Annotated in this window: 41 protein-coding genes, 2 tRNA genes and 1 pseudogene; 37 read left to right on the top strand and 7 right to left on the bottom strand. The window is 68.1% G+C overall.

Annotation, left to right across the window (positions count from 1 at the left end; all coding sequences use genetic code 11):
• The 11 genes and pseudogenes from ACFQ9K_RS44010 to ACFQ9K_RS43960 all read left to right on the top strand — a co-directional run.
• Positions 1-266: pseudogene (locus ACFQ9K_RS44010) on the top strand (hypothetical protein); the annotation flags it as partial.
• A complete protein-coding gene (locus tag ACFQ9K_RS44005) occupies positions 263-1,285 on the top strand; it encodes a hypothetical protein (RefSeq protein ID WP_378721958.1) in 1,023 nt (340 codons plus the stop codon). The pseudogene ACFQ9K_RS44010 and the gene ACFQ9K_RS44005, both read left to right, overlap by 4 nt.
• Complete coding sequence (locus ACFQ9K_RS44000; RefSeq protein ID WP_378721957.1) at positions 1,282-2,097, top strand: hypothetical protein; 816 nt, start codon at positions 1,282-1,284, stop codon at positions 2,095-2,097. The genes ACFQ9K_RS44005 and ACFQ9K_RS44000 overlap by 4 nt, the downstream gene beginning before the upstream one ends.
• A gap of 22 nt (positions 2,098-2,119) precedes the next feature.
• Positions 2,120-3,094 (top strand): hypothetical protein, encoded by a 975-nt coding sequence (locus tag ACFQ9K_RS43995; RefSeq protein ID WP_378721956.1) that lies wholly within the window; start codon positions 2,120-2,122, stop codon positions 3,092-3,094.
• Positions 3,095-3,186: 92 nt separating this feature from the next.
• Positions 3,187-4,125, top strand: a complete 939-nt coding sequence (locus tag ACFQ9K_RS43990; RefSeq protein WP_378721955.1) for a DUF2157 domain-containing protein — start codon at positions 3,187-3,189, stop codon at positions 4,123-4,125.
• Positions 4,126-4,294: 169 nt separating this feature from the next.
• On the top strand, positions 4,295-5,827 hold the full coding sequence (locus ACFQ9K_RS43985; RefSeq protein ID WP_378721954.1) for a CoA-acylating methylmalonate-semialdehyde dehydrogenase: 1,533 nt from the start codon (positions 4,295-4,297) through the stop codon (positions 5,825-5,827).
• Between the two features lie 2 nt (positions 5,828-5,829).
• Positions 5,830-6,969, top strand: a complete 1,140-nt coding sequence (locus ACFQ9K_RS43980) for an acyl-CoA dehydrogenase family protein (protein ID WP_378721953.1) — start codon at positions 5,830-5,832, stop codon at positions 6,967-6,969.
• The gene (locus tag ACFQ9K_RS43975) at positions 6,966-8,024 is read left to right on the top strand and encodes an enoyl-CoA hydratase/isomerase family protein (protein WP_378721952.1); all 1,059 of its coding nucleotides are present in this window, start codon (positions 6,966-6,968) and stop codon (positions 8,022-8,024) included. Before ACFQ9K_RS43980 ends, ACFQ9K_RS43975 begins: the two co-directional genes overlap by 4 nt.
• Positions 8,017-8,916: a 3-hydroxyisobutyrate dehydrogenase gene (gene mmsB / locus ACFQ9K_RS43970; RefSeq protein ID WP_378984519.1), complete on the top strand. Its 900-nt coding sequence runs from the start codon at positions 8,017-8,019 to the stop codon at positions 8,914-8,916. The genes ACFQ9K_RS43975 and mmsB overlap by 8 nt, the downstream gene beginning before the upstream one ends.
• Positions 8,917-8,980: 64 nt before the next feature.
• A complete protein-coding gene (locus ACFQ9K_RS43965; RefSeq protein WP_378721950.1) occupies positions 8,981-9,169 on the top strand; it encodes a DUF6374 family protein in 189 nt (62 codons plus the stop codon).
• Positions 9,170-9,283: 114 nt separating this feature from the next.
• Positions 9,284-10,060, top strand: coding sequence for an enoyl-CoA hydratase (locus ACFQ9K_RS43960; protein WP_378721949.1), 777 nt, complete (start codon positions 9,284-9,286; stop codon positions 10,058-10,060).
• 37 nt (positions 10,061-10,097) lie between these two features.
• On the opposite strand, the gene ACFQ9K_RS43955 is transcribed toward ACFQ9K_RS43960, so the two are convergent.
• Positions 10,098-11,156, bottom strand: coding sequence for an Hsp70 family protein (locus ACFQ9K_RS43955; RefSeq protein ID WP_378721948.1), 1,059 nt, complete (start codon positions 11,154-11,156; stop codon positions 10,098-10,100).
• 135 nt (positions 11,157-11,291) lie between these two features.
• Positions 11,292-11,834, bottom strand: a complete 543-nt coding sequence (locus tag ACFQ9K_RS43950; RefSeq protein ID WP_378721947.1) for a MarR family winged helix-turn-helix transcriptional regulator — start codon at positions 11,832-11,834, stop codon at positions 11,292-11,294.
• Between the two features lie 129 nt (positions 11,835-11,963).
• On the opposite strand from ACFQ9K_RS43950, the gene ACFQ9K_RS43945 reads away from it, so the two are divergent.
• Positions 11,964-12,038, top strand: a tRNA-Cys gene (locus tag ACFQ9K_RS43945).
• 85 nt (positions 12,039-12,123) lie between these two features.
• Here the strand turns inward: ACFQ9K_RS43945 and ACFQ9K_RS43940 are convergent.
• Positions 12,124-13,536: a metallophosphoesterase gene (locus ACFQ9K_RS43940; RefSeq protein ID WP_378721946.1), complete on the bottom strand. Its 1,413-nt coding sequence runs from the start codon at positions 13,534-13,536 to the stop codon at positions 12,124-12,126.
• A gap of 16 nt (positions 13,537-13,552) precedes the next feature.
• Complete coding sequence (locus tag ACFQ9K_RS43935; RefSeq protein WP_378721945.1) at positions 13,553-14,146, bottom strand: hypothetical protein; 594 nt, start codon at positions 14,144-14,146, stop codon at positions 13,553-13,555.
• A 193-nt stretch (positions 14,147-14,339) separates the two neighbouring features.
• On the opposite strand from ACFQ9K_RS43935, the gene ACFQ9K_RS43930 reads away from it, so the two are divergent.
• Both ACFQ9K_RS43930 and ACFQ9K_RS43925 read left to right on the top strand, forming a co-directional pair.
• Positions 14,340-14,705, top strand: coding sequence for a hypothetical protein (locus ACFQ9K_RS43930; protein WP_378721944.1), 366 nt, complete (start codon positions 14,340-14,342; stop codon positions 14,703-14,705).
• A gap of 408 nt (positions 14,706-15,113) precedes the next feature.
• Positions 15,114-15,662 (top strand): hypothetical protein, encoded by a 549-nt coding sequence (locus ACFQ9K_RS43925; protein ID WP_378721943.1) that lies wholly within the window; start codon positions 15,114-15,116, stop codon positions 15,660-15,662.
• A gap of 81 nt (positions 15,663-15,743) precedes the next feature.
• Here the strand turns inward: ACFQ9K_RS43925 and ACFQ9K_RS43920 are convergent.
• From ACFQ9K_RS43920 to ACFQ9K_RS43910, 3 genes are all read right to left on the bottom strand, one after another.
• Positions 15,744-15,816: transfer RNA gene (locus tag ACFQ9K_RS43920), tRNA-Arg, on the bottom strand.
• A gap of 106 nt (positions 15,817-15,922) precedes the next feature.
• A complete protein-coding gene (locus ACFQ9K_RS43915; RefSeq protein ID WP_378721942.1) occupies positions 15,923-16,633 on the bottom strand; it encodes a DUF305 domain-containing protein in 711 nt (236 codons plus the stop codon).
• The gene (locus tag ACFQ9K_RS43910) at positions 16,633-17,559 is read right to left on the bottom strand and encodes a DUF3105 domain-containing protein (RefSeq protein ID WP_378721941.1); all 927 of its coding nucleotides are present in this window, start codon (positions 17,557-17,559) and stop codon (positions 16,633-16,635) included. Before ACFQ9K_RS43910 ends, ACFQ9K_RS43915 begins: the two co-directional genes overlap by 1 nt.
• Positions 17,560-17,673: 114 nt before the next feature.
• On the opposite strand from ACFQ9K_RS43910, the gene argS reads away from it, so the two are divergent.
• The 23 genes from argS (at position 17,674) to murA (ending at position 42,201) form a co-directional block, all read left to right on the top strand.
• Complete coding sequence (gene argS / locus ACFQ9K_RS43905; protein ID WP_378721940.1) at positions 17,674-19,332, top strand: arginine--tRNA ligase; 1,659 nt, start codon at positions 17,674-17,676, stop codon at positions 19,330-19,332.
• 46 nt (positions 19,333-19,378) lie between these two features.
• A complete protein-coding gene (lysA, locus tag ACFQ9K_RS43900) occupies positions 19,379-20,800 on the top strand; it encodes a diaminopimelate decarboxylase (RefSeq protein ID WP_378721939.1) in 1,422 nt (473 codons plus the stop codon).
• Positions 20,797-22,149, top strand: coding sequence for a homoserine dehydrogenase (locus ACFQ9K_RS43895; RefSeq protein WP_378721938.1), 1,353 nt, complete (start codon positions 20,797-20,799; stop codon positions 22,147-22,149). Before lysA ends, ACFQ9K_RS43895 begins: the two co-directional genes overlap by 4 nt.
• A complete protein-coding gene (gene thrC, locus ACFQ9K_RS43890; protein ID WP_378721937.1) occupies positions 22,146-23,273 on the top strand; it encodes a threonine synthase in 1,128 nt (375 codons plus the stop codon). Before ACFQ9K_RS43895 ends, thrC begins: the two co-directional genes overlap by 4 nt.
• Before the next feature lie 49 nt (positions 23,274-23,322).
• Positions 23,323-24,288, top strand: coding sequence for a homoserine kinase (gene thrB, locus ACFQ9K_RS43885; protein WP_378721959.1), 966 nt, complete (start codon positions 23,323-23,325; stop codon positions 24,286-24,288).
• A 288-nt stretch (positions 24,289-24,576) separates the two neighbouring features.
• Positions 24,577-26,703: a transcription termination factor Rho gene (gene rho / locus ACFQ9K_RS43880; protein ID WP_378721936.1), complete on the top strand. Its 2,127-nt coding sequence runs from the start codon at positions 24,577-24,579 to the stop codon at positions 26,701-26,703.
• Between the two features lie 626 nt (positions 26,704-27,329).
• On the top strand, positions 27,330-27,575 hold the full coding sequence (rpmE, locus tag ACFQ9K_RS43875; protein WP_107654442.1) for a 50S ribosomal protein L31: 246 nt from the start codon (positions 27,330-27,332) through the stop codon (positions 27,573-27,575).
• 87 nt (positions 27,576-27,662) lie between these two features.
• Positions 27,663-28,733, top strand: a complete 1,071-nt coding sequence (gene prfA, locus ACFQ9K_RS43870) for a peptide chain release factor 1 (RefSeq protein WP_378725347.1) — start codon at positions 27,663-27,665, stop codon at positions 28,731-28,733.
• A complete protein-coding gene (gene prmC, locus ACFQ9K_RS43865) occupies positions 28,730-29,599 on the top strand; it encodes a peptide chain release factor N(5)-glutamine methyltransferase (RefSeq protein ID WP_378725349.1) in 870 nt (289 codons plus the stop codon). The genes prfA and prmC overlap by 4 nt, the downstream gene beginning before the upstream one ends.
• Before the next feature lie 87 nt (positions 29,600-29,686).
• Complete coding sequence (locus ACFQ9K_RS43860) at positions 29,687-30,352, top strand: L-threonylcarbamoyladenylate synthase (RefSeq protein ID WP_378725351.1); 666 nt, start codon at positions 29,687-29,689, stop codon at positions 30,350-30,352.
• A 16-nt stretch (positions 30,353-30,368) separates the two neighbouring features.
• On the top strand, positions 30,369-31,526 hold the full coding sequence (locus tag ACFQ9K_RS43855) for an MraY family glycosyltransferase (protein ID WP_150407937.1): 1,158 nt from the start codon (positions 30,369-30,371) through the stop codon (positions 31,524-31,526).
• 11 nt (positions 31,527-31,537) lie between these two features.
• Positions 31,538-31,996 (top strand): hypothetical protein, encoded by a 459-nt coding sequence (locus ACFQ9K_RS43850; RefSeq protein WP_378725354.1) that lies wholly within the window; start codon positions 31,538-31,540, stop codon positions 31,994-31,996.
• A gap of 249 nt (positions 31,997-32,245) precedes the next feature.
• Positions 32,246-33,094: a F0F1 ATP synthase subunit A gene (gene atpB / locus ACFQ9K_RS43845; protein WP_378725356.1), complete on the top strand. Its 849-nt coding sequence runs from the start codon at positions 32,246-32,248 to the stop codon at positions 33,092-33,094.
• A gap of 70 nt (positions 33,095-33,164) precedes the next feature.
• Positions 33,165-33,413 (top strand): ATP synthase F0 subunit C, encoded by a 249-nt coding sequence (locus tag ACFQ9K_RS43840; protein WP_150407935.1) that lies wholly within the window; start codon positions 33,165-33,167, stop codon positions 33,411-33,413.
• 5 nt (positions 33,414-33,418) lie between these two features.
• On the top strand, positions 33,419-33,982 hold the full coding sequence (locus ACFQ9K_RS43835; RefSeq protein ID WP_191094429.1) for a F0F1 ATP synthase subunit B: 564 nt from the start codon (positions 33,419-33,421) through the stop codon (positions 33,980-33,982).
• 19 nt (positions 33,983-34,001) lie between these two features.
• Positions 34,002-34,811 (top strand): F0F1 ATP synthase subunit delta, encoded by an 810-nt coding sequence (locus ACFQ9K_RS43830; RefSeq protein ID WP_378725359.1) that lies wholly within the window; start codon positions 34,002-34,004, stop codon positions 34,809-34,811.
• 47 nt (positions 34,812-34,858) lie between these two features.
• A complete protein-coding gene (gene atpA / locus ACFQ9K_RS43825; protein WP_378725361.1) occupies positions 34,859-36,496 on the top strand; it encodes a F0F1 ATP synthase subunit alpha in 1,638 nt (545 codons plus the stop codon).
• A 66-nt stretch (positions 36,497-36,562) separates the two neighbouring features.
• On the top strand, positions 36,563-37,534 hold the full coding sequence (locus ACFQ9K_RS43820; protein WP_150407931.1) for a F0F1 ATP synthase subunit gamma: 972 nt from the start codon (positions 36,563-36,565) through the stop codon (positions 37,532-37,534).
• Positions 37,535-37,550: 16 nt separating this feature from the next.
• Positions 37,551-38,999, top strand: a complete 1,449-nt coding sequence (atpD, locus tag ACFQ9K_RS43815) for a F0F1 ATP synthase subunit beta (protein WP_378725363.1) — start codon at positions 37,551-37,553, stop codon at positions 38,997-38,999.
• 5 nt (positions 39,000-39,004) lie between these two features.
• Positions 39,005-39,382, top strand: a complete 378-nt coding sequence (locus ACFQ9K_RS43810) for a F0F1 ATP synthase subunit epsilon (protein WP_150407929.1) — start codon at positions 39,005-39,007, stop codon at positions 39,380-39,382.
• A 270-nt stretch (positions 39,383-39,652) separates the two neighbouring features.
• Entirely contained in the window at positions 39,653-40,069 is a 417-nt protein-coding gene (locus ACFQ9K_RS43805; protein WP_378727122.1) for a DUF2550 domain-containing protein, read from the top strand.
• A gap of 89 nt (positions 40,070-40,158) precedes the next feature.
• Entirely contained in the window at positions 40,159-40,740 is a 582-nt protein-coding gene (locus ACFQ9K_RS43800) for a cob(I)yrinic acid a,c-diamide adenosyltransferase (protein ID WP_378727124.1), read from the top strand.
• Positions 40,741-40,941: 201 nt separating this feature from the next.
• Entirely contained in the window at positions 40,942-42,201 is a 1,260-nt protein-coding gene (murA, locus tag ACFQ9K_RS43795; RefSeq protein WP_378727126.1) for a UDP-N-acetylglucosamine 1-carboxyvinyltransferase, read from the top strand.
• Positions 42,202-42,573 lie beyond the last annotated feature (372 nt).

Below are 42,573 nucleotides of genomic sequence, written 5' to 3'. Positions count from 1 at the left end.
CACCGGCGGCGCCGGCCCCCGGCCCCGCGGCGCCGGCCGCGCCCGCCCCCGGCGCTCCGGCTCCGGCACCGGCCGCCGCGCCGGTGGCGCAAGCCCAGGCGCAGCAGCCGATCCACGCCGATCCGGTGCTCGCCTCGAAGACCGTCGAGGTCCCGCGCGGCAGGCACACCCCGGCGTGGGTGGTGCCGACGCTGCTCGTCGTCGCGGTCGCGGCGGCCGGGGTGTTCTTCAACGCGGACCGGATCGTCCGTCGGCAACGGCAGTGACGGCGGTGTCGGGGCTGCCGGCCTATTCGGAGTTCGTCTCGAACCCCGAGCCCGCGCCGCCGCGGCCCTGGAAACGGTGGCCGTTCGTGCTGATCGTCGCGATCGGCGTGCTGCTGGTGCTCGCCCCCATCGTCACCGGCATGTTCCCGCGAGCGGTCAAGGGGGAGGCGATGATCGACGCGTTCGAGCCGTACATGACCCGGTCGAGCATCGACGGATATCGCCACGATCTCCAGGTGCTGGATGACGCGCGGACCAATGTGGTCACGTTGCAGAAGAACGGTCAGCAGCCGGGCAGCTTCGAACGGGTGGATCAGTTCGTCCGCGATTACCCGGAGATCGACTATCACATGTCCGGGATGATCGGCGCGATCGACGACAACCGGGGAAATTACGAAAAGCTCGCCGCGGTACCGCTTTTCGGCACGTTGCCGTGGTTGCTCGCGCTGCCGGGAGCGATCCTGACCGGCGCGGGCGTGCTGGGCTACCGGCGCGCGAAGGAAGGCAGGCAGGCCCTGGTCTGGCGCTCGGTCGCGGGACTCGCCGCGCTCGGATTGATCGCGGTGCCGCTGCTCGGCGGGCTGTTCCCGGCCTCGCCCGCGGCGCAGCCGCTGATCGACGACCTGCGGCCGATCCTGACCCACGACGAGGTCCGGAAGTTGCAGGGCTACTTCGTCACCCTGGTCGCGGCCGACGGCGAACTCAACAGCCGCTACACCGCCGCCGTCCGCACCGCCCACCCCGAGGCCGATCTCACCGGCATCACCACGCTCGAAACCCGTTGGCAGCCGATGACTTCGCGGTTCGCCGCGCTGATCGGCGCGATGAACGACAACGTGCGCAACTTCGAAGCCGTTGTCGCGCTGAACGACTCGACCCGACCGATCGGCTTCGGCGCGTTCCGCGGGCTCGGGTTCTGCTACCTGGTACCCGGCATCTTCGTGCTGGCCGCCACGGTGGAGGGCCTGCGCCTGCCGAACCGGTTGCGGGCCAACCACGTAGGAGGTAATCCGGCATGAGCGCACGAAAGCTGATCGCGGCGACCGTTCTGGCCGCGCTGACGCTGGGGGTGTCCGGGTGTTCCAGCAGCGACGACGCCCCGGCCTCGAGCGGGCCGGAGCCGCTGGTCGGATTGCTGCGCTTCACCCCGGGTTCGGTGTCCGGCGACAGCGTCGCGGGCACCTGGTTCCGCATGGTGCAGCCGGGTGGCACACCGGAGAAGGGGCCCTACATGCCCAACGGCGACTCCCCGGCGCAGAACGGATCGACCACCCTGCTCGAACCGGGCACGGCGGGCGGACTGCGCATCGGCGGATACCAGAGCGAGCCGAACCCCGGCTTCGCCCAGGGGAATTCGCTGTCCGCGTCGATCACCAAGCCGACCAAGTTCTTCGCCGTCGAGTTCGGCATCTCCACCAATCCGACCGACCCGCAGACCCAGCGCCGGGTGCCGCCGCCCTCGGTGACGAACGACGGCGGCAAGTTGACCGCCGACGTGTCGTCCTGGGCGGCCTCGTGGAACGACCAGGAGTTCAACCAGGGCGCGCCGAAGCCGCCGGAGAAGCAGGACGCGCAGGTGGCCGGTGCCGAACAGGTGCAGAAGGTCTGGGACTGGGTGGCCAAGCAGTGGTTCGACAAGCCCACCGCCGATGCCGCCCAGGGGCCCCCGGCCACCGGCACTTTCGACGCGAAGACCCGCAAGTTCACCCTGCAGTGGACCAGCCTCATCGTCGGCGGGCCGTTCAACGGCTTCACCGGCGTCTGGCACCTGGAGGGCGTGTACGAACCAGCCGCCGCCGCGCCCGAATCGCCAGCGGCCCCGGTCAAATAGACAGCAGAAGGAGTACGGCCCGATGAGTTCTCGCACGACGACCAGGCCCGCGCTCGCCAGTGCCGTCCGCGCGGTGGCCGCGCTGACGGTCATCGGCAGCGCGGTCGCGGTCACCGCGTTGACGGTGCGGCAGGACGACGACGTCACCAGCGTGGTGATCACCCAGGAGCAGCCCGCCGCGGCGGCGCGGCCGGCCGCGCCCGCGGCTCCGGCCGAAACGCCGACTGCCGCAACGGCTCCCGCGCCTGCCGCAACGGCTCCCGCGCCTGCGGCCGCGGCTCCCGCGCCGGGCGGTGGCCCGGCACCCGCCGCGTCGGTTCCGCTCGGCTCGGGTGGTGCGTCCGCCGTCGTCGCCATCAATCCCGGGACGGCCGCGCCGAATACCGGTGCGCCCGGTGGTTCGGTGCCCTTGGGCGCGGGCGCTCCGAACAGTTCGGTTCCGCTGGGCGGCGGTGCGCCGAACAGCTCCGTTCCGCTCGGCGGCGCCGGCGGTGCGAACCCGTTCGCCGCCGCACCGCTCGCGGCGCAGCCCGCGTGCCCGCTCGGCTGGCCCGCGCCGAAGCAGCAGGGCGGGCTCGCCTCGCTGATCGGACTCGCTCCGCTGGCGGGTCCGTTCTCCTCGGAGGCGTTCGCGCTCGGCTCGGTCTACCAGCCGATCTTGCAACTCGCGGGGCCGGTGCTGGCCGAGATCGCCCCGATCCTGGCGCGGTACCAGCCGGCCATCGACCCGTTCATCACCCAGGTTCAGGGTGTGGAAGCCGTTGTCTTGCAGGCGATCCTGCCGTACTACGGCCCCTACCGGGATCAGCTGATCGCCGCCGAGGGCGACCTCGCCAAGGTGCTGGCCCCCATCCTGACCAACGCCTACAACAGCGAAGCCGCCTCCTGCTTCGTCGCGTGGCAGGGACAGATCATCGACCAGGCCAAGGGCGGCCGCATCACCGTGGCGTCGCTGGCTCACCCCGGCACCGTCGTGGAACTCGGCCCGGAGTCCTGAACCCCGCGCACCCGCTGTCGAGCCGCCCCACATCCTTTGCGCGGTGCGGTGGAACGTGCGTGGCGGCTCGTCGGTGCGGGGATGATGGGGTGATGGCGACACACCAGAGGTTGGCTGTGCGGGGGCTGGTCGAGCAGGGTGTGCTGACCGAGGCGCAGTTCGACGCGGTCATGGCGGTGCTGGAGGCGCGGGAGTCGCGGCCGCGCGGGAAGATCCTGGCCGAGATCGCGGCCTATGTCGGGGCTGGGCTGGTGTTCTGTGGCATCGCGCTGGTGATCGGGTCGTCCTGGGACGATCTCGCGCGCGGTGGGCGGGTCGCGGTGCTGCTCGCGGTGTCGTTCGGGCTCGTGCTCGGCGCGATCGCGGTGCTCGGCGGGCCGGGCAGGCTGTTCGAGCGGGATCCGCACGGGTCCCGGGTTCGGCTCGCGTCGGCGTTGCTCGCGCTCGCGGCCGTGGCGATCGCCGGGACGGTGGGCACGGCGTTGGACAACGGCACCGACGATGCGGCGCCGTGGGCGGTGATCGCGGGCCTGGTGGCCGCCGTGCTCGGCTATCGCGCGGTGCCGTCGGTGATCGGGATGCTCGCCTGCGGTGCGTTCAGCGCGTTCCTGCCCGCGGTGCTCGGCGATCTCGCGGGCGTCGACGACGTCTGGTCCGGACTCGGCATGCTGGTTGTCGGCGGAATCTGGTTCGCGCTCACCAGGATCGGCGGTTTCGCGGAGGCCTGGCTGGGTTATGCCGTCGCGGTAGGGATCTCGTTGATCGGCGCGGTGATCGTCGATGGGGACAACTGGTGGGCGTTTCTGCTCGGCCTGCTGGTGGCCGTCGTCTGCTTCGCGTTGTTCGCCGAGCGGCGTTCGACCGTGCTGGTGATCGGGGGCGGGCTCGCGGTCGCGCTCGCGACCGGGCAGGCGGTGACCCGATGGACGGACAGCGTCCTCGCCACTGCGATCGTGGTGCTGGTGGTCGGGGCCGTGGTACTCGGGCTCGGCGCGTACGTCCTCGGCCGGGCACCGAAACCATCGAGCTAGCCCGATGAACTGACTGGTAGCGGCGATTTCCGCCGAGCCGAACGGTCATCGCCCCGAAGCGGCGGAACGTGGGATGGCTCACACTCCGCAAATACATGGACGTCCAACTATAGGATGACCGCATACCGCGCCAAGCGGTGTCACGGTCGGCTACCAGAACAGGACTGGCATGGTTCGCGAACTCACTCACTTCATCGGCGGGCAACACGTCGCGGGCACCTCGGGCAACTTCGGTGACGTCTTCGACCCGAATCTCGGCCAGGTGCAGGCGCGGGTGCCGCTGGCCGGCAAGTCCGAGGTCGAGGCGGTCATCGCCGATGCCGAAGCGGCGCAGCCGGTCTGGGCCGCCTTCAACCCGCAGAAGCGGGCGCGGGTGCTGATGCGCTTCCTGACGCTGGTGCAGGACGAGATGGATTCGCTTGCGGCGCTGCTGTCTTCGGAGCACGGCAAGACCATCGCCGACGCGAAGGGCGACATCCAGCGCGGCCTCGAGGTGATCGAGTTCGCCGTCGGCGCACCGCACCTGCTCAAGGGTGAGTACACCGAGAGCGCGGGCACCGGCATCGATGTCTACTCGATGCGCCAGCCGCTCGGCGTCGTCGCGGGCATCACCCCGTTCAACTTCCCGGCCATGATCCCGCTGTGGAAGGCGGGCCCGGCGCTGGCCACCGGAAACGCGTTCGTGCTCAAGCCTTCCGAGCGCGACCCCTCGGTGCCGCTGCGCCTGGCCGAGCTGTTCCTCGAGGCCGGCCTGCCGCCGGGGGTGTTCAACGTGGTCAACGGCGACAAGGTGGCCGTCGACGCGCTGCTGCACGACCCGCGGATCAAGGCTGTCGGCTTCGTCGGCTCCACCCCGATCGCCCAGTACATCTACGAGACCGCGACCGCGAACGGCAAGCGCGCCCAGTGCTTCGGCGGCGCGAAGAACCACGCGATCGTGATGCCGGACGCCGACCTCGACGATGTCGCCGACCAATTGATCGGCGCCGGTTACGGTTCCGCGGGCGAGCGCTGCATGGCCATCTCGGTGGCCGTGCCGGTCGGTGAGGAGACCGCGGATCGCCTGCTGGCCAAGCTCACCGAGCGGGTGGCGAAGCTGAACATCGGCCGCTCCGACGATCCCGGCGCCGACTACGGCCCGCTGGTCGGCAAAGACGGTGTGGACCGGGTGCACAACTACGTCCAGATCGGCATCGATGAGGGGGCCGAGCTGGTGATCGACGGCCGCGACGTGACGGTGCCCGGCGGCGAGGACGGATACTTCGTCGGCGCAACGCTTTTCGACAAGGTCACCCCGGAGATGCGGATCTACAAGGAAGAGATCTTCGGTCCGGTGCTCGCCGTCGTCCGGGCCAAGGACTACGAGGAGGGCCTGCGCCTGGCCAACGAGCACGAATACGGCAACGGCGTCGCGATCTTCACCCGCGACGGCGACACCGCCCGCGACTTCGCCGCCCGCGTGCAGGTCGGCATGGTCGGCATCAACGTCCCGATCCCGGTGCCGATCGCGTACTACACCTTCGGCGGCTGGAAGCGTTCCGGCTTCGGCGACCTGAACCAGCACGGCCCGGACTCGTTCCGCTTCTACACCAAGACCAAGACCGTCACGCAGCGCTGGCCTTCCGGGATGAAGGAGCTCGGCCCCGTGGGTCGTTCCGCAGGCTCCACTCCCAATGCCTTCGTCATCCCCACGATGGACTGACCATGTTCATCCTCGACGAAGACGAGCAGGCGATCCGCGACACCGCGCGCGGATTCGCCGACGAGTTCCTCGCCCCGAACGCCCTGGAATGGGATGAGCAGAAGCACTTTCCGATCGACGTGCTGCGCAAGGCGGGTCCGCTCGGGCTCGGCGGCATCTACGTCCGGGAGGACGTGGGCGGTTCGGGCCTGCGCAGGCTCGACTCCGTGCGCATCTTCGAACAGCTCGCCACCGGGTGCCCGGCCATCGCGGCCTACATCTCCATCCACAACATGGCGACCTGGATGATCGACGCCTACGGCGATGCGGCGCAACGCGATCGCTGGCTGCCGCGGCTGACGTCGATGGAGCTGCTGGCCAGTTACGCGCTGACCGAGCCGGGCGCGGGTTCGGACGCGGCGGCGTTGAGCACCAAGGCAGTCCGCGACGGCGACGACTACATCTTCAACGGCACAAAGCAATTCATCTCCGGTGCGGGCGCGACCGACGTGTACGTGGTGATGGCGCGCACCGGAGCGGCGGGCGCGCGCGGTGTCTCGGCTTTCATCGTGCCCGCGGATACCCCGGGAGTTTCGTTCGGCGCCAACGAAAGAAAGATGGGCTGGCACGCGCAGCCGACCCGGCAGGTGATCTTCGACGACGCCAGGGTGCCCGCGGCGAACCTGCTCGGCGCGGAGGGCGACGGCTTCCGCATCGCGATGAACGGCCTCAACGGCGGACGGCTGAACATCGCCGCCTGCTCGGTCGGCGGCGCGCAGGCGGCGTTGGACAAGACGGTGCCGTACCTGGCCGCGCGTCAGGCGTTCGGCAAGCCGCTGCTGAAGAACGACGCACTGCGCTTCCAGCTCGCCGACATGCGCACCGAATTGGAGGCCGCCCGCACCCTGCTCTGGCGGGCGGCGGCGGCGCTGGACGCTGACGCGCCGGACAAGGTCGAGTTGTGCGCCATGGCAAAGCGATTCGCCACCGACGCGGGCTTCGAGGTGGCGAACAAGGCGCTGCAACTGCACGGCGGCTACGGTTACCTGGCCGAATACGGCCTGGAGAAGATCGTCCGAGATCTGCGGGTGCACCAGATCCTCGAGGGCACCAACGAAATCATGCGGGTGGTCGTCGCCCGCGCGGTGGTAGGAGCGGCATGAGCGAACCGGAAGTGCTGATCGAGAAGGCGGATGGGCTCGGGCTCATCACGTTGAACCGGCCCAAGGCCATCAACGCGCTGAATCACTCGATGACCCTGGCCATTACCGACGCGCTGCGCGCCTGGGCGGACGACGACGAAGTACGCACCGTCGTCCTGACCGGCGCGGGGGAGCGCGGACTGTGCGCGGGCGGGGATATCGTCGCCATCCACACCGACGCGACCGGCGGAGCCACCGGCGCGGACTCGCCGACCGGCCGCTTCTGGCGCGACGAGTACGTCCTCAACGCGCTGATCGGCGGCTACCCGAAGCCGTATGTGGTGGTGATGGACGGCATCGTGATGGGCGGCGGCGTCGGCCTCTCCGGCCACGGCAGCCACCGGATCGTCACCGAGCGGTCCAAGATCGGCATGCCCGAGGTGGGCATCGGCTTCGTCCCGGATGTCGGTGGCACCTACCTGCTTTCGCGCAGTCCCGGCGAGGTCGGCACGCACGTCGCGCTGACCACCGCCCGGATGACCGCGGGCGACGCCATCGCCGCCGGCTTCGCCGACTACTTCGTCGCCGCCGAACACCTGCCGGCCCTGCTGGAAACGCTGCGCACCGAGGCCGCCGAGGTGGCGATCGCCAAGTTCGCCACGGCCGCACCGGAATCCGGCCTGCTCGGACAGCGATCCTGGATCGACGCCTGCTACCGGGCGGACACGGTCGAGGAGATCGTCGCCCGCCTGCAGGCCGCCGAGGCGCCGGAGGCCGCGCAGGCCGCCGCGGACATTCTCACGAAATCGCCTGTCGCGCTGAAGGTGGCGCTACGGTCATTGCGTTCGGCGCGCACCGCGCCGGACCTGGAGACCGTGCTGAACGAGGAGTACCGGGTCTCCATCGCGGCGCTGTCCTCGCCCGATCTGGTGGAAGGCATCCGCGCGCAGGTAATCGACAAGGACCGCAATCCGCAGTGGTCCCCGGCGACCCTCGCCGAGGTCACCACCGCACAGGTCGACGCATACTTCGCCGAATTGGGCGATCAGGAACTGGGTTTGGTGAGCAATGACTGAAAAGATCGGATTCCTCGGGCTGGGCCACATGGGCGCGCCGATGGCGGCGAACCTGGTGCGGGCCGGATACGAGGTGCTGGCCTACGATCCGGTGCCCGCCGCCCAGGAGCAGGCGGCCGAGGACGGCGCCACCGTGGTGCGCACGGCCGCCGAGGCGGCCGACGCCGAGGTCGTGATCACCATGCTGCCCAACGGAAAACTCGTCCTCGACGTGTACGCCGAACTGCTCCCCGCCGCCAAGCCCGGCACCCTGTTCATCGACTGCTCCACCATCGATGTCGCCGACGCCAAGTCGGCCGCGGTGCTCGCCATCGGCGCGGGTCACCGCGCGCTGGACGCCCCGGTCTCCGGCGGCGTGGCCGGCGCGGCCGCGGGCACGCTGACCTTCATGGTCGGCGGCGGCGCCGAGGACTTCGCCGATGCGCTGCCGCTGCTCGAGGTGATGGGCGGCAAGGTCGTGCACTGCGGTGGCTCCGGCGTCGGCCAGGCGGCCAAGATCTGCAACAACATGCTGCTCGGCATCTCGATGATCGGCCTGTCCGAGGCCCTGGTGCTCGGTGAGAAGCTGGGGCTGACCCACCAGTCGTTCTTCGACGTCGTCTCCACCGCGTCGGGCCAGAGCTGGGCGCTGACCAGCTACTGCCCGGTTCCCGGCCCGGTGCCGACCAGTCCGGCCAACAACGACTATCGGCCCGGTTTCGCCACCGCGCTGATGACCAAAGATCTGGGCCTGGCCGCGAACGCGTTGCGCGAGAACGGCATCGACGGCCGGCTCGGCCTGCTCGCGGCCGAGATCTACCACCGGTTCAACGAGTCCTCGGGTGCGCGGGACTTCTCGGCGATCGTCACCGAGATCCGGGACCGCAGCGACGTCCCGGGCGCCGACGCCTGACGCGATGAACCGAAACGGATGACACGTCTCGAACATGCGTTCGACTCGAGGTATTGTTCGAGCCGTGTCTCCACTTTCCCGCCAGGACTGGGCCAGGATGAACCTCGAACAGGTCCGTGACCAGCTGCTCGACGCGGCCGCGTTCGGCAAGTACCTGCCGCCCGAGCAACTGGAGAACGCGGCGGGGAAGATCGCCGAGGGCTTGCGGGTGTATACGGAATTGACCAGCGATCGAGACGCGGCTGGAGCGTGAATTCCGTTGTGCTGTAACAACTTCAGAATCCCATCGGGGCGCTGCGGGCGGGTCGGCCGACCTGTCTGCTGTATCGTCACCGATATTCCTGACCCCCGACTTGGAAGGTGCCGAGTGACGGACTTCGAGACGATTCTGCTGGAGCGCAAGGGCCGGGTCGGCTGGATCACGCTGAACCGCCCGAAGGCGCTCAACGCGCTCAATGCCCAGGTCCTCGACGACGTCATCGCCGCGCTCGACGAGCTCGAGCGCGACGACGAGATCGGCGCCGTGGTCATCACCGGCTCGGATCGGGCCTTCGCGGCCGGCGCCGACATCAAGGAGATGCAGCCGAAGTCGTACATGGACATGTTCCTGAACGACTACTTCGCGCGCTGGGACCGGCTCGCCGCGTTCCGCAAGCCGACCATCGCCGCGGTGGCGGGCTACGCCCTCGGCGGCGGCTGCGAACTGGCGATGATCTGTGACATCCTGATCGCGGCCGACACCGCGAAGTTCGGGCAGCCGGAGATCAAACTCGGCGTCATCCCCGGCATCGGCGGCTCGCAACGGCTGACCCGCGCGATCGGCAAGGCCAAGGCGATGGATCTGGTGCTCACCGGCCGCAACATGGACGCCGAGGAGGCCGAGCGCGCCGGGCTGGTCTCGCGCATCGTGCCCGCCGCCGAGCTGCTGGACACCGCGCTCGAGGTGGCCGACACCATCGCGTCGATGTCGCTGCCGGTCGCCATGATCGCGAAGGAGGCGGTCAACCGCTCCTTCGAGACCACGCTGGCCGAGGGGCTGCGCTTCGAACGCCGAGTCTTCCACTCGCTCTTCGCGATCGAGGATCAGAAGGAAGGCATGAGCGCGTTCGTGGAGAAGCGGCCGGCGAAGTTCACCAACCGCTGAGCAGAATGCCTGTCCACTTAGCCGGCGGGCATCCGGGCTAGCCGAAACTCGACGGCGCCGGTCCGACGATCTCCACCGGCGTCGACGGGGTGCCGTGGCTCGGTTCGGTCGACGGCCGGTCCATCGCCAGGATGCCGGCGATCGTCGCGCCGAGCGCCGCGGTGACCGCGACCGCGGCGATGAGCTTGCGCCGGTCGACCGAACCGTGCACCAGCGACGCGGACAGTCCCGCGCCCGCCCTGGCCCTGGCCATCCGCACGTCGCCGCTGTGGCGTTCGGCCGCGAGCAGCACCGCGCCGCGGGCCGAGACGTAGTCCGGTTCCGGGTCGTAGATGATCGGCAGGTCGATCAGCTCCGCGAGTTCGTCGCGGATGGCCGGGTTGCGGGTGCAGCCGCCGAGCAGCACCAGCGCCTCGGGCCGCACCCCGCTCTCCTCGATCAGCTGCCGCACGAACGACGCCGAATGATGCAGGCTCGCGGCGCACAACTCGGCGAGGTCGCTGCGGGTGACCACCTCGCGGCCGCCGGAGATCGGGTCGATCGCGGTGACCACGCGCTCGCTGCTCAACGCCTCGCGATGCCTGCGGCTGGTCAGCTTGTCGGTGAGCACGCCGCCGCGCGCGAGCTGCCAGCGCAGCAGCGCGTCGTAACCGTCGCCGCCGAGCACCGTGCTGCGCTTGCCGGCCAGGATGGTGTCGGTGCGGCAGTCGGCGTGCGTGATGGTCAGGCCGGACGTGCCCAGGTCGTAGAGCAGGACGGTGCCCTCGTTGGGCAGCTGTCCGGTGAATCGGAGATAGCGCAGCTGCGCCAGCGGTTCGTCGACGATGGTGAGGCGGTTGCGCCCGGCCGCGGACCGGATGGCATCGGCGTGCAGGGTGCAGCGGCAGGTCACGGCCGTTCCGGTGACCAGTTCGTCGCGCCGGTCGGCGGCGCCGCGCATCTGGCGGATGGCCTCGAAGACCGGTTCCTCGACCCCGCCGCCCGCGCGCCGCGGCACCGCGCAGCGATCAATCGGCGGGAGGTGCGGCTGATCGGAGTGAGTCAGCATCGCGCGTGCGCCCCCAGCGCCCGCCGATACCCCCAAGACCAGCACCATGGTTTACATGGTGAACCTTTTTGCCGCCGCTGCCAAGACAACGGGCCGGGAAATTCGCTAGTTGGATGCCGGACCGTTACGGCGTGGTCAACTCGCGGGTGTATTGAACCGACCAGTACGGTCGTCTCTTTTCGATCAGGTCGCGGACCAGCGCGCCGGTTCGCCGCCGGTGTCGAAGTCGCCTGCGGCATGTCGGAATTCCGCCAGTAACTGCAGCAGCGTATGCAACCGGTCCGGTGCGAGGCCGGGTAGCGCGAAGACCCGGGTGTTGAGTTCCTCGGTCGCCCGCGCGACCAATTCCCTTCCCGCATCGGTGATCTCGATCAGCGTCGCCCGCCGGTCGGTGGGGTGCGGCACCCGTTCGACCAGCTTCGCCGCCTCCAGCCGATCGACGGTGTTGGTCACGCTGGTCGGGTGCACCTGCAGGCGCGCGCTGGCCTTCGCCATCGGCAGTGCGCCGGTCTTGCTGAAGCTCAGCAGCATGAGCAATTCGTAGCGGGAGAAGGTCAAACCGGTCGGTTTCAGCGCCTCGTCCACCCGGGCCATCACGATTTGCTGGGCGCGTACCAGCGAGGTCACCGCGGCCATGCCATCGGCCACGTCACCCCAGCCGTGGCCGACCCACTGGCGATGGGCCTCCTCGATCGGGTCGAGCGGAAGCGGGCGTGGCCGAGACATTCCCCGATCATTCCATGCGGGTGGGCGCGGTTCGGGGACATCGGGGAGGCTTCGGGTCACACCCGCTTCGAATCACCGTGAGCGCAAGGGTGGGTCAGGGAGCCCGGGAACGGCACTATCAATCGTGAGGCGGGCGTGGCTGAGTGGTTGAGGCAACGGTCTGCAAAGCCGTTTACGCGGGTTCAATTCCCGCCGCTCGCTCCAAGGGGTTCGAGGGTCGCCGCCGGCGATAACGCTCGGTCCGGCCGGTGCCACGGCCGGGCCGAGCGCCTCGAACCATGCACGGCGCTCAGCCGAGTCCCGAGAAATCGCGCAGCACAACGTGATTGCGGTCCGCCGTGGTGCCGAGCGTGTAATCCGGGAGCAGGCCGAAGTATTCGGATCTGGTGGCCGCGCTCCAGCGGCGGGCCGCTTCGGTGCGGGTCTTGTAGAAGTTGAGCATGTAGCCGCCTTCGTAGAGGCGCAGCAGGCTGTAGCCGCCCGGATATTCCTTCACCGCAGCGACTTCCAGGAATTCGACGGCGCAGCCGGTGTCGGGGCGGGTGCGGCGATTGCGGTGGGTGTGGCCGCTGTGGTGCAGGAAGACGCCGGGGGAGCGGTCGTAGTGGGCCTGCAGTTCGGCGCTGTCGCGGCCGTTGAGCACGAAGCCGGGACCCGCGAGATTGGTCAGGCCGGATTCGGTGGTGACCGGGTGGTGGCCGAAGACCAGGGTCGGGCGATCGGGGTCGGCGCGGAGTCGCTCGGCGAACAGATCGAACTGGGGGCGGTCGATGGTGCCGCCGGAGCCGTCGAGTTCGCTGGTGTCCAGGCCGAGCACGCGCAGGCCGCCGAACTCGTGGTCGACCAGTTGCCCGGGCGGGACGAAAGCCTCGGCCCAGCAGTCGTGGTGGTCGGCCGGGGCGGGCGGGCAACCCGCGTACTCGGGGCCGGTGTGCGGGCGATCGTGGTTGCCGCGGACGACGAGGTAGTCCTCGCCCAGCGTGCCCCAGGTGTCGAGCCGCGCGCGGACGGCGCGCGAATCATCAAGGGCCGCTTCGCTGGTGAGATCGCCGGCGATGAGTAGTCGTTCGGCGGCGCGGTCGGGACGGCGTAGATCGTCGAGCATGGCCGCCAGCATCACCTCGGGATACGGCGGGACATCTTGCCGGACACCGGGCGGCAGGTTGGCGACGAGCAGACCGCTGACCTCCTCGCCGTAATGCACGTCGTTGGCGAGAGCGAGGGTGCTCAGCGGACGGCCGGGCGGGGGCACCAATGTGGTGAATCGGCCGGTGGATTCGGGAGAGCCGGGGCCGAGCGTGGTCAAGGAGAGCGCGGGAATCGCGCACACGCCGTTGGACCGGGCCTCGAAACGGTAGGTGCGACCGGGTTCCAGGCCGTCGATCTCCGCGTAGTGGAAGGGGGTCGGCTGTGCGTCGGCGTAGACCGGAACCGGCGCGCGCGTCGAATCCGCCGGGGCCAGACGCAGTTCCGCGTCGGAATCCACCGGCACCAGACGGCCGGCCGGATCGGGCGCGACCGTTGTCCAGGTCACGATCACCGATCGATCGGTGATCGTGACCACTTCCAGATCGGTGGCGATCAGCGGATTCGGTTGGGCCCGAGCCGAACCCGCGCGCGCCAGCGGCAGTAGCGCGGCAAAACCGATGGCGCCGAGCACGGTTCGCCGGGACGGTCCGCAACACGAGGCTCGTTCGTTCATGCGCGCGGGTGTGGCGTCAATTCTTGCCGGTGACCGCTGAGCAGACCTTCCACTTGCCGTCTTCCTTCTTCAGGTGTTCGGTGGTGCTGGTGTCGGTGTCGGGCGCCTGGCCCGGCACCTCGAGGGTGAGCTTGCCGACGATGTGCGCGGTCGCGGTGTCGCCGGTGATCACGATGTTCTCGATCTTATCGATGTTCACCGCGACCGTCGCGGACTCGAACTCCTGCCGCTGTTGCTCGGGCAGCGCCTCGAACTCGGCCCGGTCCGCCGCGCACGCCTTGGCCGCGGCGGCCTGGAATCCCTTGTTGTCCAAGGTGTCGTAGAAGTCGCGGATCGCGTTCTCGATCCGTTTTCCGTCCGAGGCGAGCGGTCCCCTGCCCTGCGCGGTCAGCACGGCGCCGAGCACGACGACGCCGCCGAGCGCCAGCAGCACCACCGCGATCAGCCCGACGATCAGGCCGGCCTTGCCCTTGCGCGACGGCTGATGCCCGGGCGGTGGTGGTGGATAGCCTGCCTGCGGGTAGCCCGTCGGCGGCGGATATTCGGTGGGCTGCTGCTGCGGATACTGCGGTCCTTGCTGCGGCGGCTGCCCGCCCGGCGGATAAGTCATCGTCTCGTCCTCCGTCAGCCCCCCTCGGCTTGTTCGAAGGTTACGTCAACGGGGTATCCGGGTGAGCGGGAAACGGCCCGGTCGACTCACCGGCCGGCGGCTCGGGCATGTCCCGCGCCGGCGCGCGGCAGGCCGACTATATTTGCCGGGTGCGGATGACCGCCCATGTTCGTTCGTGCAGAAGGAGATTCGAATGCGCAGACTGATCGGCATGTCCGTCCTCGGTGTCGGGTTGCTGGCGATCGCGCAGGGCGCGGCGGGGGCCGATCCGGCGCCCGCCGGACAGGGCACGTTGCGGGTGCAGGCCCAGATGACCGGCGCCGAGCCGTACGCCGTGGCCGGTGCGCAGATCGGCATCACCACCTGCGCGGCAGGCCCGATGCTCACCACCCTCACCACCGGGCCTGACGGCACCGCCGCCACCGATCTGCCCCCCGGCTGCTACCAGGCCCAGTTCACCTCGGCCTCCGGCTGCGAGCCGAAGAGCTCGACCTCGGTCAAGGTGGACATCGTCCCCGGCACCACCCAGACCGCCGACTTCAAGGTCAGCTGCGCCTGACCGAATCGCGAGCTGATCGTTCGCAGCTGTTTTCCGCGCCGAACTCGCCGAGCGCTGACTGCCCGAGCTGATCCGCACCCATCTACTTCCGGCCTCGCTACGAACAAGAGTCGGAACTCGATTGCTACCGGCCGGAACAGTTTGGGACGTCGGGCGCGGCCGGTGGACGATGTGGTGCGAGCGAGGGTGAAATCCGGCATTTCGGTAATTCCGGATGGTAGCGTCTGGCCCGCGATCGAGTTCTTCATCCGCTCTGTTCAAGGTGACGGCTGCGCCGGTATCGGCTTGCAGGCCGATTCAACGGGTTGCCGTCGGACCACCGTTAGGACGATGGGAAGGATTTCGATGGGACATCAGCAAGCGGGCAGGCCGAGCTCGATTCGTGGCCGTAGGGGAGTTCGGCGTGGGGTGCTCGTCGCCGCGGGCCTGGTAGGCGTGTCCGCGCTCGGCTACAGCATGGTCGGCGCGACGCAGCCGATCGCCGCGGCGGCGGACGACGGCAAGGCCTACACCTGCACGATCCCGGATACCAAGATCAAGGTGGCCAAGGACGCGGACGGTTTCTACAAGCTCACGGTGCCGGACGTGGCCATGTCGGGCGAAGGGGCAGGCTGTAAAGCGGGACTCGTCGGGACCGAGATCAGCATCGAGGACAATCGGCCGACCTATGACGGCAGCACGAGCGGCAAGTGCATGCTGCAGATCGAGAAAATCATCGACGACGGCAAGAACTTCAAGAAAGGCGGTGGCACGGTCACCGCTGATCTGAAGGGTGGCGCGTCGGACGTCATGGCCACGGCCGAAACGACCGCGGCAAGCCCGCAGAAGGAAACCTCGGCGAAACTCACCGGCAAATTCAAGGGTCTGAAGTGGGAAAAGTGTGAGGCCCAGGGATTCGAGAACGCGACGATCACGCTGACCGGCGCCAAGATCACCTTCACCCCGACGACCGCGTAGCGAATCGCCCTGCGCCCCACCATGTTCCAAAAACCAGAACGGCCCCTGATCGCATATCGCTGATCAGGGGCCTCTCTGCGGTGCCCTCGGCAGGATTCGAACCTGCGGCCTTCTGCTCCGGAGGCAGACGCTCTATCCCCTGAGCTACGAGGGCGGGATAGGTGTCGAGCGGTGGCGGTGACGCCGCCGCTCGGGCGGGGAAAGCGTATCGCATCGGTCGCCGGGAGCCAAAAAGGGTTGTCGGGGGCGGCGGTTCGGGGTCAGTTCGGCGGGAGCGGGACCGCGCCCTTCGCGGTGAGCATGGTGGTGATGAGCTGGGCTTCGCCGCGCTGGGTCTGGTCCATGGTGTCGGCGAGGGTGCGCACGGCGGTGGTCTCGGCGTGCTCGGCCGCGTACTCGATCATCGGCAGGCCGCCCTGGTGGTGGCGCAGCATGAGTTGCAGGAACAGGGTGTCGAGAGCGGGGCCGGTGGCTTGGCGCAGCGCGGCGAGGTCGCCGGGGGTGGCCATGCCGGGCATCGTCGCCATGGGGCCGGACATGGCCTGCGCGCCGCCGGAGTGGCCGTGGCCGCCCGGTTGCGCGCTCATCCAGCCCATGTAGCCGTCGACGCTCTGCGCGGGCTTGCCCCACAGCTGCAACCAGCCCTGCATGCGGCCGACCTGGTTCTGCTGGGTGGTCATGATGTCGTAGGCGAGGCGACGCACGTCGGTGTCGGTGGACCGGACCAGCACGACGCCGGCCATCTCGACGGCCTGCGCGTGATGGGCCGACATGTCCTGGGTGAAGCCGACGTCCACCGCGCCGGGATCGGGTTCGGACGAGCCGTTGAGCGGCAGCCGGATCAGCGCGCCGATGGCGACGCCGATCAGGATGGCGCCGATCACGCCGAGGATCAGCAGCGCGGTGCGCTGCCCGCGGATCTGGGCGCCGAGGCCGGACTCCGTGGAATCCGGCGTGACCTCGGTGGTCACTACTGACTCGGCTGCGGCTGGGCCGGCCCGGGCTGAGCCGGGTTCGGCACGGGCGGGCGGGGCTGGTTCGGCGCGGGCGCGCCGGGCAGACCGGGCAGCCCCGGAACTCCGGGCACGCCCGGCAGCCCGCCGGGCATCCCGCCGACCTCGCTCTGGTCCTGCTGCAAGCCCTTGCCGTCCATCGGCACCGCGCCGGGTCCGGGCGGCGTCGGGTCGAACGGCGGCGGGTTGTCGGTGTCGAACGCGATCGTCGAGCAGTCCGCGCCGACCTCGGGGTAGGTGTAGCTGTTCAGGCGCAGTGCCGTGATGAACTGACCGACGCGTTTGTCGTCGGCACTGTCCAGCTTCAGCTGATGGCCCCACGATTGCAGCGAAACCGCGTGGTCCAGACCGGGGTACGGCGACATGAGCGAGTACGTCTTGCCCTGCACCTTGCTCTTCAACGCGTCGATACCGGCGGCGTCGACCTTGTCCGGGTTGTAGGCGATCCACACCGCGCCGTGCTCGAGCGAGTGCACCGCGTTCTCCATCCGGATCGGCTTGTCGTACACGACGCCGGTGCAGGTGGCCCAGGACGCGTCGTGCGGTCCGCCGAACGCGGGACTCTGGTCGTAGGCCACCCGCTGGGTCGGGCCGATGTGCAGCCCGGCCGGGTAGTCCTTCTTGACCACGCCGGGGATCGAGTCCGAGGGGTCCTTGCGGTCCGCGCTGGGCGTGAACTTCTCCAGGTCGGCCTTCTCCTGGTACTTGGGTACCAGGCTGTAGGCGAGGGCGCCGATGAGTGCGATGATGACTACGGCCGCGCCGATGGCCAACCAGGGGATCTGACGATTCTTCTTCGGCAGTTGTCCACGCCCGCCCCCTTTACGGGACCCGGACAACTTGGCGGCGGCCTTGGCCGATTTGGCGCTGGGACTACTCGGCATCGCTCGTTGTGCTCTCTCGAGATGATGGATCCGCAGGGTGCTGTGGGTTGCGGACGGTTCCGGCGCAGTGCCCACTCGAGGTGTACACCCGCCAAGACCATAGGATAGAGACTCGTGACTCCAGCTGACCTTGCAGATCTCCTTCGCGCCACTGCGGCGAAGGTGCTTGTCGAACGCGGACTGGACCCCGCGGTCCTGCCCGACGAGGTCACTGTCGAGCGCCCCCGCAACCCCGAACACGGCGACTATGCCACGAATGTGGCGATGAAGGTCGCGAAAAAGGCGGGCGCGAATCCGCGCGATCTGGCGACCTGGCTCGCCGAGGCGTTGACCGCGGCCGACGGGGTGGCCTCCGCCGAAGTCGCCGGGCCCGGCTTCCTGAACATCCGGCTGGCCGCGTCCGCGCAGGGCGCGATCATCGAGCAGGTGCTCGCCGCAGGCGCCGCCTACGGCACCGGGGAGACGCTGAAGGGCACCCGGATCAACCTGGAGTTCGTCTCGGCGAACCCGACCGGGCCGGTGCACCTCGGCGGCACCCGCTGGGCCGCGGTCGGCGACGCGCTGGGCCGGATCCTGGCCGCGCAGGGCGCCGACGTGGTGCGCGAGTACTACTTCAACGACCACGGGGCGCAGATCGAGCGGTTCGCCCGGTCGCTGGTCGCGGCGGCCACCGGCGCGCCGACGCCGGACGACGGCTACGCGGGCGCGTACATCACCGAGATCGCGAACACGATCGTGACCGCGCACCCGGGCGCGCTGTCCCTGCCCGAGGACGAGCGGCAGGAGCTGTTCCGCGCCGAGGGCGTGGAGCTGATGTTCGCCCAGATCCGGCAGACGCTGCACGAGTTCGGCACCGATTTCGACGTGTTCTTCAACGAGAGCTCGCTGTTCGAGTCCGGCGCGGTCGAGCAGGCCGTGGCCAAGCTCAAGGATTCCGGCGATCTTTATGAAAAAGACGGCGCCTGGTGGATCGCGAGTTCGGAATACGGGGACGACCAGGATCGCGTCGTCATCAAAAGCGACGGCAAGCCCGCATATGTGGCCGGCGATATCGCCTACTTCCAGAACAAGCGGGACCGCGGTTTCGACCTGTGCATTTACATGCTCGGCGCCGACCATCACGGTTATATCGGCCGGCTGAAGGCGATCGCGTCGGTTTCCGGCGACGATCCGGCCACCGTCGAGGTGCTGATCGGGCAGATGGTGAATCTGCTCAAAGACGGTGTCGCGGTGAAAATGAGCAAGCGTGCGGGCACCGTGGTCACGCTCGAGGATTTGGTCGAGGCGATCGGCGTCGACGCCGGGCGGTACGTGCTCGTGCGTTCCTCGGTGAATTCGAGCATCGATATCGACCTCGACCTCTGGACCAGTCAGAGCAGCGAGAACCCGGTCTACTACGTGCAGTACGCGCACGCGCGCACCGCATCGATCGCGCGCAACGCGGCCGAGCTCGAATACGACCGGGTGACACCGGATCTCGCCCTGCTGACCGCCGACGAGGAGGGCGAGCTCATCCGCACCCTCGGCGAGTACCCGCGGGTGGTGAGCAGCGCCGCGAGCCTGCGCGAGCCGCACCGGGTCGCCCGCTACCTGGAGGAACTGGCCGGTACCTACCACCGCTTCCAGACCAACAAGAACCTGCGCGTGCTGCCCCTCGGGGATGAGCCCGTCAGCCCCACCAACGCCGCGCGCCTGGTGCTGGTCAACGCGACCCGGCAGGTCCTCGCGAACGGCCTCGCCCTGCTCGGTGTCAGCGCACCGGAGCGCATGTGAACGGGCACCGGGACTTTCAGCCGAGCGCGAGGGAGGAAGAACTATCGTGAGTGCGCACCCAGCCGGACCTCGGCACGCCGAGATCCCGCACGCCCCCAACCTGCCGGAGCGCCCCCGCGACCCGCAGCAGCTGATCGATTTGCCGGCGAATGTCTGGCCGCGCAACGCGGCCAGGGACGACGACGGCGTGGTGCGGCTGGCCGGTGTGCCGGTGCACGAACTGGCCGCCGATTTCGGCACGCCGCTGTTCGTGATCGACGAGGACGACTTCCGCTCGCGCTGCCGCGACATGGTGCGCGCGTTCGGCCCGAACGCGCGAGTCCACTACGCGTCCAAGGCTTTCCTGTGCGGTGAGATCGCCCGCTGGATCCGGGACGAGGGCTTGTCGCTGGATGTGTGTTCCGGCGGCGAGCTCGCGGTCGCCCTGCATGCGGGCTTCCCCGCGGAGCGAATCGCGTTGCACGGCAACAACAAATCGGCGACCGAGCTGGAGGCGGCGGTGGCCGCCGGGGTCGGCCACGTGGTCGTCGACTCGCTGATCGAGATCGAGCGCCTGGAGGCCATCGCGGGCCGGGCCGGCGTGCTGCAGGACGTGCTGGTCCGGGTCACCGTCGGCGTGGAAGCCCATACGCACGAATACATTTCGACCGCGCACGAGGATCAGAAGTTCGGCTTCTCGATCGCCGGCGGCGACGCCATGGAGGCGCTCGCGCGGGTCTTCGACGCGGACAACCTGCGCCTGGTCGGCCTGCACAGCCACATCGGCTCGCAGATCTTCGAGATCGACGGCTTCGAGATCGCCGCGCGCCGCATGCTGCGGTTGCTGCACGACGCCATCGAGAAGTTCGGCGTCGACCGCACCGCGCAGATATCCACGCTGGATCTCGGTGGTGGACTTGGCATTTCGTACCTGCCCAACGACGATCCGCCGCCGCTGGACGACTTCGCCGGCAAGGTGCGCGACCTGGTCGCCGCCGAGGCGGCCGCCATCGGCCTGCCCGAACCGAAGATCGCGGTGGAACCCGGCCGCGCCATCGCCGGGCCGGGCACGGTCACGCTGTACGAGGTCGGCACCATCAAGGACGTCTCGCTCGACGGTGGTCTGCGCCGGCGCTACATCAGCGTCGACGGCGGCATGAGCGACAACATCCGCCCGGCGCTGTACCAGGCCGACTACGACTGCCGCCTGGTCTCGCGCTCGTCCGAGGCCGCCGCCGTGGTCGCGCGCGTCGTCGGAAAGCATTGCGAGAGTGGCGATATCGTCATCCGCGATACCTGGATGCCGGAGGACGTCGGCCCCGGCGATCTGATCGCGGTCGCCGCGACCGGCGCGTACTGCTACTCGATGTCCAGCCGATACAACCAGCTGACCCGCCCCGCGGTGGTCGCGGTACGCGACGGGCAACCGCGACTCATTCTGCGCCGGGAAACGGTGGCGGACCTGCTCAGCTTGGAGGTTGAATCATGACGAATCCCGCACCGAACACCTGGGGGAGAGATCAACCGATCGGTGTCGCGGTCCTCGGTATGGGCAATGTGGGCACGGAGGTCGTGCGGATTCTGCGCGAACACTCCGAAGACCTGCGTTCCCGAGTCGGCGCGCCGCTGGTGCTGCGCGGCGTCGCGGTCCGCAACCTGGACAACGATCGCGGCCTCCCGCCGCATCTGCTGACCACCGACGCGGACGCCCTGGTCGCCCGCGAGGACGTCGACCTGGTGGTCGAGGTGATCGGCGGCATCGACCCGCCGCGCAGGCTGATCCTGGCCGCGCTGAACGCCGGCAAATCGGTGGTGACCGCGAACAAGGCGCTGCTGGCCGACTACACCGGCGAACTCGCGGCCGCCGCCGAACGCAGCCGCGCCGACCTCTACTTCGAGGCCGCGGTCGCGGGCGCCATTCCGGTGGTCCGCCCGCTGATCCAGTCGCTGGCCGGTGACCGGGTCAACCGGGTGGTCGGCATCGTCAACGGCACCACCAACTTCATCCTCTCCGCGATGGACGAGACCGGCGCCGACTACGAGGTCACGCTGAAGGAGGCCACCCGCCTCGGTTACGCGGAGGCCGATCCGACCGCCGACGTGGAGGGCTACGACGCCGCCGCCAAGGCCGCGATCCTCGCCTCGCTCGCGTTCCACACCCGGGTTACCGCGGCCGACGTGTACCGCGAGGGCATCTCCAAGATCAGCTCCGAGGATCTGGAGACCGCGTCCGCGCTGAACTGCACGGTCAAGCTGCTCGCCATCTGCGAGCGGGTGCCGGCCGGGCCGGGCGAGCCGACTGTGGCCGAGGGCGGCAAGGACCGGGTCTCGGTGCGCGTCTACCCGGCGCTGGTGCCGCGCAAGCACCCGCTGGCCGCGGTGAGCGGCGCGTTCAACGCGGTGGTCGTCGAGGCGGAGAACGCGGGCCGGCTGATGTTCTACGGACAGGGCGCCGGCGGCGCGCCGACCGCGTCCGCGGTGCTCGGCGACCTGGTGATGGCCGCGCGCAACAAGTTCTACGGTGGCCGCGCCCCGGGCGAATCGGTTTATGCTGAGCTACCGATCGCGCCGATCGGCGATACACCCACCCGCTATCACGTGAACCTGCAGGTGGCAGACCGTCCCGGGGTACTTGCCGCGGTGGCGGGCGAATTCGCCAAGCACGGGGTGAGCATCTCGACCGTCCGCCAAGAGGGGCACGGCACGGGCGCTCGCTTGGTCGTGGTTACCCACCACGCCGTGGAATCCGCGCTCGCGGACACCGTCACCGCCCTGGGCGAGATGGAATCCGTCACATCGATCACCAGTGTTCTCAGATTGGAAGGCACCGAAGAATGAGTACGACCCGGGGACCGCAGACGGCGGGGTCGACGAGGGCCGGCGTGGCGCCGCAGTTCGGCGTGCATTCTCGCTGGCCCGGTCTGATCGCGGCCTATCGCGATCGGATCGCGGGTGCGGCCGAGTGGGAGCCGGTCACGCTGTACGAGGGCGGTACGCCGCTGGTGCCCGCACCGCATCTGTCCGAATTGACCGGATGTGACGTTTATCTCAAGGTCGAGGGGCTGAACCCGACCGGCTCGTTCAAGGACCGCGGCATGACCGTCGCGATCACCGACGCCAAGTACCAGGGCCAGCAGGCGGTGCTCTGCGCGTCGACCGGCAACACCTCGGCATCCGCCGCGGCCTACGCGACCCGCGCGGGCATGACCTGTGCCGTGCTGATCCCGCAGGGCAAGATCGCGATGGGCAAGCTGGCCCAGGCGGTCATGCTGGGCGCCAAGATCATTCAGGTGGACGGCAACTTCGACGACTGCCTGGAGCTGGCCCGCAAGGTGACCTCGGACTTCCCCAGCATCGGCCTGGTGAACTCGGTGAACCCGGCCCGCATCGAGGGCCAGAAGACCGCGTCGTTCGAGATCTGCGATGTGCTCGGCCGCGCACCGGACGTGCACGCGCTGCCGGTGGGCAACGCGGGCAACATCACCGCGTACTGGCGCGGCTATCGCGAGTACTACGCCGACGGCATCACCACCCAGCTGCCGCGCATGCTCGGCGTGCAGGCCGCGGGGGCCGCGCCGCTGGTCAACGGCGCCCCGGTGAGCAACCCCGAGACCATCGCGACGGCCATCCGGATCGGCGCGCCCGCGTCCTGGAACGGCGCGATGGCGGCCAAGGAGGAGTCCGGCGGTGCGTTCCGCGCGGCCACCGACGACGAGATCCTGGCGGCATATCGCCTGGTCGCGGCGCACGAGGGCGTGTTCGTCGAGCCCGCATCGGCGGCCAGCGTGGCCGGGCTGCTCGCGGCGCACAGCGAGGGCTGGCTGGATTCCGGCCTGACCGTCGTGTGCACCGTCACCGGTAACGGGCTCAAGGACCCCGACACCGCGTTGCTGGGAATGCCGCAGGTACAGGCGATTGCGGTCGACCCGGTCGCGGTCGCCCACGAACTAGAGTTGGCCTGAGTTGAATTCGCGCGAAGGCCAGTTGTACGTGCGACCGCGGGCCGCGAGCATGAGTCGCACGCTGCCTGCGGGACTTTCGGTAACCGCGCGGGTGCCGGCGTCGAGCGCGAACCTGGGTCCCGGGTTCGATTCGCTCGGTATGGCTTTGGGGATCTACGACGAGATCGAGGTGCGCACTACCGATTCCGGGCTCAACATCCGGGTCGAGGGTGAGGGCGCCGACGATGTCCCCTGGGGCCCTTCGCATCTCGTGGTGCGCGCGATCGAACGCGGCCTCGAGTCGGCGGGCGTCTGGGCCGACGGCCTCGATGTGGTGTGCCGCAACGTGATTCCGCATTCGCGCGGGCTCGGCTCCTCGGCCTCGGCCGTGGTCGGCGGGCTGGCCGCGGGCTGCGCGATCGCGGCCGAGTTCGATGCCGCGCTGGCCACCTCGGACGACCAATTGGTGCAGCTGGCAGCGGAATTCGAGGGGCACCCGGACAACGCGGCGGCCAGCGTGCTCGGCGGCATCGTGGTGTCCTGGACCGAGACCGACCGGGCCGCCGACATCGGCCAGGACGGCGTGCCGGTGGCCGAGCATCACGGCCGGGTCTACCGGGCCGTGCGGCTGGACGCGCATCCGACGTTGCGACCGGTCGTGCTCATTCCGGAGGAACGCTCCGCGACCGCGCACACCAGGGGTTTGCTGCCCGAGACGGTGCCGCACGGCGACGCCGCGTTCAACGTCAGCCGGGCGGCCCTGGCCGTGGTGGCGCTGACCCAGCGCCCGGACCTGCTGATGCCCGCGACGGCCGACCGGCTGCACCAGACCCAGCGTGCGCCCGCGTTGCCGCTGACCACCACCTGGGTTTCCCGGCTGCGCGCGGCCGGTATCGCGGCCACCGTGTCGGGTGCCGGTCCCACCGTTTTGGCCTTGAGTACCTGCGAATTTCCCGCCGAACTCCGTGAACTCGCGGCGATGGACGGGTTGCGGGTAGTCGAACCAGGACTGGCCGACGGAGTCCGCACCTACTGACGGCGAGTCTGGCTTGCCGAGATTCGCAATGGGCAGCTATCCTGAGCGAGTCCGTACATCGTGCGCATCAGACGCCGGTGCTTCATCAGGGCAATCGCTCCAGCAGGCTCCAGGCTCGAGCCTCCAGGCCATGGGGGTGCTGCGTAGCTGCGCAACTGGAATGATCACTCCCCACCTCACACCACCGGTGGCGAAGCGGACGGACGCATCCGAGTCCGGCAGAATGCCCGGACTGCGGGACGAACCCTCGAAACAGCACACGGCAATCGGGGGAAGGAAAGGATTTCCGTGACAGATACGGACCTGCTCGCGACACCCGGGGTGGAATCCAACCCAACATCTCCGGGGGACCGCGAAAGTGACTCCGGACAGATTTCGAAGATGAGCGAACAAACCGACGTCGCACGATCGGGGCTGACTGGAATGTTGTTGCCGCAGTTGCGCGCGCTCGCGGGGGAGCTCGGTATCCGAGGCACCTCCGGAATGCGCAAAGGCGATTTGATCGCCGCAATCAAGGAAAATCAGGCCGGTAAACCGGCCAAGGGTGAAAAGCCCGAAGGGGGACAGGCCAAGTCCGCGGTTTCCGCCAAGGCCGATACGCCCGGTAATACGGAAGCGCCGGCCACTCGGTCGACGCCCGCTCGGGCCGAACAGGGAACCCTCGATGTGGATCCCACCCCGGCGAAGAAGGAAACCCCGGTTGTCGAGGCGGCTGCCCCGGCGAAGGAATCCGCTCCCGCGAACTCGGCGCCGGCCGAGACCACCGCCGCCAACCCGGCCGAATCCACCGAGGATTCCGGTCGCGACGGCGGTCAGCGTGGTCGTGGTCGGCAGCGGCGCGGCCGTGACCAGGCGCGATCCGGCGGCGGTGAGACCGCTTCGACCGATGCGCGTGGTGACGAGCCGAAGCAGGACGCCGAGCAGGGCGAGCGGCGCCGCGAGCGCAACCAGTCGGGCGAGCGGAACCAGTCCGGTGAGCGCAATCAGGGCGAGCGCAATCAGTCCGGTGACCGTGCACCGGCGGGCGAGCGGAATCAGTCGGGTGAGCGCGGCCAGTCCGGCGAGCGCAACAACCAGAACGGCAACGGCGGCGGAAACGCCAACGGCGGCCGGAACAACGACCGCAACAACGCGCGCAACAACAATGACGACGACGAAGAAGGCGGTCGCGGGCGGCGGGGACGCCGATTCCGCGAGCGGCGTCGTGGGCGTGACCGCGAGCCGGGCACCGGTGGCGGCGAGGCGCGCGAGCTGGAGATCCGCGAGGACGACGTGCTCCAGCCGGTCGCGGGCATCCTCGACGTGCTGGACAACTACGCCTTCGTCCGGACCTCGGGCTACCTGGCCGGGCCGAACGACGTGTACGTCTCGATGAACCTGGTCCGCAAGAACGGCCTGCGCCGCGGTGACGCGATCACCGGTGCGGTGCGTGCCCCGCGCGACGGCGAGCAGAGCAACCAGCGGCAGAAGTTCGACCCGCTGGTCCGGCTGGACACGGTCAACGGCGGTGAGGTCGAGGCGGCCAAGCGGCGTCCCGAGTTCAGCAAGCTCACCCCGCTGTACCCGAACCAGCGCCTGCGCCTGGAGACTCAGCCGAACAAGCTGACCACCCGCGTCATCGACCTGATCATGCCGATCGGTAAGGGCCAGCGCGCCCTGATCGTCTCCCCGCCGAAGGCCGGTAAGACGACGATCATGCAGGACATCGCGAACGCCATCGCCATCAACAACCCCGAGGTCTACCTCATGGTCGTGCTGGTCGACGAGCGTCCGGAAGAGGTCACCGACATGCAGCGCTCGGTGAAGGGTGAGGTCATCGCCTCCACCTTCGACCGGCCGCCGTCAGACCACACCTCGGTCGCCGAGCTCGCCATCGAGCGGGCCAAGCGACTGGTGGAAATGGGCAAAGACGTTGTGGTGCTGCTCGACTCGATCACTCGATTGGGCCGCGCGTACAACAACTCCTCGCCCGCCTCGGGTCGAATCCTGTCCGGTGGTGTCGATTCCACCGCGCTGTACCCGCCCAAGCGGTTCCTCGGCGCGGCGCGCAACATCGAGAACGGCGGCTCGCTCACCATCATCGCGACCGCGATGGTGGAGACCGGATCCACCGGTGACACGGTCATCTTCGAGGAATTCAAGGGCACCGGTAACGCGGAGCTCAAGCTGGACCGCAAGATCGCGGAACGGCGCGTGTTCCCCGCGGTGGACGTCAACCCGTCCGGCACGCGTAAGGACGAGCTACTGCTCAACCCGGACGAGGCCGCGGTGCTGCACAAGCTGCGTCGCGTACTGTCCGGCCTGGACTCGCACCAGGCGATCGATCTGCTGATCGACCGTCTGAAGAAGTCCAAGAACAACCTCGAGTTCCTGATGCAGGTGAGCAAGACCGCGCCCGGCGCACTGGACGAGTAGGTTCGCAAGTCGTATCGCCGAGAGGGCTCCGTGCACACGGGGCCCTCTCGGCGTTTGCGGGCTGAAGAACAGGATTCCGATGCCGGCCGCGCCGCTGATCAGAAACCCGAGAATGATCGCCGAACTCGCCACCGCACTCCCCTCCGGAGCGGTGGACGAGGAGTGGATGTAGGCGGCGGTTCCCGGCGCGGTCGTGGTCGCGGTGTCCGGAAGGGCACACCAGCCGACCGCGACAGCGAGAATCAACAGGCCGAAAATCGCGGACGCGACCCGGATGTTCACAGGTTCTCCCTTCGCTGATCACGGCACGCCGTTGTGCTGGGGTCTCAAACTCTATGAACGAATCTGTTCGTGTACGCGAGTAGCGAACTACCCGTCTTCAGGGTTCCGGAGACACCGGTGAGGCGCGTGCCCGAACTTCCTGGGGCGGCGGCAATGGGGGAGTACCTAGGGCGGGAACAAACCACTCGCCGGGGGTGTTTTGGGAGCGTAGGGACTGTTCTGGCATACTGAACGGTCGTTGCGTCTGCTCTGTTCGAGCAGGCCTCCCGCCTAAGTCGGCTCCGGTTCACGTTCGACGCGAATCTCGCGTGAACGACCCGGCGGCCAATATCGAGAGGACACCCATGAAGGCAGGAATTCACCCGACGTATGTCGACACCACGGTCGTCTGTGGTTGCGGCAATACGTTCCAGACTCGCAGCACCAAGGAGTCGGGACACATCAACGTCGAGGTCTGCTCGCAGTGCCACCCGTTCTACACCGGCAAGCAGAAGATTCTCGACACCGGTGGCCGCGTGGCCCGCTTCGAGGCCCGCTACGGCAAGCGTGCCGGCAAGAAGGCCGACGCGGACGACGCCGCAGCCAAGTAGCTTCCTCGCCGACGCCCGGTCCTGCTCACGCAGGCCGGGCGTCGGTGTTTTGTCTGGGGTCCTTTCAAACAGAAAGAGGAAGCACACGTGACGCAACCGTCCGCGATCGACGACATTCTGGCCGAGCACGCCGGCCTGGAGACGCAGCTGGCCGATCCGGCGCTGCACAATGATCCGGGCGCGGCCCGTCGGGTCGGCAAGCGCTTCGCCGAGCTCGCGCCGATCATGGCCACCTACACCAAGCTGAAGTCCGCGCGCGACGATCTTGCCGCCGCGCAGGAACTCGGCGCCGACGACGCGACCTTCGCCGCCGAGGTGCCCGAGCTGGAACGCCAGGTCGCCGAGCTGGAGCAGACCCTCGCGGACCTGCTCGCCCCGCGCGACCCGCACGACGGCGACGACGTGGTGCTCGAGGTGAAATCCGGTGAGGGCGGCGAGGAATCGGCGCTGTTCGCGTCCGATCTCGCGCGCATGTACGTCCGCTATGCCGAACGGCACGGCTGGAAGGTCGAGATCCTCGACGTCACCGTGTCCGATCTCGGCGGGTACAAGGACGCGACGCTGTCGATCAAGAGCCGCGACGCCGCGCGCGACGGCGTCTGGTCGCGGTTCAAGTTCGAGGGCGGCGTACACCGGGTGCAGCGCGTTCCGGTGACCGAATCGCAGGGCCGCATCCACACCTCCGCGGCCGGCGTGCTGATCTACCCGGAGCCCGACGAGGTCGAGGCGGTGCAGATCGACGAGACCGACCTGCGCATCGACGTCTACCGTTCGTCCGGCAAGGGCGGCCAGGGCGTCAACACCACCGACTCCGCGGTGCGCATCACCCACCTGCCCTCCGGCATCGTGGTGACCTGCCAGAACGAGCGTTCGCAGCTGCAGAACAAGGCCCGCGCCATGCAGGTACTGGCCGCGCGCCTGCAAGCGCTCGCCGAGGAGCAGGCCGATCAGGAGGCCGCGGCGGGCCGGGCCAGCCAGATCCGCACGGTGGACCGTTCCGAGCGCATCCGCACATACAACTTCCCGGAGAACCGGATCGCCGACCACCGCATCGGTTTCAAGGCGCACAACCTGGACGCCGTGCTGGACGGCGACATGGACGCGCTGCTCGATGCCCTCGGCAAGGCCGATCGCGAAGCCCGAATGGCCGCGGAATGACCCGTGAGCCGCTGCGCCCGGCGATCAACGACGCTGTCGAAACGCTGCGGCGAGCCGGGGTGCACAGCCCGCAGGCCGATGCGGAGCAGTTGGCCGCGCACGTGATCGGGGTCGAGCGCAGCAGGCTGGTGCTCACCCCGCTCGTCGGGCCGGCGCAGCTGGCCGAGTTCCGCGCGCTGGTCGACCGGCGCGCGCAGCGAATTCCGTTGCAGCACTTGACCGGAACCGTGGCGATGGGAGAAATCGACCTGGCGGTCGGGCCCGGCGTCTTCGTGCCGCGTCCGGAGACCGAGCTGTTGTTCGCCTGGGCGCTGGCCCAACTCGAGGCACTGCCGCACGATCACCAGCCGATCGTCGTCGACCTGTGCACCGGCTCCGGCGCGCTGGCCCTGGCCATCGCGCACGCGCGCCCCGACGCCGACGTCCGTGCGGTGGAACTCGACCCGGCCGCGCTGGACTGGGCCCGGCGCAATGCCGACCGGTGCATCGCCGACGGCGACACGCCCATCACGCTCTATGCCGACGACGTCACCGATCCGGCCCTGCTGACCGAACTCGACGGCCGGGTCGACCTCGTGGTCGCCAACCCGCCCTACATCCCCGAGGGCGCCCAGCTGGATCCCGAAGTCGCCGACCACGATCCGCACCTGGCCCTGTTCGGCGGCCCGGACGGCCTCGACGTCATCCGCGGCATGCTCCCCACCATCACCCGGCTGCTGCGCGCCGGCGGCGCCACCGCGATCGAACACGACGACTCCAACGGTGCCGACCTCGCGGCACTACTCGGCAAAGGTGATTTCACCGACATTGCCGAACATCCCGATCTCGCGGGCAAACCCCGCTTCGTCGTCGCGACTCGTTCCTGACCGTCGGATGCCCGGATTGCGGCCTTCGCCGCGGTCGTCGGCTGGGGGATGGTGGTCTCCGCGCACGCCCGTGACAGGATGGTGCTCGTGAGTACCGTCTATGACTGCGCGGATCCCGACACCCGCGCCGCCGGACTGACCGCAGCCACCAGCGCCCTGAAATCGGGGCGACTCGTCGTGCTGCCCACCGACACGCTGTACGGCCTGGCCGCGGACGCGTTCGACTCCACCGCGGTGAGCTCGCTGCTCGCGGCCAAGCGGCGCGGCCGCGACATGCCGGTGCCGGTCCTCGTCGGCTCCTGGCACACCATCGACGGACTGGTCTTCTCGGTCCGCCCGCAGGCCCGCGAGCTGATCCGGGCGTTCTGGCCCGGCGGCCTGAGTCTCGTTGTGCAGCAAGCTCCTTCGCTCGCCTGGGATCTCGGCGACACGCGCGGGACGGTGATGCTGCGGATGCCGCTGCACCCGGTCACCCTGGAACTGCTCCGCGAGGTCGGCCCGCTGGCGGTGTCCAGCGCCAACGTTTCCGGCCAGCCGCCGGCCAAGACCTCCGACGAGGCACGCGACCAGCTCGGCGACCTGGTCAACGTCTATCTCGACGGCGGCCCGGCCGACCACGCCGTCGCCTCCACCATCGTCGATCTCACCGCCGATCAGCCGCGCATCCTGCGCGAGGGCGCGGTACCCATCGCCGACATCGCCGAGGTGCTCGGCATGTCGCCGGAGGCGCTGTCCAGCGCCGCCAGCCGATGATCGGTGGGTGTCGCGGATGACCGGTTCGGGTGCAGTCGTCCCCCTGCGGGAGCTATTGCTCGTCCTGCTCATCTCCGCGGTCGTGACCTTCCTGGCCACCGGCGGCATCCGGGTGCTCGCCATCGGCTTCGGCGCCGTGGCGGTGCCGCGCGATCGTGACGTGCACATCAAGCCGATCCCGCGGATGGGTGGGGTCGGCATCTACGTCGGGGTAGTCGCGGCGATGCTGTTCGCCTACCGGCTGCCCGCGCTGCGCCGTGGTTTCGATTACACCCCGAACATCCCGCTCGCGGTCCTGGTGGCGAGCACGATCATCGTCGCGGTCGGCATCGTCGACGACCGCTGGGGGCTGGACGCGCTGACCAAGTTCGCCGGCCAGGTGACCGCCGCCGGTGTGATGGCCGTCATGGGTCTGAGCTGGTACAGCATCTATAACCCGTTCAACAACACCACGGTGTTCCTCGACGCGCTGCAGGGCGGCCTGATCACGGTCGCGGTCACGGTGACCCTGGTCAACGCGATGAACTTCGTCGACGGGCTCGACGGTCTCGCGGCCGGGCTTGGGCTGATCGCGGCGGTCGCGGTGTTCATCTTCGCGATCGGCCTGATGAACCAGCAGGGCGGTTCGGTGGACACCTACCCGCCCGCGTTGCTGGCCGCCGCGCTGGCCGGCGCCTGCCTCGGCTTTCTGCCGCACAATTTCCAGCCCGCGCGGATCTTCATGGGCGACTCCGGTTCGATGTTGATCGGCCTGGTGCTGGCCGCGGTCTCGACCAGCGCGTCGGGCCGTATCCCGCTGCAGGGCTTCGGCACTCGCGACATCGTCGGCCTGCTCTCGCCGCTGCTGCTGGTCGGCGCGGTCATGTTCATTCCGGTGCTCGATCTGGTGCTGGCCATCATCCGGCGGGTGCGCGCGGGTGTGAGCTTCTCCACTCCGGACAAGATGCACCTGCACCATCGATTGCTGCAGATCGGGCACTCGCACCGGCGCGTGGTGCTGCTCATCTATTTGTGGGTCGGCATCCTCGCGTTCGGCGCGGTCGGCACGGCATTGATGAACCTCACACTGGTCGTCCTGCTGGTCGCGGGCGGGCTGGTCTTCGCCCTGGTGGTGACCGCCATTCCCGGGCTGCGCCGCGGGGAGGCAGCGGGGGACCGGCCACCGTCCGGGTAAGGTTCGCGAATGTGAACTTCACTCCCACCCCGGTCCCCGGTCCCGACGCCCCGCTCAAGGCGGCGTTGCGCTACGGCTTGATCGGTTTGGGCGCGCTGGTTGTGTTGTCCGTCGCAATCGGCGCCGCGGCCGCGGGGATGGCCGGCCTGTGGGGTGCGCTGATCGGCTCGGCCATCGGCGGCGGCTTCATTCTGACCACCGCCGCGGTGGTGTTGTTCGGCGCGAAATTGCCGCCGTCGACGGCGGGCATGGTGATGCTGGCCAGCTGGGTGGGTAAAATGTTGGTTGCCCTTTTGGTCATAGCAATACTGAATCAATTCGACTTTTATGACCGAATGGTCCTTTTCCTGACCGTGATCGGCGCGTTGGTCATCGTCCTCGGCGCGGAGACGTATGGCGTTGTCAGACAGAAGGTTCCGTACGTGACGGTGCCGGATTCGACCCCGGAAACGCCCGCTCGGGAAGATTGATCCCCACCCACCTACACGCTGTCGTAGATAACTTGGTAAAGTGTTGGTAAGCAAGCAACCAAGCGAGGGGGGATCGCCAAGATCCCTCCGAGTGCCGCTATGCTTACTGCCGTGCCGGGCTCTGAGGGTTCCGGTTCTGCATGTCGACGATGTCGCCGACACACGTACAGACGCCAGGTGGAATCAAAACCCGCCGCACAGCTGCTGACGAACTTCGAGCCGACCTGAGTCGACCCAAATTGATCGTCAATGTCCGATCGAACCGTGGGATCAACCGAACCCACGGCCCGAACACGGGAGAGAACGCTGAGCGTCACCACTTTGGCGGGCGAGTTCCACGCGCCATCGCTGTCCGACTTCTTCCCTCCAGCGCTGCTGTTCGAGGGTACGCCGTTCGAACTCGATCGTTTGATGCTTATCAGGCTGATCATGTCGGCTGTCCTGATTGTCGTGATGCTGCTGGCTTTCCGGAATCCCCGTCTCATCCCGCGCGGACTGCAGAACATCGCCGAAACCGGTCTGGTGTTCGTCAAGGAGCAGATTTCCGACGAGATCCTCGGTAAGGAAACCGGTCGCAAGTACTTTCCGCTGATCGCGACAATCTTCTTCTCGGTGCTCTTTCTGAACTTCTCCGGCATCGTTCCGGGTTTGAACATCTCGTCGAACGCCCGAATCGGCTTTCCGCTGGTGCTGGCCCTCATCGCCTACATCGCGTTCAACTACGTGGGTATCAAGAAGTACGGGTTCTGGACCTACCTGCGCAGCAGCGTCGTGGTGCCGAATGTGCCGCCCGCGCTGCACGTGCTGCTGATTCCGATCGAGTTCGTCTCGACGTTCGTGCTGCGTCCGTTCACGCTGACCGTCCGACTCATGGCCAACATGCTGGCCGGCCATATCATGCTGGTGCTTTTCTTCAGCGCCACCTGGTTCTTCCTGTTCGACGCCGTCGCGTGGATGAAGGTGTTCTCGCCGTTCTCGCTGCTCGCGGGTCTCGGGTTCACCCTCTTCGAACTCCTGGTCATCTTCTTGCAGGCCTACGTTTTCGCCCTGCTGACCGCGGTCTACATCGGACTTGCGCAGCACGCAGATTCGCACTGACCCACAACTACCGGATACCTGCTACACACGCCGACCGGCGGGTGAGCAACAGAAAGGGAAATGGAACCTCATGAGCCTCGCTTACTTGGCCCAGGAAGCCGCTTCGAACTCTGACAAGATCAAGGGCTACGGCGCCATCGGCTACGGTCTCGCCGCCATCGGCCCCGGCATCGGCGTCGGCATCGTCGTCGGTAAGGCGATCGAGGGCATTGCCCGTCAGCCCGAGCTCCAGGGCACGATCCGTACCAACATGTTCCTCGGTATCGCGTTCACCGAGGCCCTCGCCCTGATCGGCCTTGTGGCCGGCTTCATCTTCTGATTGCCATGAACGGGCTTTCTGTGTTCGCCGCGGATGCGGGGGAAGACATCAACCCCCTCATCCCCGAGACTTACGACATCGTGTGGTCGGTGGTCTGCATCGCGATCATCGGCGTCGTTTTCTACAAATATGTGATCCCTCGCTTGCTCAAGGTGCTCGACGAGCGCAGCGACAAGATCGAGGGCGGCATCGCCCGGGCCGAGGCCGCGCAAGAAGAGGCCCAGCTCACCCTGCAGCAGTACCAGCAGCAGCTGGCCGAAGCTCGGCTCGAGGCATCGCGCATCCGTGAGGACGCGCGCACCCAGGGGCAGCAGATCCTCGCGCAGATGCGCGCGGACGCGCAGGCCGAAAGTGACCGCATCGTTGCCGCTGGCCAGAGCCAGCTGGAAGCACAGCGCCAGCAAATCCTTACCGAACTGCGCTCCGAACTCGGCCATACCGCCGTAGATTTGGCCGAAAAGATTATCGGGCAGTCGGTTTCGGACGAAGCTAAGCAGGCGGCGTCGATCGAGCGGTTCCTGACCGAACTCGATGACGAGTCGAAAGCCGGCATCGGGGTCGGAAGGTAGCGACACGAAAGTGAGAAGCATGTACGCAGCGAGCCGCGAGGCCTGCGCCCGGTCTCGGGAGGCGCTCAGGGCCGCTCTGACCGGAAGCGACAGTGTCGCGGCCACAACGGGTTCCGAACTGTTCGCCGTTGTCGCCGTGCTGGACGACCAGCGTTCGCTGCGTGTTGCGCTCGCGGACGTGTCGGTGCCCGGCTCGGTCCGGGCCGAGCTCAGTGAGCGGGTCTTCGGCGGCAAGGTCAGTCCGGCCACTCAGGCCGTGCTGACCACCGCCGTGGCCCAGGACTGGTCCCGGACCGCCGACCTGGTCGACACCCTGGTGTTGCTCGGGCAGGAGGCGTTGCTGGAGTCGGCGGCTGACAGCGGCCGGCTCGACGCGGTCGAGGACGAGCTGTTCCGGCTCGGCCGGATCATCAGCGACAACCCCGACCTGGAGCAGGCCCTCGCCGACCGGACCAAGCCGGCCGAGGCCAAGCGGGAACTGATCGACCGCCTGCTCACCGGCAAGACCGAATCCATCACCCTTACCCTGGCTGAGCAGGTGGTGACCAGGCAGAAGACGGCAGTCGGGGTGTCATTCGACGAACTGTCCGACCTGGCCGCGGCCCGCCGCGATCAGATCGTGGCGCACGTGCGTGCGGCGATCGAACTGTCTGCGCAGCAGCGCGAGCGGCTCGCCGCCTCGCTGAATCGCATCTACGGCAAGCCGATCCAGGTGCATGTACAGGTCGACCCGAGTCTGCTGAGCGGGCTGGTCGTACACGTCGGCGACGACGTGATCGACGGCAGCGCCATCGGCAGGCTCGAACGGCTGCGTCGGTCCCTGACCTGACGTCCCTCCCTCCCCCCGACATCCGACACAGCGAGAGCAGGAAGAACATGGCGGAGCTGACGATCTCCTCCGACGAGATCCGTAGCGCGATCGAGAGCTACACACAGAGCTACACCCCCGAGACCTCCATCGAAGAAGTCGGTGTGGTCACCGACACCAGCGACGGCATCGCGCATGTCAGCGGCCTGCCTTCGGCAATGGCCAACGAGCTGCTGGAGTTCCCGGGTGGCGTGCTCGGCGTGGCGCTGAACCTCGAAGACCGCTCGATCGGTGCGGTCATCCTCGGCGAGTACGCCGACCTCGAAGAGGGCCAGCAGGTCCGCCGGACCGGCGACGTGCTCTCCGTTCCGGTGGGCGACAACTTCCTCGGCCGCGTGGTCGACCCGCTCGGCCAGCCGATCGACGGCCTCGGCGAGATCGAGGCCGAAGAGCGTCGCGTGCTGGAGCTGCAGGCCGCGACCGTGCTGGAGCGTCAGCCGGTCGAGGAGCCGCTGGCCACCGGCATCACCGCCATCGACGCCCTGACCGCGATCGGCCGCGGCCAGCGGCAGCTGATCATCGGCGACCGCAAGACCGGCAAGACCGCGGTCTGCATCGACGCGATCCTGGCGCAGAAGGCGAACTGGGACTCCGGCGACCCGAGCAAGCAGGTGCGCTGCATCTACGTCGCGATCGGCCAGAAGGGCTCCACCATCGCGGGCGTCAAGACCGCGCTGGAGGCCCGTGGCGCGCTGGAGTACACCACCATCGTCGCGGCCCCCGCGTCCGACTCGGCCGGCTTCAAATGGCTTGCGCCGTACACCGGTTCGGCCATCGGCCAGCACTGGATGTACCAGGGCAAGCACGTCCTCATCGTGTTCGACGACCTGACCAAGCAGGCCGAGGCGTACCGCGCCATCTCGCTGCTGCTGCGTCGCCCGCCGGGCCGCGAGGCGTACCCGGGTGACGTCTTCTACCTGCACTCGCGTCTGCTCGAGCGTTGCGCCAAGCTCTCCGACGAGATGGGCGCCGGCTCGATGACCGGTCTGCCGATCATCGAGACCAAGGCCAACGACATCTCGGCGTTCATCCCGACCAACGTCATCTCGATCACCGACGGCCAGGTCTTCCTCGAGTCCGACCTGTTCAACAAGGGCGTCCGTCCGGCGATCAACGTCGGTACCTCGGTCTCCCGTGTCGGTGGCGCGGCGCAGACCAAGGGCATGAAGAAGGTCGCCGGCTCGCTGCGTCTGGAAATGGCGCAGTTCCGCGAGCTGGAGGCGTTCTCCGCGTTCGCCTCCGACCTCGACGCCGCGTCGCTGGCGCAGCTCGAGCGTGGCGCCCGCTGGGTCGAGCTGCTCAAGCAGGACCAGTACTCCCCGGTCGCCGTCGAGGATCAGATCGTCTCGATCTTCCTCGTCGACGACGGTCGCTTCGACTCGGTTCCGGTCGCCGACATCCGTCGGTTCAACAGCGAACTGCTCGAGCACCTGCACCGCGCCGCGGCCGACGCGTTCAAGTCGATCGAGGGTGGCAAGGTGCTCAAGGACGAGGCCGCCGACCAGATCAAGGCGGAGACCGACAAGTTCAAGCAGGGCTTCCTCGCCTCCGACGGCAGCCGTGTGGTGAACGAGGCCGAGGCGGGCGATCTCGAGCACGAAGAGGTCGAGACGCTCTCGGTCACCCGCAAGCACGTCGAGAAGTGACGCAGGTTCTGGACTGATGCGAGCTACTCGTTATCTCGAGACGAATGAAGGGAGTGTGAACCGCTGATGGCAAGTTTGCGTGAATTGCGCTCCCGCATTCGTGGTGTGAATTCGATCAAGAAGATCACCAAGGCCCAGGAGCTGATCGCGACCTCGCGAATCTCCAAGGCGCAGGCCAGGGTCGCGGCCGCCAAGCCGTACGCCGAGGAGATCACCAAGGTCCTCGGTGAACTGGCGAACGCGTCGAAGAACCTGACCCACCCGCTGCTGACCGAGCGCGCCGAGCCGCGCCGGGCGGCGGTGCTGGTGATCACCAGCGACAGCGGCATGGCCGGTGGCTACAACTCCAACGTGCTCAAGCGCGCCGAGGAGTTGATGCACACGCTGCGTGGCGAGGGTAAGGAGCCGGTGATCTACGTGATGGGCAACAAGGGCCTCACGTATTACACCTTCCGCAACCGCACCCCCGTCGCCTCGTGGACCGGGTTCTCGCAGCAGCCGAAGTACACCGATGCTTCGGCCGCCTGCAACCACCTGGTCGAGGCGTTCATGGCCGGTTCCGAGGGCGTGGTTCCCGCGCCGAACGGCACCGGCGACATCGCGGGCGTGGATGAGCTGCACATCGTGTACACGCGGTTCGTGTCGATGCTGACCCAGACCCCGGAGGTGCGCCGGCTGGCGCCGATCCAGGTCAGTTACGTCGACGAGAACTTCGACATGGGCGAGGACTTCGTGTCCGATTCGCCGACGGCGGATGTGCACGCGCAGTACGAGTTCGAGCCCGACGCCGATGTGCTGCTGGCGGCCCTGCTGCCGAAGTACATCAACACGCGTATCTACTCATCGTTGCTCGAGGCAGCGGCATCCGAGTCCGCGGCTCGGCGCACCGCAATGAAGGCAGCCACCGATAACGCCAACGACCTTGCCACGGACCTTTCCCGGCAGGCGAACTCGGTGCGGCAGGCCCAGATCACGCAGGAAATCAGCGAAATCGTCGGCGGCGTAAACGCGCTGGCATCGAGCTCGGACCGCGACTAAGCGCAGGAAGAGAAAAATGACCGCAGCAGTCACGCAAGACAACACGAGTCGGACCGGCGCAGACTCAGGTCGCGTCGTCCGAGTCATCGGCCCCGTCGTCGACGTCGAGTTCCCCAGGGGCTCGATTCCCGACCTGTTCAACGCCTTGCACGCCGAGATCACCCTGACCTCGGTGGCCAAGACGCTGACCCTCGAGGTTGCCCAGCACCTCGGCGACGGCATCGTGCGTTGCATCTCCATGCAGCCCACCGACGGCCTGGTCCGCAGCGCCCCCGTCACCGACACCGGCAAGCCGATCTCGGTGCCGGTCGGCGACGTGGTCAAGGGCCACGTGTTCAACGCCCTCGGCGATTGCCTGGACAGCCCTGGCCTTGGCCGCGACGGCGAGCAGTGGGGCATCCACCGCAAGCCCCCGTCATTCGACCAGCTCGAGGGCAAGACCGAGATCCTGGAGACGGGCATCAAGGTCATCGACCTGCTCACCCCGTACGTGAAGGGTGGCAAGATCGGCCTGTTCGGTGGCGCCGGTGTCGGCAAGACCGTGCTCATCCAGGAGATGATCACCCGTATCGCGCGGGAGTTCTCCGGTACCTCCGTGTTCGCCGGCGTCGGCGAGCGCACCCGTGAGGGCACCGACCTCCGCCTGGAAATGGAAGAGATGGGCGTCCTCCCGGACACCGCCCTGGTCTTCGGCCAGATGGACGAGCCGCCGGGCACCCGTATGCGCGTCGCCCTCTCGGCCCTCACCATGGCCGAGTACTTCCGCGACGTGCAGCACCAGGACGTGCTGCTGTTCATCGACAACATCTTCCGGTTCACCCAGGCCGGTTCCGAGGTGTCGACCCTGCTCGGCCGCATGCCGTCGGCCGTCGGTTACCAGCCGACCCTCGCGGACGAGATGGGTGAGCTCCAGGAGCGCATCACCTCGACCCGTGGCCGCTCGATCACCTCGCTGCAGGCGATCTACGTGCCCGCCGACGACTACACCGACCCGGCGCCGGCCACCACCTTCGCCCACCTCGACGCGACGACCGAGCTTTCCCGCCCGATCTCGCAGAAGGGCATCTACCCGGCCGTCGACCCGCTGACCTCGACCTCCCGCATCCTGGAGGCCTCGATCGTCGGCGAGCGGCACTTCGCCGTGGCCAACGAGGTGAAGCGAATCCTGCAGAAGTACAAGGAACTGCAGGACATCATCGCCATCCTCGGCATGGACGAGCTCTCCGAAGAGGACAAGGTCCTCGTCGGCCGCGCGCGTCGCCTGGAGAAGTTCCTCGGCCAGAACTTCATCGTGGCCGAGAAGTTCACCGGCCAGGTCGGTTCGGTGGTTCCGCTGGAGCAGACCATCGACGACTTCGACCGGGTCTGCAAGGGCGAGTTCGACCACTTCCCGGAGCAGGCGTTCAACAGCTGCGGTGGTCTCGACGATGTCGAGGCGGCCGCGAAGAAGATCGCCGGAAAGTAGTCCCGATGTCGGAAATGTCAGTTGATCTCGTCGCCGTCGAACGGCTGCTCTGGTCCGGCCAGGCAACGTTCGTGGCCGCGCAGACCACCGAGGGTCAGATCGGCATCATGCCGGGCCACGAGCCGCTGCTCGGCCAGCTGGTCGAGGGCGGCACGGTGGCCATCGTGTCCACCGAGGGCGAGCGCATCGTCGCGGCGGTGCACGGCGGCTTCTTCTCGGTGACCGCTACCACGGTCCGGATCCTGGCCGAGTCGGCGGAATTCGCTGACGAGGTGGATGTCGAGGCGGCCCGGCGCGTGCTGGCCGACTCGGCGGCCAGCGAAGAGGACCAGCTGGCGGCGCAGGCCCAGGTCCGTGCGGCCGAGCAGGCTGCGAACGCGTAAGCGACAACCGGATATCTAACAGCAGACTGTCGGCGGCGAAGGAATCTTCGCCGCCGACAGTCGTCTTAAGAGCACTGACGGTCGTCTTAATACACGGCCCCCCAGTTTGTAAACTCGGTGTCGTGGTTGAATGACCGCACGGCGGTGCGCTCGACGGGTCCGGAGGCGATGGCTTCCGTGGACCCGGCGGAGCTTGCGGGGACCGCCAATTGAATAGAGCGTCGACGCCACGGCGACAGAGCGAAGGGACGAACTGCATTGCAGACCGGGATGGTTCTCCTGATCATTCTGGTGCTCACGCTCGTGTTCTTGGCCCTCGCGTCGACCTATCGCCTGATCATGTTGCGGCGCGGCGGAACTGCCGCCCTGCTGCGGGTGCTGCCCGCGCGCGGTGGTCAGGGTTGGCGGCACGGATTGATCCGGTATGACGAGGACCGAATGGTCTTTTTCAAGTTGACCAGCTTGAAACTCGGACCCGACTGCACAATTCGCCGCCAGGGCATCGAGATCGGTGACCGGCGCGGACCGGTCGGCGACGAATTCGACATCATGAGCGAGGACATCGCGGTGATCGCGGTCTCCGATCGCGAAGGCAGCTTCGAGCTGGCCCTGGACCGGGCGTCGCGGACCGCATTCCTGTCCTGGGTGGAGTCTCGCCCCTCGGACCGCACGCGCCGAATGCGCTAGGGGGATGGGGTCGGTCGCCGACGCCGCTATCGTGGCACCCGAGCCCGGCCTGAATTCGCGCGGCGGCGGGGAGAGCTAGGGTTGGGCCTGTGAGTGTTCATCTGACGCGGATCTATACGCGCACCGGCGACGACGGGACCACCGGTCTCAGCGATTTCTCGCGGGTGGCGAAGACCGATCCGCGCTTGGTCGCGTATGCCGATTGCGATGAGACGAACGCCGCAATCGGGGTGGCGATCGCGCTCGGCCAGCCCGCGGCGCAGCTGCGCGAAGTACTGCTGCAAATACAGAACGATCTGTTCGATGCGGGCGCCGATCTGTCTACCCCGGTTGTCGCGGAGCCGAAATATCCGCCGCTGCGCATCACCCAGGTGTACATCGACCGGCTCGAGGGGTGGTGCGATGAGTTCAATGCCGAACTGCCGGCGCTGAATTCGTTCATCCTGCCCGGCGGGACGCCGCTGGCTGCGCTGCTGCACACGGCGCGCACGGTGGCGCGGCGCGCGGAGCGATCGGCCTGGGCGGCGATCGAGACACACCCGGACGATACGAATGTTTTGCCGGCCAAGTACCTCAACCGGCTTTCGGATCTGCTGTTCATCCTGAGCCGCGTGGCCAATCCGGGCGGCGATATCCTGTGGAAGCCCGGCGGAACCAGGTCGAGCACCTGATAATGCTCGAGACACGAGGACACACGTCCTCGAGTTCATGGGTACACCCCGGGTACACCCAGAACTCGGCCCCGGCACCAGACCGCCGGCCCGCAACCGAACTACCGTGGCACCCACCAGTGCGCTGAATACCCGGAGTGGCGGAACAGTGCCGCAACTATCCTTGCACCCAACAGTGCGCCGAATACGCGGAGAGGCGGCATGGAACGGTTTTTGGTTACCGGCGGGAATCGACTCGTCGGTGAAGTCGCGGTGGGGGGCGCCAAGAACAGCGTCCTCAAGCTGATGGCCGCTGCCTTGCTGGCCGAGGGCACCACCACGATCACGAACTGCCCGGACATTCTCGACGTGCCACTGATGGGTGACGTGCTGCGCGGCCTCGGCTGCGACGTCGCGATCGATGCGGGGGTGGTCACCATCGACACCCCGGCCGAACCGAAGTACCACGCGGACTTCCCCGCGGTGACGCAGTTCCGTGCGTCGGTCTGTGTGCTCGGCCCGCTGATGGCGCGCTGCAAGCGCGCGGTCGTCGCGCTGCCCGGCGGTGACGCGATCGGTTCCCGCCCGCTGGATATGCACCAGGCCGGTCTGCGGTTGCTCGGTGCGACCAGCGAGATCGAACACGGTTGCGTGGTCGCGCGGGCCGACGAGCTCCAGGGCGCGAAGATTCGGCTCGACTTCCCCTCGGTGGGTGCGACCGAGAACATCCTGATGGCCGCCGTGCTCGCCGAGGGCGAGACCGTCATCGACAACGCCGCGCGGGAACCCGACATCGTCGACCTGTGCAACATGCTGGTGCAGATGGGCGCCCGGATCACCGGCGCGGGCACGTCGGTCCTCACCGTGCAGGGCGTCAAGCGCCTGTCGCCGACGACACACCGGGTGATCGGCGACCGCATCGTGGCCGCGACCTGGGGCATCGCCGCGGCGATGACCATGGGGGACGTCCGGGTGACCGGGGTCAATCCGAAGCACCTGTCGCTGGTGCTGGACAAGCTGCGCTCGGCCGGCGCACGAATCTCGTTCGAGCAGGACGGTTTCCGGGTCGTGCAGGCCGAGCGTCCGCGCGCGGTCAACTTCTCCACGCTGCCGTTCCCCGGGTTCCCGACCGACCTGCAGCCGATGGCGATCGGTCTCGCGGCGATCGCCGATGGCACGTCGATGATCACCGAGAACGTCTTCGAGGCGCGGTTCCGTTTCGTCGAGGAGATGATCCGGCTGGGCGCCGACGCGCGCACCGATGGTCATCACGCGGTGGTGCGCGGGATTCCGCGGTTGTCGAGCGCGCCGGTGTGGTCGTCCGATATTCGGGCCGGCGCCGGTCTGGTACTCGCCGGACTGGTTGCCGACGGAACCACCGAGGTGCACGACGTGTTCCACATCGACCGGGGCTACCCGAATTTCGTCGAGCAGCTCCAGGCGTTGGGCGGGGACGTGCGGCGAGTCGGCGCGGCGGAATGATGCCGCGACGGCGAAATCGCTTCCTGCCCAGCCGCACCCGCGCCGAAGCCGCACCGCCGCACCCCCTCTGATCAGGGGATTTGACATGGTGCACGCAGACACGTAACTTAGTTCGAGTCAGAGCGACACGGACACCGACCCGGTGCCGAGGAGCTGAGCGGAAACGCTGAGCGACGGCCAGGGACACGAGGTAGTACGAGGAGCGCCTGACGCTCACACTAGTTCGATCGAGACCCCGGATTTGGTTCTGGGGGAACGGCTGAGCTAAGCTGGATAAGTTGCCTCACCGATCAAGCGGATGAAGTCCGGGCGATGGTGTGTGCGTGTGTTCTTTGAGAACTCAATAGTGTGTCGATGAATGTCAGTGCCAAT

The organism is Nocardia sp. NPDC056564 (assembly GCF_042793755.1).
Taxonomy (GTDB): domain Bacteria; phylum Actinomycetota; class Actinomycetes; order Mycobacteriales; family Mycobacteriaceae; genus Nocardia.
The sequence above is the reverse complement of the archived record's forward strand: the minus strand, read 5'-3'. Positions and strand labels throughout refer to the sequence as shown.

Excerpts from the sequence above, each read along its gene's own strand:
- ACFQ9K_RS44000 (WP_378721957.1), top strand. The coding sequence starts at position 1,282 with ATGAGCGCACGAAAGCTGATCGCGGCGACCGTTCTGGCCGCGCTGACG.
- ACFQ9K_RS43995 (WP_378721956.1), top strand. The coding sequence starts at position 2,120 with ATGAGTTCTCGCACGACGACCAGGCCCGCGCTCGCCAGTGCCGTCCGC.
- ACFQ9K_RS43990 (WP_378721955.1), top strand. The coding sequence starts at position 3,187 with ATGGCGACACACCAGAGGTTGGCTGTGCGGGGGCTGGTCGAGCAGGGT.
- ACFQ9K_RS43985 (WP_378721954.1), top strand. The coding sequence starts at position 4,295 with ATGGTTCGCGAACTCACTCACTTCATCGGCGGGCAACACGTCGCGGGC.
- ACFQ9K_RS43980 (WP_378721953.1), top strand. The coding sequence starts at position 5,830 with ATGTTCATCCTCGACGAAGACGAGCAGGCGATCCGCGACACCGCGCGC.
- ACFQ9K_RS43975 (WP_378721952.1), top strand. The coding sequence starts at position 6,966 with ATGAGCGAACCGGAAGTGCTGATCGAGAAGGCGGATGGGCTCGGGCTC.
- mmsB (WP_378984519.1), top strand. The coding sequence starts at position 8,017 with ATGACTGAAAAGATCGGATTCCTCGGGCTGGGCCACATGGGCGCGCCG.
- ACFQ9K_RS43955 (WP_378721948.1), bottom strand. The coding sequence starts at position 11,156 with ATGGTGCTGGTCTTGGGGGTATCGGCGGGCGCTGGGGGCGCACGCGCG.
- ACFQ9K_RS43950 (WP_378721947.1), bottom strand. The coding sequence starts at position 11,834 with ATGTCTCGGCCACGCCCGCTTCCGCTCGACCCGATCGAGGAGGCCCAT.
- ACFQ9K_RS43940 (WP_378721946.1), bottom strand. The coding sequence starts at position 13,536 with ATGAACGAACGAGCCTCGTGTTGCGGACCGTCCCGGCGAACCGTGCTC.
- ACFQ9K_RS43935 (WP_378721945.1), bottom strand. The coding sequence starts at position 14,146 with ATGACTTATCCGCCGGGCGGGCAGCCGCCGCAGCAAGGACCGCAGTAT.
- ACFQ9K_RS43930 (WP_378721944.1), top strand. The coding sequence starts at position 14,340 with ATGCGCAGACTGATCGGCATGTCCGTCCTCGGTGTCGGGTTGCTGGCG.
- ACFQ9K_RS43910 (WP_378721941.1), bottom strand. The coding sequence starts at position 17,559 with ATGCCGAGTAGTCCCAGCGCCAAATCGGCCAAGGCCGCCGCCAAGTTG.
- ACFQ9K_RS43895 (WP_378721938.1), top strand. The coding sequence starts at position 20,797 with ATGACGAATCCCGCACCGAACACCTGGGGGAGAGATCAACCGATCGGT.
- thrC (WP_378721937.1), top strand. The coding sequence starts at position 22,146 with ATGAGTACGACCCGGGGACCGCAGACGGCGGGGTCGACGAGGGCCGGC.
- thrB (WP_378721959.1), top strand. The coding sequence starts at position 23,323 with ATGAGTCGCACGCTGCCTGCGGGACTTTCGGTAACCGCGCGGGTGCCG.
- rpmE (WP_107654442.1), top strand. The coding sequence starts at position 27,330 with ATGAAGGCAGGAATTCACCCGACGTATGTCGACACCACGGTCGTCTGT.
- prmC (WP_378725349.1), top strand. The coding sequence starts at position 28,730 with ATGACCCGTGAGCCGCTGCGCCCGGCGATCAACGACGCTGTCGAAACG.
- ACFQ9K_RS43855 (WP_150407937.1), top strand. The coding sequence starts at position 30,369 with ATGACCGGTTCGGGTGCAGTCGTCCCCCTGCGGGAGCTATTGCTCGTC.
- atpB (WP_378725356.1), top strand. The coding sequence starts at position 32,246 with ATGTCCGATCGAACCGTGGGATCAACCGAACCCACGGCCCGAACACGG.
- ACFQ9K_RS43840 (WP_150407935.1), top strand. The coding sequence starts at position 33,165 with ATGAGCCTCGCTTACTTGGCCCAGGAAGCCGCTTCGAACTCTGACAAG.
- ACFQ9K_RS43835 (WP_191094429.1), top strand. The coding sequence starts at position 33,419 with ATGAACGGGCTTTCTGTGTTCGCCGCGGATGCGGGGGAAGACATCAAC.
- ACFQ9K_RS43830 (WP_378725359.1), top strand. The coding sequence starts at position 34,002 with ATGTACGCAGCGAGCCGCGAGGCCTGCGCCCGGTCTCGGGAGGCGCTC.
- atpA (WP_378725361.1), top strand. The coding sequence starts at position 34,859 with ATGGCGGAGCTGACGATCTCCTCCGACGAGATCCGTAGCGCGATCGAG.
- ACFQ9K_RS43820 (WP_150407931.1), top strand. The coding sequence starts at position 36,563 with ATGGCAAGTTTGCGTGAATTGCGCTCCCGCATTCGTGGTGTGAATTCG.
- atpD (WP_378725363.1), top strand. The coding sequence starts at position 37,551 with ATGACCGCAGCAGTCACGCAAGACAACACGAGTCGGACCGGCGCAGAC.
- ACFQ9K_RS43810 (WP_150407929.1), top strand. The coding sequence starts at position 39,005 with ATGTCGGAAATGTCAGTTGATCTCGTCGCCGTCGAACGGCTGCTCTGG.
- ACFQ9K_RS43805 (WP_378727122.1), top strand. The coding sequence starts at position 39,653 with ATGGTTCTCCTGATCATTCTGGTGCTCACGCTCGTGTTCTTGGCCCTC.
- murA (WP_378727126.1), top strand. The coding sequence starts at position 40,942 with ATGGAACGGTTTTTGGTTACCGGCGGGAATCGACTCGTCGGTGAAGTC.